General features: G+C 30.7%; 58 protein-coding genes and 1 pseudogene (2 of these 59 running past the window's edge). 39 read left to right on the forward strand and 20 right to left on the reverse strand.

The genetic code is table 11. The annotated features are described in order from the left end of the window. A protein-coding gene (locus A7L45_RS03575) for an aspartate ammonia-lyase (RefSeq protein WP_224616782.1) crosses the window boundary here: on the forward strand, positions 1-11 show its 3' portion. The gene continues 1,417 nt to the left of window position 1, outside the view; the window shows 11 of its 1,428 coding nt (coding positions 1,418-1,428); the start codon falls outside the window, past its left edge; the stop codon is at positions 9-11. A 188-nt stretch (positions 12-199) separates the two neighbouring features. On the opposite strand, the gene A7L45_RS03580 is transcribed toward A7L45_RS03575, so the two are convergent. Continuing rightward, positions 200-622: an OsmC family protein gene (locus A7L45_RS03580; RefSeq protein WP_071611492.1), complete on the reverse strand. Its 423-nt coding sequence runs from the start codon at positions 620-622 to the stop codon at positions 200-202. Between the two features lie 302 nt (positions 623-924). Between A7L45_RS03580 and A7L45_RS03585 the strand changes: the two genes are divergently transcribed. From A7L45_RS03585 to A7L45_RS03595, 3 genes are all read left to right on the forward strand, one after another. Then, positions 925-1,413 (forward strand): RNA polymerase sigma factor, encoded by a 489-nt coding sequence (locus A7L45_RS03585; RefSeq protein ID WP_071611493.1) that lies wholly within the window; start codon positions 925-927, stop codon positions 1,411-1,413. Beyond that, positions 1,400-2,170, forward strand: a complete 771-nt coding sequence (locus tag A7L45_RS03590) for a hypothetical protein (protein WP_071611494.1) — start codon at positions 1,400-1,402, stop codon at positions 2,168-2,170. The genes A7L45_RS03585 and A7L45_RS03590 overlap by 14 nt, the downstream gene beginning before the upstream one ends. A 318-nt stretch (positions 2,171-2,488) precedes the next feature. Then, positions 2,489-3,862, forward strand: a complete 1,374-nt coding sequence (locus A7L45_RS03595) for a DUF4317 domain-containing protein (RefSeq protein ID WP_071611495.1) — start codon at positions 2,489-2,491, stop codon at positions 3,860-3,862. 184 nt (positions 3,863-4,046) lie between these two features. On the opposite strand, the gene A7L45_RS03600 is transcribed toward A7L45_RS03595, so the two are convergent. Next, entirely contained in the window at positions 4,047-4,493 is a 447-nt protein-coding gene (locus tag A7L45_RS03600) for a staygreen family protein (RefSeq protein ID WP_071611496.1), read from the reverse strand. A 188-nt stretch (positions 4,494-4,681) separates the two neighbouring features. Here A7L45_RS03600 and A7L45_RS24030 point away from each other — a divergent pair, with 188 nt between their 5' ends. Continuing rightward, positions 4,682-4,813, forward strand: a complete 132-nt coding sequence (locus tag A7L45_RS24030; protein WP_257786563.1) for a hypothetical protein — start codon at positions 4,682-4,684, stop codon at positions 4,811-4,813. Between the two features lie 16 nt (positions 4,814-4,829). Here A7L45_RS24030 and A7L45_RS03605 read toward each other — a convergent pair whose 3' ends face one another. After that, positions 4,830-6,128: a cation:dicarboxylate symporter family transporter gene (locus A7L45_RS03605; protein ID WP_071611497.1), complete on the reverse strand. Its 1,299-nt coding sequence runs from the start codon at positions 6,126-6,128 to the stop codon at positions 4,830-4,832. Between the two features lie 453 nt (positions 6,129-6,581). On the opposite strand from A7L45_RS03605, the gene A7L45_RS03610 reads away from it, so the two are divergent. The 3 genes from A7L45_RS03610 (at position 6,582) to proC (ending at position 9,285) form a co-directional block, all read left to right on the forward strand. Beyond that, entirely contained in the window at positions 6,582-7,700 is a 1,119-nt protein-coding gene (locus A7L45_RS03610) for a YkvI family membrane protein (protein WP_071611498.1), read from the forward strand. Between the two features lie 70 nt (positions 7,701-7,770). After that, positions 7,771-8,475, forward strand: a complete 705-nt coding sequence (locus A7L45_RS03615) for an L-2-amino-thiazoline-4-carboxylic acid hydrolase (protein ID WP_071611499.1) — start codon at positions 7,771-7,773, stop codon at positions 8,473-8,475. Between the two features lie 3 nt (positions 8,476-8,478). After that, the gene (gene proC, locus A7L45_RS03620; protein ID WP_071611500.1) at positions 8,479-9,285 is read left to right on the forward strand and encodes a pyrroline-5-carboxylate reductase; all 807 of its coding nucleotides are present in this window, start codon (positions 8,479-8,481) and stop codon (positions 9,283-9,285) included. An 80-nt stretch (positions 9,286-9,365) separates the two neighbouring features. Here the strand turns inward: proC and A7L45_RS03625 are convergent, their stop codons facing one another. Next, positions 9,366-10,775 carry a deoxyribodipyrimidine photo-lyase gene (locus tag A7L45_RS03625; protein ID WP_071611501.1) on the reverse strand — a complete coding sequence of 470 codons (1,410 nt, stop codon included), beginning with the start codon at positions 10,773-10,775 and terminating at the stop codon, positions 9,366-9,368. Positions 10,776-11,139: 364 nt separating this feature from the next. Between A7L45_RS03625 and A7L45_RS23435 the strand changes: the two genes are divergently transcribed. The 15 genes from A7L45_RS23435 (at position 11,140) to A7L45_RS03695 (ending at position 26,773) form a co-directional block, all read left to right on the forward strand. Next, entirely contained in the window at positions 11,140-11,310 is a 171-nt protein-coding gene (locus A7L45_RS23435) for a hypothetical protein (protein ID WP_207647756.1), read from the forward strand. Positions 11,311-11,533: 223 nt separating this feature from the next. Continuing rightward, a complete protein-coding gene (gene citG / locus A7L45_RS03630) occupies positions 11,534-12,412 on the forward strand; it encodes a triphosphoribosyl-dephospho-CoA synthase CitG (RefSeq protein WP_071611502.1) in 879 nt (292 codons plus the stop codon). 109 nt (positions 12,413-12,521) lie between these two features. Then, positions 12,522-13,196: a GntR family transcriptional regulator gene (locus tag A7L45_RS03635; RefSeq protein WP_071611503.1), complete on the forward strand. Its 675-nt coding sequence runs from the start codon at positions 12,522-12,524 to the stop codon at positions 13,194-13,196. A 376-nt stretch (positions 13,197-13,572) separates the two neighbouring features. After that, positions 13,573-14,751: an NAD(P)-dependent malic enzyme gene (locus A7L45_RS03640; protein ID WP_071614854.1), complete on the forward strand. Its 1,179-nt coding sequence runs from the start codon at positions 13,573-13,575 to the stop codon at positions 14,749-14,751. A gap of 64 nt (positions 14,752-14,815) precedes the next feature. Continuing rightward, a complete protein-coding gene (gene citC / locus A7L45_RS03645; protein WP_071611504.1) occupies positions 14,816-15,841 on the forward strand; it encodes a [citrate (pro-3S)-lyase] ligase in 1,026 nt (341 codons plus the stop codon). Between the two features lie 33 nt (positions 15,842-15,874). Continuing rightward, positions 15,875-16,171: a citrate lyase acyl carrier protein gene (gene citD, locus A7L45_RS03650; RefSeq protein ID WP_071611505.1), complete on the forward strand. Its 297-nt coding sequence runs from the start codon at positions 15,875-15,877 to the stop codon at positions 16,169-16,171. Beyond that, positions 16,171-17,073, forward strand: coding sequence for a citrate (pro-3S)-lyase subunit beta (gene citE / locus A7L45_RS03655; RefSeq protein WP_071611506.1), 903 nt, complete (start codon positions 16,171-16,173; stop codon positions 17,071-17,073). The genes citD and citE overlap by 1 nt, the downstream gene beginning before the upstream one ends. Next, the gene (gene citF, locus A7L45_RS03660; RefSeq protein ID WP_071611507.1) at positions 17,066-18,607 is read left to right on the forward strand and encodes a citrate lyase subunit alpha; all 1,542 of its coding nucleotides are present in this window, start codon (positions 17,066-17,068) and stop codon (positions 18,605-18,607) included. The genes citE and citF overlap by 8 nt, the downstream gene beginning before the upstream one ends. Positions 18,608-18,622: 15 nt before the next feature. Then, complete coding sequence (gene citX / locus A7L45_RS03665; RefSeq protein WP_071611508.1) at positions 18,623-19,138, forward strand: citrate lyase holo-[acyl-carrier protein] synthase; 516 nt, start codon at positions 18,623-18,625, stop codon at positions 19,136-19,138. Positions 19,139-19,244: 106 nt separating this feature from the next. Continuing rightward, positions 19,245-20,360, forward strand: a complete 1,116-nt coding sequence (locus tag A7L45_RS03670; protein ID WP_071611509.1) for a 2-methylaconitate cis-trans isomerase PrpF family protein — start codon at positions 19,245-19,247, stop codon at positions 20,358-20,360. A gap of 84 nt (positions 20,361-20,444) precedes the next feature. Continuing rightward, entirely contained in the window at positions 20,445-21,803 is a 1,359-nt protein-coding gene (locus A7L45_RS03675; protein ID WP_224616780.1) for a 2-hydroxycarboxylate transporter family protein, read from the forward strand. Between the two features lie 164 nt (positions 21,804-21,967). Then, positions 21,968-23,545, forward strand: a complete 1,578-nt coding sequence (gene pckA / locus A7L45_RS03680) for a phosphoenolpyruvate carboxykinase (ATP) (protein ID WP_071611510.1) — start codon at positions 21,968-21,970, stop codon at positions 23,543-23,545. Between the two features lie 283 nt (positions 23,546-23,828). Then, entirely contained in the window at positions 23,829-25,511 is a 1,683-nt protein-coding gene (locus A7L45_RS03685) for an acetolactate synthase large subunit (RefSeq protein WP_071611511.1), read from the forward strand. Positions 25,512-26,006: 495 nt separating this feature from the next. Next, positions 26,007-26,228 carry a hypothetical protein gene (locus A7L45_RS03690; RefSeq protein WP_071611512.1) on the forward strand — a complete coding sequence of 74 codons (222 nt, stop codon included), beginning with the start codon at positions 26,007-26,009 and terminating at the stop codon, positions 26,226-26,228. Positions 26,229-26,374: 146 nt separating this feature from the next. Then, the gene (locus A7L45_RS03695) at positions 26,375-26,773 is read left to right on the forward strand and encodes a hypothetical protein (protein ID WP_071611513.1); all 399 of its coding nucleotides are present in this window, start codon (positions 26,375-26,377) and stop codon (positions 26,771-26,773) included. Between the two features lie 152 nt (positions 26,774-26,925). On the opposite strand, the gene A7L45_RS03700 is transcribed toward A7L45_RS03695, so the two are convergent. Next, entirely contained in the window at positions 26,926-27,540 is a 615-nt protein-coding gene (locus A7L45_RS03700; protein WP_071611514.1) for a DUF3267 domain-containing protein, read from the reverse strand. A 71-nt stretch (positions 27,541-27,611) separates the two neighbouring features. Next, positions 27,612-28,601: a D-cysteine desulfhydrase family protein gene (locus tag A7L45_RS03705; protein WP_071611515.1), complete on the reverse strand. Its 990-nt coding sequence runs from the start codon at positions 28,599-28,601 to the stop codon at positions 27,612-27,614. 286 nt (positions 28,602-28,887) lie between these two features. Between A7L45_RS03705 and A7L45_RS23670 the strand changes: the two genes are divergently transcribed. Next, the gene (locus tag A7L45_RS23670) at positions 28,888-29,019 is read left to right on the forward strand and encodes a hypothetical protein (RefSeq protein ID WP_236900468.1); all 132 of its coding nucleotides are present in this window, start codon (positions 28,888-28,890) and stop codon (positions 29,017-29,019) included. Between the two features lie 139 nt (positions 29,020-29,158). Continuing rightward, entirely contained in the window at positions 29,159-29,896 is a 738-nt protein-coding gene (locus tag A7L45_RS03715; protein WP_071611516.1) for a metallophosphoesterase family protein, read from the forward strand. Between the two features lie 128 nt (positions 29,897-30,024). Here A7L45_RS03715 and A7L45_RS03720 read toward each other — a convergent pair whose 3' ends face one another. The 8 genes from A7L45_RS03720 to A7L45_RS03755 all read right to left on the reverse strand — a co-directional run bounded on the left by A7L45_RS03720 (position 30,025) and on the right by A7L45_RS03755 (position 36,738). After that, the gene (locus A7L45_RS03720; RefSeq protein WP_071611517.1) at positions 30,025-31,068 is read right to left on the reverse strand and encodes a PTS sugar transporter subunit IIC; all 1,044 of its coding nucleotides are present in this window, start codon (positions 31,066-31,068) and stop codon (positions 30,025-30,027) included. Between the two features lie 26 nt (positions 31,069-31,094). After that, positions 31,095-31,973, reverse strand: a complete 879-nt coding sequence (gene sdaAA / locus A7L45_RS03725; RefSeq protein WP_071611518.1) for an L-serine ammonia-lyase, iron-sulfur-dependent, subunit alpha — start codon at positions 31,971-31,973, stop codon at positions 31,095-31,097. Continuing rightward, a complete protein-coding gene (gene sdaAB, locus A7L45_RS03730; RefSeq protein WP_071611519.1) occupies positions 31,954-32,655 on the reverse strand; it encodes an L-serine ammonia-lyase, iron-sulfur-dependent subunit beta in 702 nt (233 codons plus the stop codon). The genes sdaAA and sdaAB overlap by 20 nt, the downstream gene beginning before the upstream one ends. 251 nt (positions 32,656-32,906) lie before the next feature. After that, positions 32,907-33,746, reverse strand: coding sequence for a DNA-binding domain-containing protein (locus A7L45_RS03735; protein WP_071611520.1), 840 nt, complete (start codon positions 33,744-33,746; stop codon positions 32,907-32,909). Next, positions 33,731-35,017 carry an ATP-binding protein gene (locus A7L45_RS03740; RefSeq protein ID WP_071611521.1) on the reverse strand — a complete coding sequence of 429 codons (1,287 nt, stop codon included), beginning with the start codon at positions 35,015-35,017 and terminating at the stop codon, positions 33,731-33,733. Before A7L45_RS03740 ends, A7L45_RS03735 begins: the two co-directional genes overlap by 16 nt. Positions 35,018-35,131: 114 nt before the next feature. Next, positions 35,132-35,503 (reverse strand): hypothetical protein, encoded by a 372-nt coding sequence (locus A7L45_RS03745; protein WP_071611522.1) that lies wholly within the window; start codon positions 35,501-35,503, stop codon positions 35,132-35,134. A gap of 389 nt (positions 35,504-35,892) precedes the next feature. After that, positions 35,893-36,357, reverse strand: a complete 465-nt coding sequence (locus A7L45_RS03750; protein WP_071611523.1) for a pyridoxamine 5'-phosphate oxidase family protein — start codon at positions 36,355-36,357, stop codon at positions 35,893-35,895. Positions 36,358-36,411: 54 nt separating this feature from the next. After that, on the reverse strand, positions 36,412-36,738 hold the full coding sequence (locus A7L45_RS03755; protein ID WP_071611524.1) for a transcriptional regulator: 327 nt from the start codon (positions 36,736-36,738) through the stop codon (positions 36,412-36,414). A gap of 565 nt (positions 36,739-37,303) precedes the next feature. Between A7L45_RS03755 and A7L45_RS03760 the strand changes: the two genes are divergently transcribed. Together A7L45_RS03760 and A7L45_RS03765 are read left to right on the forward strand one after the other, a co-directional pair. Further along, the gene (locus A7L45_RS03760) at positions 37,304-38,713 is read left to right on the forward strand and encodes a L,D-transpeptidase family protein (protein ID WP_071611525.1); all 1,410 of its coding nucleotides are present in this window, start codon (positions 37,304-37,306) and stop codon (positions 38,711-38,713) included. Positions 38,714-39,296: 583 nt separating this feature from the next. Then, entirely contained in the window at positions 39,297-39,590 is a 294-nt protein-coding gene (locus A7L45_RS03765) for a hypothetical protein (protein ID WP_071611526.1), read from the forward strand. Between the two features lie 139 nt (positions 39,591-39,729). Here the strand turns inward: A7L45_RS03765 and A7L45_RS03770 are convergent, their stop codons facing one another. Then, positions 39,730-40,572 carry a nitroreductase family protein gene (locus tag A7L45_RS03770; RefSeq protein WP_071611527.1) on the reverse strand — a complete coding sequence of 281 codons (843 nt, stop codon included), beginning with the start codon at positions 40,570-40,572 and terminating at the stop codon, positions 39,730-39,732. Positions 40,573-40,748: 176 nt separating this feature from the next. Further along, entirely contained in the window at positions 40,749-41,177 is a 429-nt protein-coding gene (locus tag A7L45_RS03775; protein ID WP_071611528.1) for a hypothetical protein, read from the reverse strand. Positions 41,178-41,350: 173 nt separating this feature from the next. Here A7L45_RS03775 and bioF point away from each other — a divergent pair, with 173 nt between their 5' ends. The 10 genes from bioF to A7L45_RS03825 all read left to right on the forward strand — a co-directional run bounded on the left by bioF (position 41,351) and on the right by A7L45_RS03825 (position 53,945). Then, complete coding sequence (gene bioF / locus A7L45_RS03780) at positions 41,351-42,526, forward strand: 8-amino-7-oxononanoate synthase (RefSeq protein WP_071611529.1); 1,176 nt, start codon at positions 41,351-41,353, stop codon at positions 42,524-42,526. Further along, a complete protein-coding gene (locus tag A7L45_RS03785; protein WP_071611530.1) occupies positions 42,523-43,266 on the forward strand; it encodes an alpha/beta fold hydrolase in 744 nt (247 codons plus the stop codon). Before bioF ends, A7L45_RS03785 begins: the two co-directional genes overlap by 4 nt. A gap of 13 nt (positions 43,267-43,279) precedes the next feature. After that, complete coding sequence (gene bioC, locus A7L45_RS03790) at positions 43,280-44,110, forward strand: malonyl-ACP O-methyltransferase BioC (protein WP_071611531.1); 831 nt, start codon at positions 43,280-43,282, stop codon at positions 44,108-44,110. 437 nt (positions 44,111-44,547) lie between these two features. Beyond that, entirely contained in the window at positions 44,548-45,717 is a 1,170-nt protein-coding gene (locus A7L45_RS03795; RefSeq protein WP_071611532.1) for a hypothetical protein, read from the forward strand. A 269-nt stretch (positions 45,718-45,986) separates the two neighbouring features. Continuing rightward, complete coding sequence (locus A7L45_RS03800) at positions 45,987-46,673, forward strand: response regulator transcription factor (protein WP_071611533.1); 687 nt, start codon at positions 45,987-45,989, stop codon at positions 46,671-46,673. 9 nt (positions 46,674-46,682) lie between these two features. Further along, a complete protein-coding gene (locus tag A7L45_RS03805) occupies positions 46,683-47,927 on the forward strand; it encodes a sensor histidine kinase (protein WP_071611534.1) in 1,245 nt (414 codons plus the stop codon). Between the two features lie 130 nt (positions 47,928-48,057). Continuing rightward, positions 48,058-48,741: an ABC transporter ATP-binding protein gene (locus A7L45_RS03810; RefSeq protein ID WP_151553651.1), complete on the forward strand. Its 684-nt coding sequence runs from the start codon at positions 48,058-48,060 to the stop codon at positions 48,739-48,741. Further along, positions 48,738-51,143, forward strand: a complete 2,406-nt coding sequence (locus A7L45_RS03815) for an ABC transporter permease (RefSeq protein WP_071611535.1) — start codon at positions 48,738-48,740, stop codon at positions 51,141-51,143. The genes A7L45_RS03810 and A7L45_RS03815 overlap by 4 nt, the downstream gene beginning before the upstream one ends. Before the next feature lie 789 nt (positions 51,144-51,932). Then, the gene (locus tag A7L45_RS03820) at positions 51,933-52,445 is read left to right on the forward strand and encodes a MarR family winged helix-turn-helix transcriptional regulator (RefSeq protein ID WP_071611536.1); all 513 of its coding nucleotides are present in this window, start codon (positions 51,933-51,935) and stop codon (positions 52,443-52,445) included. Between the two features lie 135 nt (positions 52,446-52,580). Further along, positions 52,581-53,945 (forward strand): MATE family efflux transporter, encoded by a 1,365-nt coding sequence (locus A7L45_RS03825; RefSeq protein WP_071611537.1) that lies wholly within the window; start codon positions 52,581-52,583, stop codon positions 53,943-53,945. A 115-nt stretch (positions 53,946-54,060) separates the two neighbouring features. Here the strand turns inward: A7L45_RS03825 and A7L45_RS03830 are convergent, their stop codons facing one another. After that, on the reverse strand, positions 54,061-54,408 hold the full coding sequence (locus A7L45_RS03830; RefSeq protein ID WP_224616778.1) for a hypothetical protein: 348 nt from the start codon (positions 54,406-54,408) through the stop codon (positions 54,061-54,063). Between the two features lie 607 nt (positions 54,409-55,015). Between A7L45_RS03830 and A7L45_RS03835 the strand changes: the two are divergent. After that, positions 55,016-55,558, forward strand: a pseudogene (locus A7L45_RS03835) (cupin domain-containing protein); the annotation flags it as partial. A gap of 90 nt (positions 55,559-55,648) precedes the next feature. Further along, positions 55,649-55,840, forward strand: coding sequence for a cytochrome b5 domain-containing protein (locus A7L45_RS23675; RefSeq protein WP_224617015.1), 192 nt, complete (start codon positions 55,649-55,651; stop codon positions 55,838-55,840). Between the two features lie 63 nt (positions 55,841-55,903). Here the strand turns inward: A7L45_RS23675 and A7L45_RS03840 are convergent, their stop codons facing one another. The 3 genes from A7L45_RS03840 to A7L45_RS03850 all read right to left on the reverse strand — a co-directional run. Next, positions 55,904-56,635 (reverse strand): ferritin-like domain-containing protein, encoded by a 732-nt coding sequence (locus A7L45_RS03840; protein ID WP_396022436.1) that lies wholly within the window; start codon positions 56,633-56,635, stop codon positions 55,904-55,906. A 170-nt stretch (positions 56,636-56,805) separates the two neighbouring features. Further along, positions 56,806-57,663 (reverse strand): SDR family oxidoreductase, encoded by an 858-nt coding sequence (locus A7L45_RS03845; RefSeq protein WP_207647757.1) that lies wholly within the window; start codon positions 57,661-57,663, stop codon positions 56,806-56,808. Then, positions 57,660-57,671: the 3' end of a MarR family winged helix-turn-helix transcriptional regulator gene (locus A7L45_RS03850; protein WP_071611539.1), read on the reverse strand. Its footprint extends 405 nt past the window's final position; the window shows 12 of its 417 coding nt (coding positions 406-417); its start codon lies beyond the right edge, outside the window; the stop codon is at positions 57,660-57,662. The genes A7L45_RS03845 and A7L45_RS03850 overlap by 4 nt, the downstream gene beginning before the upstream one ends.

A 57,671-nucleotide genomic window follows, 5' to 3' on the forward strand; every position in this document is an offset into this window, starting at 1 on the left:
TGGCTATATAAACTATTTTATTAACAATATATAACAATGGAATGAAGTATAAGAAAAAAAATAAGATTTTGAAACAATTCATGCCTGATATTCCTAAAATGGTTGAAGAGCACAGTGAGGCTTTGTGAAGGCTATCCTTGAATAATTCACTAAGCCTCATAGTAATTGTGACTTTCACGACGCTTTTTATTTGTGATTGCTAATTTATCTTATATTCACTGCTTATATCAACATTATTTTTTACCATATTCCAAATAGGACATGAATATTCTTCCATGTTTTTTATAACCTTCTCAATATCATCTGCATGTACATCATTAGATGTAAGTTCGAATTTTAAGTGTATACTTTTAAAATATTTCGGTAATGTTTCTTTTCTTTCACCTGAAGCACTTACATTTAATCCAGATACATTCTTATTCATCTTCCTTAGTAATAAAACCAAAGTCATTCCACTGCAAGTTGCTAGACTCATAAGAAATAATTCAAGTGGAGTATAACCATCTGCCTCACCTAAAGGTTGTATAGCATTTATAAATACATTATTGTTATCACGAGATATAGCTGAGAATTTCACCTCGTCATTTATTAGATCTGCTGTTACTGTTAAATTGTTAATCATAGTAAACCTCCTTGTATTCATTTTTATTTAACCCTTCAAACTCGCATTTAAGATAGTCTATAAGCAATTTCATCAAAGCATTTACTTTATTATTCCTCTCATATGTAATCATTATCTAATAATACCATAATATTATAAATAGTTAAACTTTAAAACCATTAGGGGATACAATATAATGGGATTTTATAAAAAATTTAATTTTATTTTTAAATTAAATGAACCATTTAGCAGATATATCTATCTAATTAGTGTAAAGCAAAAAGAGGTAGCGCTACAGTTTGCAAAGAAAGGTAGGAAGTCAATTGAACAAGGCTATATTTACAGATAAAGTTCTTGAGATTCAATCTATTTTATATCATGTGTCTAAATCAATTTTGATTCATGAGCAGGATTGTGAGGATGCAGTTCAGGGGGCAATTTTAAAAGCCTATAACAAATTAGATACACTAAAGAATGAACAATATTTTAAAACATGGTTAGTTAGGATACTAATAAATGAATGTTATAGTTTGAAAAGTAAAGAACATTCACAAGTACCTTATGAAGAATACTTTGAGTCTTATAGGGCTGATGATAAAAATGATTATAGTGAATTATATATGGCCATTCAGAATTTACCTGAGCGTATTCGTATTACAATTGTTCTTTATTATGTAGATGGATATTCAGTAAAAGAAATTAAACAGATTTTAGGAATACCCACTGGAACTGTAAAAAGCAGGTTATCAAAAGGACGAAAATCAATAAAAATAAAATTAGAGAATATGGAGGCGGATTATGGATTCCTATAATTGGAATAATATATTTCCAGATATACCTAAAAGTTTTAAAAATAAGGTAAGTGCAACATTAAGCAGTTTACCGGAAAAAAAGGAGAATGATGAAATGGAAAATATAAAACTATATAAAAGAGGATCAATCAGGAAAAAAATTATCATTGCATTAGCAGCTACTATGGTAATAGGAACAACTGTATTTGCCGCAGGGAAAATACAGTCTATCAATTCAACCTCAAGTACTATACCAACATATACTACTATACCTACAGTAAAACAAGTGAAAAATGATTTTAAATTTAATCCTAAATTAGTTGATAAGTTTGACAATGGATACACTTTTGCAGATGGATATACAGTCAATAATAAAGGCATTGATGAGAAAGGTAATTCTGTAAAAAAAACAAAATCCCTTGATTTTACGTATACAAAAGGTAATGACAAATTAGATCTTTCTATGGAAAACGGAATGTTCGAAGAAAAATCAAATAAAGAGACTGCTGTTGATACTTGTAACGGTATAGATTTATATTATAGTTCATCTGTTTACAAGGTTGTACCAGCAAATTATAAATTGACAGAGCAGGATAAGCAGGATAAATTGTCCGGTAAATATGTGTTCAGCTATGGAAGTGACAAGATAAAAATCTCTCAGTTTAAATATTTAGATTGGATGCAGGATGGAATTCATTATTCTTTATCAGCAATGAATTCTCATATATCGAAAGATGAATTAGTTAAAATGGCACCTCAAGTTATCTCTACCAAATAAAAATGATGCTTTAATAAAAAATTACTAACTTTCAAGAGTTAGTAATTTTTCTGTAATAACTAGCTACAAGTTTATTTTACGTAACACAAATATTAAAAGTAGCTAAGATAAGTCTTAACTACTTTTTTTAGTTTCCTCAATATCAATAGGGAGGATTTAAAAAATCGATTAATATATAAATCCTTTATTTTTTTTAAAAAAAATACTATAATTAATAATGATAACATATTAATTATAGCTACAAATAAAAATGTTAAAGACAAGCCACTTCAACTATAAATTTACGTAAAGTTTGTCTATAAATTGAGGAGTTTATATATGAGAAGAAAAGATATACTTGAGTTAAAAAAACGTTTTAAAAAAGAACAATGCACCTTCACTAAAGTATGTGGCTGCTATGTTAATGGAGAAAAACATACTATTTTAAAATTTAGAGAGAGCTTTCTAAATTTAGATGAGGAAGAATACTTTAAATATTTAGAAATTGCTAAAAAAGTACTGTCTGGAACTATTGGGAATAATATTTTAGAGCTTAACTTTGAAGTTAATGAAGATTTTACAAATGAAAGTCAAACTTCGCTTATGCAACTAAAAAACAGTCAATTAAAAGATGATGCTTTTCTTGATAATCTTTATGATTCGATTATAGATAATTATGATTACACCGGTAATTTCTTAATACTCTTTTTTCATGATGCTTATGATGTTATTAGCAAAACAAAAGATAATATAAAGATAGATGAATCTGAAGAAGTATATGAATATGTGTTATGTGCAATATGTCCAGTTTCACTTTCAGAGCCTGGTCTTAGATACTTTGAAGAAAAAAACGAGATAAAAGCACGTATTAGAGATTGGGTAGTCGAGTCCCCAACTAATGGATTTGTGTTTCCTGCTTTTATTGATCGTAGTGCAGATGTTAACTCTATTATGTATTACACAAAAAATGCAAAAGATACACATACTGAATTAATGGAAAATGTTCTAGGGTGCCTCTCAAAACAAACGGCTACGGTGCAAAAGGAAACATTCCAATCAATTATTAAAGATTCTTTTAGCGAAGATGATGATAAAGCTGATAAAATTTTTATGGATATACAAGAAAACCTAAGTACTATGATAGAAGAATACAATGAGCAAAATGATGATGCAGATAGCGAACCTATAACCTTAACAAAGAAGGATATACAAAACCTTTTAATAGAAAGTGAAGTTCCAGGCGAAATTACTACTATGATTGAAAACTCATATGTAGAGAACTTTGGCGATGATAACACCTTAGCTAAAAATTTAATTGACACAAAGGCGCTTAAGGCAAATGTGCAAAGAAAAAAGGAAGAACGCCTTCATAAACAAGTGGAAATACTTAAAGCTAGACTTGATCAAGTTGAACAAGATAATACTATAGATAATGAAACTCACCTGTCTACAGGAGTTAACGATGATAATGTGGTTCTAGAAGAAGCGGTAGAAACTGATTTAGAAGAAACTTCAGAAACTAATTTAGAGAAAGTTCCAGATCTATATTCAGAAGATAATAATGTTACCCCTCGTTATGATGTTATACTACAGGTAAAACCCGAAAAAGTTTCTCAAATAAAATCTCAAATAATTAATGGCCAGAAATGCATAGTTATTCCTATTAATGATAATGAACAAACTACGGTTAATGGTATAGATAATTTGATTTAAAATAACTTTACATATTTACATAAGGGCCTAGAACCTTACATAGGCTCTTGAAGAATTTGCTATTATCTGTTGATATTAAAGAAGAAAGGGAAGAAAATGGAGTGAAAAATATTCACACTGTTACTTCCCTTATATTCTTATTGGAGTTTTAACTTATGTTATATGGATACTAAATAAAAAATTTTTATTTATAATCTGAAGGCGTTCCCCATAGTTCTAAACGATTAAACATAGGATAAACAGAATTAAATTTCACATAAATAGGTGCTTTATCTAAAGAGGAATTTTCTCTAAAAAATTCTCTATCTCCATATCTAATCGCCGAAAGTGCTAGCGGTAATTCTTTTGTGAAAATGCTATTACGTACCGCTGACATTATGGGGTTCTTTTCTTTATCTACCATAACGTTAACCATCAGTGCGTATTCGCTATTAACAATGATCCATTCTGCCAGTACTTCATCCCTCATGTCAGTGATTTTATCATAATCATACTTTGCTGCAATAGTTAAAAATAATTCTCCGGTAACGTCTGAATGAGTAAGGGTATATTTCCTAGGAATAATTGGTTTTGTTTCACCTGTTCCCATGCCAAAATTAACGTGTAACATATCCGTATTGAATTTGTTCAAAGCCTTCCCTCCATAATATAAATACATTATATATATTATGAAGTTAACTGTTGTTATGTTCTTGTTATGCACTTAAAGCTAAAATGCCTAAATAAAAGAGGACATCTTTTTATGTGCACTTCAATTACTAAATTCAAATGAATGGAACAAATATAACAGTGAAAATAACTTGAAAGTCAAGAAATATTATGAAGCAAAATAGCCTTAATAGCCTATTAAGGCTATTAAGACTATTAAACAACTTGATTGATATTGCCAAAATTGATGCAGGATATTTCAATCTGAGATTGAAAAATGAAAATATTGTAGCAATTACTTAGAATATAGTAATGTCGGTTACAAACTTTGAGCTTCGTTAGAATCAATAACACCGTTCTTAATTTCTTCTAGATATTTCTCACCTTTAACTGCATCGTATTTGCCTTCCCATTTGGACATAACCACAGCAGCTAATGAGTTACCAACTACATTTACAACTGTTCTTGCCATATCAAGGATACGGTCAATTCCAGCGACAAATGCTACTCCTTCTAATGGAATACCTACAGATCCAAGAGTAGCTAATAATACAACTAGAGATGCTCCTGCTACACCTGCCATACCTTTTGAAGTAATTGCAAGAACTACCACTAAGTTAACTTGAGCTAATATTGATAGATGAACTCCATATAATTGAGCAATAAATAGTGCTGCAATAGATTGATATAATGTTGATCCATCTAAGTTAAATGAATAACCAGTTGGAATAACAAAGGATACAATAGATTTTGAACAACCAAAGCTCTCCATTTTGTTCATTACTCTAGGTAATACCGCTTCAGAACTTGCTGTAGTATATGCGAGAATAATTTCATCTTTTAGAACTTTAATTAGTGAAAAAATGTTTATTCCAACCATTTTAGCTATTAATCCCAGTATTACTAAAACGAAGAATATCATACATCCATAAACAGTAAAAGTTAACTTACCAAGAGGAATTAGTGACTTAAGACCAAATTTAGAAACGGTCACACCCATTAAGCCAAATACTCCAATTGGAGCTACTTTCATAACTTGATTAGTTACCCAGAACATTGCCTCAGAAATCCCTTGACATAACCGAAGAACGGGTTTCGCTTTTTCCCCGACTGCAGAAATTCCTAATCCGAACATAACTGAGAAAAATATGATAGAAAGCATATTGCCTTCAGCCATAGCGCTAACAATGTTTGTAGGAACAATATTTACAAGCATATCTACCGTGCTGTGATTTGCAACGGATTTAGTAGTACTAACATAACTTGATATGTTAGTCTTTACAAGTGTTGCCATATCTATACCTGTTCCAGGATGGAATACATTGCCTGCCAATATTCCAATTAAGATGGCAACTGTAGTTACTACTTCAAAGTAAATTAGAGTCTTTAAACCCAATCTACCAATTTGTTTACCATCTTCTCCACCTGCAATTCCAACAACAAGTGCACAAAATATAATTGGAACTATAATCATTTTAATTAGACGTATGAAAACATCGCCTAAAGGTTGTAGAAATGGTATAACTGCTGGGTTACCATAGAAAACAGCACCAACGATAACACCAAGTGTAAGTCCGATAAGAATCTGTGTACCTAGTCCAAGCTTTAATTTTTTCATCCCGTGTTCTCCTTTGAATTTCCATTAATAAAATATTAATTGCTATTATGTTATTTAACAACAAAAAAATGCTCTATTTGTTATTATAGAGTTAGGTATATTTTTATTTACAATTTTAGTTTTATTGTAGTACTAGCCTATAAAAAATGCAAGTTATATTTTTTATAAATTCATTTGTATAAAAAAACAATCAATTAAAATGAATGTAGTGATAATAAACATAATTGCTCCATATTATTATATTGCATATTAGTACAATACATAGTAATATAATAGGAATAGTATGGAATTATTAAATTCAGTGAATATAATAAATTTAAAACAATTGAATATTTAAAAACTATTTATTTTTATCTAGAAATAGTAAGGGATTGGAGCGATGAAGTTTCAGCAAACACATGTTTAATGAAACAATATTATAAAAATTTAAAATATAAAAAAGGAGTGGTGAATGTGGAAAAACAATTAACTAGTGTAAAAAAAGTAGTACTTCTTGCAGGCGCATTGTGTGCATATTGGATTGGATCTGGATTCGCAACAGGACAAGAGGTTTTGCAATTTTTTACAACAAGTGGGACAAAGGGTATTATAGCTGCATTAATTTTTGTGGCTTTAATGATACCCTTAACGTACATTTTATATGGAATAGGGCAAAAAAAGAAATTTGATAATCCATATGATGTTTTTGAGTATTATTGTGGAAAAGCTCTAGGTAAAGTTTATGTATGGTACAGTGTTGTATTGGTGTATGCTATATCTGTAGTTATGCTTGCTGGTGGAGGAGCAACAATTCATCAATATTATGGAATACCAACATATATAGGTACTGGCGCTATAGCTCTTCTTGCATTGGGCACAATATTGTTGGGTGTAGAAAAATTCATCGACATAATTGGTGTTATAGGCCCTATAAAAATTTTGTTCGTGGCAATAATCGGCATTTGTGGGATTATAACTATTTTTGGGCAGCCAACTATATTATCAGAATCTGGCAGGCTTATGCCAACATTAGGGTTTAAATCCGCTTCTTCTAATTGGGCATGGTCAGGAGCACTATATGCTTTTCTTGCTCTTATGGTTAGTATACCATTTCAGGTTAGTTGTGGGGCATCTGCAGGAAGTTTAAAAGAAGCAAGAACGGCAGCTGTTGTTGGAACTGTTGCTTTTACTATTGCAATTATTGCACTTATAATAGGTGAACTTGTTTATTATAAATTAATTATAGGTACGCAAGTTCCAACATTAGCAATTGCTAATCACATATCTCCTATATTAGGACTAATTTTTTCAATATTAATAGTGCTAAGTATTTATTCAGCAGTGGCTTCATTTCTTTTAATGGTTGTTAGAAAGTTTGCTACTGACAAAACTAAAAAGTTTAACATCATTGCAACAGTACTAACTTTAGTCAGTATGTTATTTGGAGGAGTACTTCCTTTTGATAAATTGTTGAATATTCTATATCCTTTGGCAGGATATTCAGCTATTGTTTTCACAGGATTTATGATTTATAAAGAATTAAGAGAGAAGACTAAAGAATTAAAAAAGAATGGAGTAAATCATAGTATTTAATAGAAAGAGACTTATAATTAAGGTTTGTTGAGTAAATTGATAAATTATTGAAAGGATGTTGAATATTAAAATGGGTAAAGTTGAAATAGTTCATTGCAGGATTGAACATCATGCAGTATTAGTTGCACTCTTTGCAAAATATACTATAGAGCGTTTTGGTGAAAAAGGCAAAGAGGCAATCTATATTGGAATTGAAAATTATGGGCATGAACGTGGAAAAAGGATGGCTAAAAGAGCAATTGAAAATGGAGATCCATTAGATTTTATAAATAGTCAAGCTTACAGTGAATGGGCTCCAGAAAAAAATACAATGGAATTTGCAATTCTCAAAACAGAACCTGAACTTGTAAGTGCTGTAACGAAATGTGAATGGTGTGCATCTTGGAAAAAATATAATCTTTTGGATTATGGAAAATATTACTGTATAAATATAGATGCTGCTGTTTTTAATGGTTTCAATAAAAATTTTCATATGAAAGCTACTAGTAATCTAAGCTTTGGAGCAGATCATTGTGAATTTCACTGGGAAAATCCAATGAATGGAGAGGATACGATAAAACTTGCTCAAAAGAGAACTGAACTCGGTAGTACCTGCACTAGAGATTTCAACTTTCACACTGCTCATCTGCTATATTCAATGAGTAAAACATTGAAAGATAAACTCGGCAAAGGTGCTATTCTAATTATTAGTCAAGTAGTAGAAGAATACATATTGCTATTTGGCAAAGAGTATTTTGATGTTTTAAAAAATTTACAAATAAAACAGGAGGAATAATATATGTTAAATAAAAAGATTACATTTATCGGCGGTGGAAATATGGCCGAAGGGATCATCAGAGGAGTTATTTCAAATGAAATATTTTCTCCAAAAAACATTGCAGTTTTTGATATATTAAGTGAAAGAAGAAAATACCTTAATGTTACATATGGTATTTTAGAGACAGAAGATGTCACAGTTGCTGTAAAAGATGCAAATATTATTCTAATTGCAGTACTTCCCCAAAATATCGTAAGTGTTGCACAAAATATTAAAGATCATATATCTGAATCTACTATCATTATTTCTATATGTGCGGGAATCAAAATGGAAAAATTAGAAAATTTATTTGAAAGCCATCACAAACTTGTTCGTATTATGCCAAATACCATGATTGATGTACAACATGGTTATAGTGCAGCAAACGTAAATGAGCAGGTTCAACCTGAAGATAAAAAAATAGTTGAAACACTGTTAAGTGCATTAGGACAGACAATGTTCATAGATGAAAACCTCTTTAATGCATTTACTGCATATAGTTGTGCTGGGCCTGCCTACATAATGTATTTTCTTGCAGCGATTATAGATTCTGGAGTGGAATCTGGTTTTTCCCGTAAGGATGCCGCAGCTATAGCTTTAGAGAATTTAATTGCTTCTGCACTAACCATTCAAAAAACTGGAAAACATCCTTACCAAATTACGGATACAATGACTTCACCAGCAGGTACAACAATTGCAGGACTACATGTGTTAAGTGAATCTAGTTTTCATGGAACAATTATGTCAAGTGTAAAAAGTGCTCTTGAAAGGACAAATGAATTGGAATAATTATTTATGTTAATTTAATTCTTTCTTAATAAAATAATAAAGAAGTATTCTATTTTATTAAGAGGGAATTAATATGCCATTTAAAATAATGATGTTTGTTCAGTTTTCTCATTATCACTTATAATCACAGAATGGTAAGCCATTGATTCAATCTTATGCAAATATCTTTCCATATCGAATTTCCTTTTTAATCCTTTATCATTCATAAATCTAACTAATCCAAAGATAGCTCTTTCACCCCAAGGTCTATCATGCTTTCCAAAGCACCAAGCTATCCCCGCAAACCCATTTGCGTCCCTACCATCTAATAGGTACTTGTTATTTAAATAAATAGCAGTATTATAAGCTTCCTGCGGAGTTTTACTCCATTCTAATACTTTCTTTCCCCAATACATCCTCATATAGCCATGCATTTTACCCGTAATAAGCATTTCCTTTTGCGCAGCATTCCAATAACCATCATGGGTTTGGGCTTCTTCTAGTTCTTGCAGCGAATAAATAAACTCTCGTGCGTCTACCAAATGTTTTTCAAGAGTATTCAAGGCCCAAGATGGAAGTGATTCATAACAATCATATTTATCATTATAAAAGACAAAATTCATACTTAATTCTCTTCTAATTATTAATTCCTCTAAAAAGGATTTTTTATCTTCTATAGACACATCCATTAATTTAATATATATGTACAATGGAGAAATCTGACCAAAATGCAGATATGGACTCAAATTAGAAGAATAAGCCTTTGAGGGTTCATTTTTAAGTTCACTATAATGTGATAATTTACTTGAAATAAATTCTTCTAGTAATAGCTTAGCATTACTAGTACCACCCTTGTAGTATAGTACTCTCTTAACTGTCTTATCAATTTTAAGTTGTGAAATAGCCTTATCAATATCTTCTATATTATATTCATCAAGTGGAAGCTCCAAATCAGTAGAATCTTCATCACATTCTCTCTCGTTAAGAGGCAATGCAAACTTCTCTAATCTTTTGCTTATCTTATTTCTAAGAGTATATGCAGAATATTCTTCTTTTATAGAAGCTACTTCCACGGGTACAATGACATTAGTTTCTACCTGTACCACAGAGCATTTCGCATTTTGGGCTAAAAGCGTTCTCCACTTTCTTTCTATCCTTAAATATCCTCTATCTACTACCATTAATGCTGTAAAAGATGATATTTCTAAAGCTCCATTTTCAGGAGATATTTTTCTAATAATCATTTTAATATTTCTTCTAGCTAATTCTGTTTTTACTTCTTTTAATCCCTCTAGCATAAAATAATAGTGTCTTTCATTTGCCTCTGGAAAATTATCAGTTAATCCAAAATACACAACCAATGGCTTCTTAAGCTCATTGGCCTGAATTATAGCATACTCTAGGGCATGATTATATTCTGTTCTTTGAGAGCATTGCATCCAGTAAACCACATATGGATTATCAATTATTTTTTTATTGTTTAAAACTTTAATTCTATCTTTTGAAATCATTGTTTTCAGCTCCATTATTATAGATTATTTTTCCCATAATTATAAGGTAATTATAGATTTTTTATATTGTTTTGTAAAGAATAATAATAACTATTCTCATTATTTTGCTGTTGGTATTCCATCATGTCGAAATAATGACATTTAAGGGTTTTAATGTTGCATTATAAAGCCTTATGTATACCATGTTAACTAAGGGGAAAATGACTTAGATTACCAAAAAAATATTATGAACAATAGAGTGAATTTTAATATACATAAGAAAATAATTCCATTTGAAAGAGTTTTTATTCAAAAATTTTAATGAAAAGAGGTATTATGATTAAAAAAAATTTTAAAGCACTGTATTATAATTATTGTAATAATTTTGGGAATAGGATCTTTTTATCTTACTAGAGTTTATGGTAACTCTAAAGAAAATAATGTAATACCAACTACTTCTAAGGTCAAGATATTATTAGACATTAATAAAGAAAGTTTAGCTAAAAAAATAGAAAATAAAGAAAGTTTTTTTTATAAATATAAAAATTTTATTTAAGATTTATGGGTATGTAGCATTTTAAAATTGTTTCAATATACTAAATTTATTGTAATTATGGTATGATTAAATATATAGTGCGAGCTGTGAAGAAACACGTAAAGATGTGTTGTTTCATTAGTAAGTTATTAACAAATGTAAAGATTATACTATAATTTTATTTGAATACCTTGAGTATGATTTATGACTATAAAATAATTTCAAAGAATAATTGGAGAGATAAATGGAAAACGAAAAAATATTTACAATAAATGAAGTTTCAATGATAATTAGTAGCTTTGCAATCCAAGCAATGATATATGAAGTATCTTGTTATCCATCACCAGGATTAGTATCACCAGTGTCTTATGGCGCCCATAAAGATATGAATTTTTATACATTTATTGATAGCACATCGACTTTGAGTAAATACCTACCTTTATTTGTTCAAGAAGGGTTTTCAAATAAAACATATAAGGAGATCTTTGATGGAGTTAGACTCATCGGTGTTGAAGCTGAGAAAGATATGTTTGCTAAAACAAAGGGAATCAATACCCACAAAGGTATGCTTTTTTTAATTGGAATAGCTTGCGCCGCTACAGGAAAAGCAATTTATGAAAAAAAAGGATTTAACAATATTCAGGATATTATAAAGAAAATGACTAAGGGGCTAGTGGAGAAGGAACTTTTGGTTTTAAAAGATAATGTAGAATTAAGTCACGGTGAAAAGCTATTTTTTAAGTATAAAACTGAAGGCGTACGAGGCGAAGTGGAAAGAGGTATTCCAACAGTTTTTAATTTTGCTCTTGATTTTTACAAACAGAATTGTGAGCTAAATGCTAATGATAGGTTAGTTCATACACTAATTGGGATAATGCAGATTTGCGATGACTCTACAATTATTTATAGACATAACCCACAGGTTCTAAATGAGGTAAGGGAAAAGGCTATACAAATAATTGGAACTGGAGGTATGAAAACTGAAATTGGCAGAAAATCAATTAAGAGTTTATGTGAAGAGTTTATAGAGAAAAATATAAGCCCTGGCGGAAGTGCTGATTTGCTTGGAGTAACGGTATTTTTATATCTTGTAGAACAATACTTAGATGAAAGTGATATTTAGTTATAAAATTGATAATTCTTTAAATATAATTTCAATTCAAAAAAAAGATATTGTATACTTAAATTATAAGTAATTATAAAAATTTGAAAGAAATTAAGGAAGTGGTTATATGAACCCATTATTTGAGAAAATTGAAATTACAGATTTAAGACCTATTAGAGACATAGTTTTTGAAAAACTTAGAATGGCAATAATTGGTGGAGACATAGAGCAAGGAGAGAGACTAGTTGAAACTTATATAGCAGAAAATATGGGGGTCAGTAGAACACCTGTTAGAGAAGCTTTAAGAAAATTGGAAGTTGAAGGTTTAGCTGAAAACATCCCAAGGAAAGGGACTATTGTTAAAGGTATATCAAAAAAAGATGTTATAGAGATTTATGAAATGAGAGAGGTACTTGAGGGTTTAGTATTTAGACTAGCATGTATTAATTTATCTACATTACAGATTACGGTATTAAAAGAAGTTATATCTAAAATGGAAGAGTGTATCATTAAGGAGGATATGCCAGGGTATTGGAGTTTACATAAAGAATTCCATGAAACTATACTTTTCTCTTGCGGAAATAGTAGACTAATAATTCAAATGAAGCAGATTTATGAATATTTAATAAGGTTAAGAAATTTTACATTAGTTATGAATAAAAGAGTAAAAAATGCATTGATAGAACATAAGAAAATAATAGAGGCCTTTGAAAAAAAAGATGAGTTTTATGCAGAAAAGATAGGCAGAGAGCACACCGTAAATGCAAAGGAGTTTCTTGCAAATAAAATTCATTTGTTTTAGTGTTGTATAAATATTAATAACCTTAAATTATGGTAGTAATACTTATATGATTTAGGGTTAAGGAAAAACATTTAACATATTTTTTGTAAAACGATTGCAAAAAATCATTTTAAGGAATATAATAACTTTAGACAGAAGCTAGTCAAAGATGTATACAGGTATACAATGAAAGTTTATACCTGTTTATTTTTAAATCACGACTGTATACATGTATACAGTGAAGTACAGAAATCATAAAAATATAAAAATGATCTATAAATACCATAATATTTATATTATGTAACAGGACTAAATAATATTATAGTTTTAAAATTAACTTTAAGAAGAAAAGGGGGTGTAGTTGAACTGCTACTATATCACAGTTCAATGTAAAAAGATGAATATGAGTATAAAAGAAGCAGTATTAACCTCACACAAACAAAAAAGAGGTAAATTAGAAGTTATCGGGATAATGGAAGTAAATAATGGTAAGGATTTAGCTGAAGTATATACGCCAGGTATAGCTGGTCCTTGTATGGAAATAGCTAAGAATAAAGAGAAGGTATATATGTACACAATGAAAGGAAGAACCGTGGCTGTAATTACAAATGGAACAGCTGTTTTGGGATTGGGTAACATTGGACCGGAAGCGGGTCTTCCGGTAGTGGAGAGCAAATCACTATTACTAAAAAAATTTGCGGATATTGATGCAATTCCAATAAGTATAGACTCTATAAATCCAGATGATATAGTGAATACAATAAAAAATATCTCAACTGGTTTTGGAGGCATACATCTTGAAGATATTAAATCTCCTGAGTGTTTCTATATTGAGGATAGATTAAAAGAAATTTTGGACATACCTGTATATCATGATGATCAACATGGCACTGCTATTGCAGTTTTAGCAGGGTTGTATAATGCACTAAAAATAGTTAAAAAGAGTATAGATAAGATAAAGGTCGTTATAAATGGAGCAGGTGCTTCAGGTATTGCAGTAGCTAAGATACTAAACGCTGCAGGAGTAAAAAATATTGTATTGTGTGATATAAAGGGTGCTCTTGTTGAGAGTGATTCCACATTAAATATAGAACAAGTGAAAATAGCAAAAGTTACAAATAGAAGGTTTGAAGAAGGTAGCTTAGAAGAAGTAATCAAAGACAAGGATGTTTTTATTGGTCTCTCAGTGGCAAATGTATTAAATAAAAAAATGGTAAAAACAATGAATAAAGATAGTGTGGTTTTTGCACTTGCTAACCCTATGCCAGAAATATTGCCAGATGAGGCAATAGCCGGTGGAGCTAAAGTTGTTGCTACTGGAAGATCAGATTTTCCAAACCAAATAAATAACGTATTGGTTTTTCCAGGTATATTTAAGGGAGCTCTGGAAGTTAGAGTTAGGGATATATGTGATGAAATGAAAATCGCTGCGGCAAAGGGAATTGCAAATTTAATTGACGATAGTGAACTAAATGTAGAATATATAGTACCAAGTGTTTTTAATAAAGGGGTTTGTGATGCAGTAGCATATGCGGTTACAAGTGTAGCCCGAAAACTCGGTACAGCTAGAATATAGTTTTATAGTGTAATAAGATAAATATTCTGATATTAATTAATATATTGGGAAAGGAAAAATATATATGGGGTATTTAAACTTAGACGAGATTATTATTGAAGATAATCATTCTAGTAAGCTATATGATATAAAAAAATTATTATTGAAACAAGGACTTAAATTTGAAGAAAATGTAGAGTATACAGTTGCATTGTATGATGACGATAAAATAATTGCAACTGGGTCATCTGAAGGTAAAATTCTAAAATGTATAGCGGTAGATGATAATTATAAGCAAATGGGTATATCTAATACAATAATATCCGATTTAATTAGTGAACAATATAGAAGAGGGAATAATCATTTATTTGTTTATACAAAACCTAAAAATTATAAAGTTTTTCAGAAGTTAGGTTTTTATATGATTGCTGAAGTTCCTAATAGAGTAATTTTACTTGAAAATGATCCTTGTGGAATAAAAAAATATATAAACAATTTAAAGAAAGAAAAAATTAGTGGTGATGTAATTTCAAGTGTTGTTGTAAACTGTAATCCATTTACATTAGGGCATAAGTACTTGATCGAAAAAGCTTCAAGAGAGAGTGATGTAGTTCATGTTTTTATTGTATCAGAGGATAAGTCAGTTTTTCCATCTGATATAAGATATAAGTTAGTTAAAGAAGGTCTAAGTCATTTAAAGAATGTAATCCTTCACAAAAGTCAAAATTATATAATTTCAAATGCTACATTTCCATCGTATTTTATGAAAAAACAAAATGAAGCTGTAAAAACACATTGTTTATTAGACATACTGATTTTTATGAAATATATAGTGCCAGCATTAGGAATTAATAAGCGTTATGTTGGTGAAGAATCATTATGTCCAGTTACTAAAATTTATAATGACACTATGAAAGAAATGTTGCCGAAAGGTAATGTTGAGGTTATTGAAATCCCAAGAATTCAAATTGGAGGGAATATAACAAGTGCATCTACTGTTAGAAAATTAATTAAGGAGAATAAATTTTTGGAGGTGAGGAAGTTAGTACCTGATACGACTTATAATTTTTTAATGTCAAGAGAGGGTATGTCAATAATTAAAAAAATATAAAATTCAATAAATTTTATTTGGGAGGGTTAACTTATGAAAATATTAAAAACAGCTATAGCAGGAACTTTAGAATCTAGTGATATTACAGTAGTGGTAGAGCCAAATCCAGATAATTCGGTGATTATAGAATTAAAGAGTTCTGTTGGAAAACAATTTGGAGATCAAATAAAGAAAGTTATAACGGATACATTATCATCTTTAGGAATAGTAAGTGCCTTGGTTCGCGTTAATGACCAAGGAGCATTAGATTGTGTAATAAAGGCGAGAGTAGAGACTGCGGTTCTAAGGGCAGCAGGTAAAACACATTTCAACTGGGGGGTGGAAAAATAATGTACAAGTTAAGAAGAACAATGATGTATGTACCTGGAAACAATCCTGGAATGGTTAAAGATGCGCACATATATGGTGCAGATTCAATAATGTTTGATTTAGAAGATTCAGTATCTATTAATGAGAAAGATGCTGCTAGATTTTTAGTTTATAATGCATTAAAAAGTATTGACTATGAAGGAATAGAAACAGTAGTAAGAATAAATGGATTAGATACGCCATATGGAATTGAAGATTTGGAAGCAATAGTTAGAGCTCAGCCAGATGTTATAAGACTTCCAAAGACAGAAAGTGCACAAGATATTATAGATGTAGAAAATGAAATAGAAAGAATAGAAAAAGAAGCAGGAATACCTGTAGGAAAGACAAAAATGATGGCGGCAGTTGAAGGAGCACTAGGAGTATTAAATGCACGAGAGATAGCAACGGCTAGTAAAAGACTTATGGGTATAGCAATTGGAGCAGAAGATTATGTAACAAACATAAAGACAACACGTTCGCCAGGAGGTATAGAGCTTTTAATGGCAAGAAGTCAAATATTACTTGCAGCAAGAGCAGCTGGAATATATGCTTTGGATACAGTTTATTCAGATGTAAATAATGAAGAAGGCTTTAAAGATGAAGTTAAATTAATTAAACAGTTAGGATTTGATGGAAAATCTGTAATTAATCCAAGACAAATAGGGCCAGTTCATGAAATATATACACCATCACAAAAGGAAATAGATAAATCTATAAGAATTATAAAGGCAGCCGAAGATGCTGCAAAGAAAGGCTCAGGAGTAGTATCTCTAGATGGAAAAATGGTAGATAAGCCAATATTAGAGCGAGCACAAAGAGCACTTATGTTAGCAAAAGCAGCAGGAGTAGATATAAATGAAGGAGGGGATCAAATTGCCTAAAAATAAAATAGGAAGAGATATACCAGAATATATAGAAGGAATTGGTGAACTAAGACCCTATAATGGACCATTTAGTTTTCAACCTACAAAACGTAAATATGGACGTGATCTATCTCAGGTAAAACCAGGAGATATCAAGTTATTGGATAGTATTGAAAAAGCAGTAATTAAAACTGAACTTAAAGATGGTATGACTATATCATTTCATCACCACTTTAGAGAGGGTGATTACATACTAAATATGGTTCTAGATACCATAGCTAAGCTAGGAATAAAAAACTTAACATTAGCATCAAGTTCATTAAATGCAGTGCATGAACCATTAATTGAACATATAAAAAATGGTGTTGTTACAAAAATAATTACTAGTGGAGTTAGAGGTCCTTTAGCAGAGGCTATATCAAATGGAATATTAGAAACACCTATAATAATTCGTTCTCACGGTGGCAGAGCAAGAGCCATTGAAGCTGGAGATTCGCAAATTGATGTTGCTTTTTTAGGAGCACCTTGTTGTGATGAATACGGTAATGCGAACGGATACAGTGGGAAATCATTTTGTGGTTCATTAGGATATGCTAAAGTAGATGCAGAATATGCAGATAAGGTTGTTCTTATTACAGATAATTTAGTTCAATATCCCAATGTACCTGCAAGTATTTTACAAACTGACGTAGATTGTGTGGTAAAAATAGAATCAATTGGAGATCCAAATGGAATTGTATCAGGTGCTACAAGATTTACTAAGGATCCAAGAGAATTATTAATTGCTAAATATGCAGCAGCGTCAATTGAAGCTTCAGGTTATTTTGTGCCGGGTTTCTCTATACAATGTGGAACAGGAGGAGCGTCGCTAGCGGTTGCAAGATTTATAAGAGAAAGAATGATAGAAGATAATATAAAAGCTAGCTTTGCATTAGGTGGAATAACTGGTCAATTTGTAGAAATGTTAAATGAAGGATTGATATCTAAATTATATGATACTCAAAGTTTTGATTTGACAGCGGCAAAGTCAATAGGTGAGAATCCAGATCATTGTGAAATTAGTGCATCATTTTATGCTAATCCCCATAATAAGGGATGTGTTGTGAATAAACTTGATATAGTTTTATTAAGTGCATTAGAGATAGATACGGACTTCAATGTCAACGTAATTACTGGTTCAGATGGTGTAATAAGAGGAGCTTCAGGTGGACATTGTGATACTGCGGCAGGTTCAAAGCTAACAATGATAGTAGCGCCATTAATTAGAGGTAGAATACCTACGATTGTTGATAAAGTAAATACTGTAATAACTCCGGGAGAAACTATAGATGTAGTTGTAACAGATAGAGGAATAGCTGTAAATCCATTAAGACAGGATTTAATTGAAAAGTTAACTAAGGCAAAACTTCCTTTGTTCACTATAGAACAACTTAAGGGAAAAGCAGAAAAAATTACTGGAAAACCTAAAGCAATTGAGTATACTGATAAAATCGTAGGGATTGTAGAATATAGAGATGGATCAATTATTGATGTTATTAGACAGGTAAGGTAGAAAGGATAATAATTAATGTATAGTGAGAGCATTATTCTTAAAGAAATACTTGAAGCAAGGGAGAAACGAGCAAGAACACAAACAAAATTAATTAGTATGTTTAAAACTACATTAGTTTCTTTTACATTGAATATACCAGGGCAAGAAAAAAACAATAATATTTTTAAAAAAGCTCATGAATTAGGTATTAACCTATTGGAGAAGGAGTTAGGTATACAAAATGTAAAAGTAGTTAATAAAGTAGTTAATTTTACAGTTGCTGGAACAGAAGCATTCCTAAATATAGACATGGACCCTATACAATTAAAAAAAATAACAGTATCTATTGAGGAAAAAAGTGATTTGGGAAGAATATTTGATTTTGATGTAATTAATACAAATGGAGAACAAATTAGTAGAAGGCAGTTAAATTTAGCTCAAAGAAAATGCCTTCTATGCAATGAAAATGCAAAGGTATGTGGGCGAAGTAGAAAACATTCAATCGATGACTTATTAATTAAAATTTATCAGGTAATTAATGCTCATAAGTAGAGAGTAGAGCATTTCGACCTTATACATTATAAAACAATATTATTAATACAAAATTTGTTTGGTATAATAGTGACCAGTAAACAGAGTGTAAAAGGAGGTCATAAGAATGACGAAAGTGGCATGTACTATCATGAGAGGCGGTACAAGTAAAGGTGTATTTTTCAAGTATAATGATATGCCTAAAGATAAAAGTAAATGGAATGATTTCCTTTTAGATGTTATGGGTAGCCCAGATGCTAGACAAATTGATGGATTAGGGGGTGCAAATTCACTAACTAGTAAAGTAGCGATAATAAAAAAATCTGATAAAAATAATTATGATATTGAATATACATTCGCTCAAGTTAGCTTAACAGAAAGAATGGTTGATTTTAAAGGAAACTGTGGTAATATCCTATCAGCAGTTGCTCCATTTGCTGTTAATGAAGGGCTTGTAGCGATTACAAATTCTAAAATGAAAGTTAGAATATTTAACACAAACACAAATAAGTTAGTGGTATCAGAAGTCGAAATTGAGAATGAAGAGGCTAAGGTCGAGGGAGATACTTGTATATCTGGGATACCTAATTCAGGATCACCAATTTATCTTTCTTTTTATAATCCAGAAGGTTCGGTTACTGGGAAGCTTTTACCTACAGGTAATGTAATGGATTCCATTGAAACGTCTAGGGGGAAAATAAACATCTCAATTGTAGATGCTGCAAATCCATTAGTGTTTATAAACGCTAAGGATATTGGGTTAAAGGGTACTGAGTTACCAAATGAATTAACAGAAAATGATTTAAAGAGAATAGAGGAAATACGCTCAATGGCAGCAGAGATGTGTGGTTTCGCAAACAAAGAAGAGGCAACAAAGATATCTCCAGCAATACCAAAAGCTACCATTATATCGACACCTTCAGAATATGTAGATTTAAGTGGAATCAAGAGGAATAAAGACAATATGGATGTAGTTGTTAGAATGATGTCAATGCAAAAACCACACAAAGCAATTGCAATAACTGGTGCGATATGTATAACTGTAGCTGCTAATATTGAAGGAACTTTAGTTAGCAAAATAGCTAAAAGTAATAATAATAATAATAAGCTGAAAATAGCACATTCAGGCGGGATAATGGAAACGGTTGCTAATCTTAACAATGGAAAAATTGAATCTGTAAAAGTTGTAAGAACAGCAAGAAGGATAATGGATGGGTATGTTTATACAAGAGAAAGATATTAGAATAATATTATAATTTAAATAATTATTGTTATTTTTAAGCAGTCAAAGAGCTAATCATAAAAATTAAAATTGGGGGTATTACAAGTGAATAATTTAGGTACAACAAAAAATATAAAAAATGCAGGAAAAGCTAATAGTAGTATTATAAAAAAGATTTCTAATTTTAAAATCGGTATTATGCCATTAGGTGTATATTTGGCACTTCTAATTGTAGTTTTTGCTTTACTAGCTAAAGGCATATTGCCTAATGATATGTTAGGTGCATCAGCTATTATGGTTCTATATGGATTTACTTGTGCAGAAATTGGAGAGAGATTACCTATTATTAAAAATATTGGTGGTAAGGTTATATTTGCAACGTTTTTACCATCCTATATGGTATACGCTCATTTTATACCCAAACAAGCGGTTAAAAGTGTAACTACTTTTATGAATCAAACTAACTTTTTATATGTATTTATCGCTTGTATTGTAGTTGGAAGTATATGTAGTATGAATAGACAAGTTCTTATTAAGGCTTTTGTAAGAATGTTTGTACCACTTATAGCTGGTGCAGTTACTGCATCAGCAGTAGGAATAGGAGTAGGTACATTATTAGGTCTAGGTGCATATAAAACGTATTTTTATATAGTTGCACCAATTATGGCAGGTGGTGTTGGAGAAGGAGCTCTTCCTTTAGCTATGGGGTATTCAGCTATTTTAGGAAAGAGTTCAGATACAATATTTGCAGAAGTCCTTCCTATCGTAATGATAGGTAGTTTAGTAGCAATTATTTTTTCAGGTATGTTAAAACATATTGGTGAAAAATATCCTCAATTTTCAGGAAATGGAAAATTAATGAAATCGGGTAGTGAAGATGAAATATTAGAACTTGCTAAAGCTGGAAATAAAGCTAAAGCTGAGCTAAAGATTGATTTAGCACAAATGTCAGTGACTGGTATATTGGCGTTTGCTCTCTATTTAGGTGGTGTATTTGTAAACTCACTTATAGGGCTACCAGCACCTATCGTTATGCTATTAGCTGTTGTAATAGCGAAAATGTTAGGCGTTATACCTAATAGTATAGAAAATGGCGGACATGCACTTTTCAGATTCATAGTAATAGCTATTACAATACCATTATTAGTTGGTATAGGTATTGCTAAAACACCATGGCTAAATCTTGTCGCTGTTTTTACTAACCCTAGATATTTAATCGTAATAGTATGTACAGTTTTAACGGTGGTTATTGTAGGTTGGTTTGTTGGTAAAGCAATGAACATGAATCCAGTTGAAGCAGCAATGGTAACGGCTTGTAATAGTGGTCAAGGTGGAACAGGAGATATTGCAATTCTTACAGCTGGTAACAGATTAGAACTTTTGCCATTTGCTCAAGTAGCTACAAGACTTGGTGGTGCTGCTACAGTTACAATAGCAATTGCAATATTAAGGATGATAAGTTAGTATTATAGTTAAGTATTATATTTAATTATTAGATAAGTAATTAATTTGTACCTATATAAAACTTGAATTATGATTTTGTGATTTATTATTTGTATAGGTGTAAATTATCATGTAAACAACGTTGGGTAAGAGATGAATTAAGAAAATAAGGGGGAAATTAACAAATGAAGTTAGATTTGAATTATCTTAATATAAAAAATTATAAGAACTTATATAGAAACATTAGCATACCTAAACTTATAGAATTTGCGGTTAAAAGAGAAGAGGGTGTTTTGTCAGATAAGGGAGCATTAGTAGTAAACACAGGTAAATATACTGGTAGATCTCCAAATGATAGATTTATTGTAAAAGACAATATTACAAAAGATACAGTAAATTGGGGTAAAGGTAATTTAGCAATTGATGAACATGTGTTTGATGAAATCTATAATGATGTGTTAAGTTACTTAAATCAAAAAGATTTGTTCATGTTTGATGGTTTTATAGGGGCTTTGAAAGAATACACTCTACCTATAAGGGTAATATGTGAATGTGCATATCAAGCTATGTTTTCTAACCAAATGTTTATTAGACCTGATGCTAATCAACTTTCAAATTATATACCAGAATTTAATATAATATCAGTTCCAGGATTTAAGGCTAGAGGAATAAAAGATGGAATAAATTCTGAGGCTTTTGTGTTAATAAATTTTTCTAAAAAAATAATTCTTATTGGTGGAACAGCTTATTCAGGTGAAATAAAAAAATCTGCATTTTCAGTCATCAATTTTTTACTTCCTCAAAAAGGTGTATTACCAATGCACTGTTCTGCTAATACAGGTAATGATGGACGTACAACAATTTTCTTTGGTCTATCAGGTACAGGAAAAACCACATTATCAACGGATATTGAAAGAAAGCTTATAGGCGATGATGAACACGGTTGGTGTGATGACGGAGTATTTAATTTTGAAGGTGGTTGCTATGCAAAAGCAATTGGCCTTAATAAAGAAAAAGAACAGGAAATTTATAGTGCCATAAAATTTGGAACTGTGCTTGAAAATGTAGTAATAGATGAAAATGGAACTCCAGATTATAATGATCGTAAATTTACTGAAAATACAAGAGCAGCTTACCCAATAGAACATATAGATAACATTGAAAGTAGTGGTGTTGGAAGTATTCCAAATAAAATTATATTTCTAACTGCAGATGCATTTGGAGTAATGCCTCCTATATCTAAACTAACAAAAGAGTCAGCTATGTACCATTTTATGTCTGGATATACAAGTAAAGTAGCAGGAACAGAGAGAGGGATAACAGAACCTAAAGCTACATTCTCAGCTTGTTTCGGAGAACCATTTATGCTTTTAGATCCGATAGTTTATGCCAAGTTACTTGGAGAGAGAATCGATAAATACAATGCAGAAGTATATCTTATAAATACAGGTTGGATAGGTGGAGCCTATGGCAAAGGTAAAAGAATTAACTTGTCTTATACACGAGCTATGGTTAAAGCAATTATGTTGGATAAGTTTAAAGATGTAGAATTTTATGAACATCCAATATTTAAGATTCTAATACCAGCTGAATGTCCTGAGGTTTCAAAGGACATACTTGATCCTAAAAATGTATGGGTTAATAAAGATGCATATGATAAGAAGGCATATGAATTAGCCGAAAAGTTTGAAGAAAATTTTAAGAGATTTAAGAATATATCAAGCGATATAATTAATGCAGGTCCACATAAAAATACAATCTAGTAGCTACAATGTAGTCCCAACAACGTTGGAACTACATTTTTTTTACAAATTTAAGAGCACCTTTGCAATTTGTAAATGTTAAATGTAGTTATTGTTTTTATAAATAAATATATCTATAGAAGATAGTAATTATAATGTAATGTTTATAAGAAACGGCATGTTGGAATAAATTATATTATTGTTTAATATTTTAACATTTATACCAGGATAGTATTGTAAATAGAATTAATTTAATATAAGATAAGAAATGTAAAATATAACAATATAGGAGGAAGAAAAAATAATGGATGTACGTGAAAATGAAGTGCAAAAGTTAGATGTAAAGAAGAATATCGAAAAGCTAAATACATCAGAACTAATGGTACAATGCCTTGAAAGCGAAGGGGTTAAGTATATATTTGGAATACCAGGAGAGGAAAATCTTACATTCTTACATGCACTCAAGGGCTCTAAAATTAAGTTTATTACAACTCGTCATGAACAAGGAGCAGCTTTTATGGCAGATGTTTATGGACGGTTAACGGGTACTCCTGGAGTATGTCTCTCAACTCTTGGTCCAGGAGCAACAAATTTAATGACTGGGGTTGCTGATGCTAATATGGATGGTGCCCCTTTGGTAGCTATTACAGGACAAGCTGGAACTGACAGAATGCATCTTGTATCTCATCAACATTTAGATCTAATTTCAATGTTTGCACCAATTACTAAATGGAACAAACAGATTGTAAGACCAGATACAGCACCAGAAATTATAAGGAAGGCTTTTAAACTGGCTATAGGTGAAAAACCAGGGGCTGTCCATATAGATTTACCAGAAAATATAGCCTCAATGGCAGTACTAGGAAGACCACTTGCACATGGAGATACTGAAAAAAGTTATGCCACATATACAAGCATTAAAAGAGCAGCAGATGCTATAAGTAATGCTAAAAACCCAGTTATTATTGCTGGTAATGGGATAATACGTTCAAAAGCTAGTAAAGCACTGACAGAAATGGTGGAAAAGCTGAGAATTCCTGTAGCTAATACCTTTATGGCAAAAGGAGTTGTTTCATATAAAAATCCGTTGTCTTTGTGGAGTATTGGACTCGCACAACGGGACTATGTAAATCGTTTTTTTGAAAAAGTAGATTTAGTAATTGCTGTAGGATATGATATAGTTGAATATGATCCTAAAAAATGGAACAAGAATGAAAATATTAAAATCATTCATATTGCAGAGGAAAATGCTGAAGTTAATAAATGCTATATACCCGAAGTAGAGGTTATCGGTGATATATCATATTCTATTAATGAAATAAGTGCACTTGCTCATAGGGTATTGGAACCAGTGGTTGCTCTACATATAAAAACAAAGATGGAAGCTAATTATGAATCTTATGCAAATGATTTTAGCTACCCAATGAAACCGCAAAAGATATTGTATGATTTAAGGAAGGTAATGGGTGATGATGATATTGTTATTTCTGATGTTGGTGCTCATAAGATGTGGATCGCAAGGCATTATAGAGCTGTAAAGCCAAATACTTGCCTAATATCGAATGGATTTGCATCGATGGGAATTGCAGTACCTGGAGCAGTGGCAGCAAAACTCGTCAATCCTCAAAGAAAAGTTGTAGCAGTAACTGGTGATGGTGGGTTTATGATGAATAGTCAGGAAATAGAAACTGCGCTAAGAATAAAAACACCTTTTGTGACGTTGATATTTAATGATGCATGTTATGGACTTATAAAATGGAAGCAACAGGATAGGTATGGTGAGGACATGAATGTACGATTTACAAATCCGGACTTTGTTATGTATGCAGAGGCTATGGGGGCAAAAGGATACAGAATAACAAAAGCAGAGGACTTAATACCGACATTAAAAGAAGCACTTGCTCAAAACATTCCTGCTATTATAGATTGTCCCGTAGATTACAGTGAAAATGTTAAATTAACAAATGCATTAAACAAGTTAGTATAGATAATATAATTAACTATTTGAGCCTACCCAACAAGTTTATATTTGTTAACGTACAATGGAGAGTTATGAGCGAAGCGAATCTGATAAAAAATAAGTAATCAAACATGTGAAGGCTACATTCCTTTTAATATAAGTTAAAGGAATATAGCCTTTTAGCTTTTTTAATATATTTTAAAACACCAAGAGCCTCACCAATTCCAATGGGTCTGCTACTAAAACTTCTACATTATGTAGAAGTAAACCATATATAACATTAAATGACGTATAACGCTATTTTTTTCAATACTTTAATAATGAAGGTGCTTTTAAGTACAAAAAAAGCCATTTTACGACATAATACTTGTAAAGACTAGGCATTTATGGTATAATTAATTTGTAATTAGGTCTAATTTATTAATATCAATAAAGATTTATATTTTAATACACAGGTCTAGTTAACTGATATATCCACTATGGTTATAATATTATTACAAAAGTAAATGGAGGTTTTTTATTATGGAAATGAAAATTAATTCTAATTTTATAGGTCTTGAAGCTCAAGAGGTTGAAAGTATAAATGGCGGATCAAATTTGTTCCAAGTTGGTTTGGGCGTTGTAGGAACTGGAATCGCAGTAGCAGCTTTAGTTGCTGCACCAGAAATTACTCTTCCTGTAACAGCGGCTTACTATTACGGTATAGGAGTAGCAGGGAATACTATTTATAATGGTATAAAATAAACAATATATTACAAAGATTAAATTAAATTATTTAATTAGATTTGTGTATTAAAATATAAAGTTTTATACTATATAATATCAAAGTGGTCTTACATAATGTAATAAAGCTATAAAAATATAACGTTATTTATTAGGAGTGTGTGTATATGATAAAAAAAACAGTCCCCTTAATTTTCAGCTTATCCTTAATTACAATTGTATTTAATATTTTATTAATTATAGACTTTGTTATTAAGAACTATGCAGGTAATAGCGATTTTAGCTCTTTAGTAATAGTCCTTACTTTAGCGTCTGCACAACTAATATTTCTTAGTCGTTCAGTTTATAAAAATAATGTTACAAATGGTGCAAAAAGTATCAAAAAATTAACTAATGTAATCTTATTTATTAATTGGTTAGATTTGATGTTTGTAGTTTTTGCTTTTATAGAAGGTATAAATGCACAGCAAAATCCCTTTACCAATATCAATGTGATTATTCCATGGACAATCATTACCTTGGTAGTTATTTCAATAAGATATATTCATTCTAAGCAAGTGGAATAGTGAACAGAACACAGTATGGATAATTAGTTAATGATAACATTATGAAAGCAGCCTAATATAGGTGCTTTTTTTGTTTTATATCAAGAAAAATAGTTGCAAGGTTTTTATATTTGCAAATTAACTCAATTAAATATTATGCTCATAATCAAAAGTTATTTGAAATATGTTTCAAACCCATTATTTAAAATATATGAACCGTTTGGAACTTGAATTGCCACCAAGCATATATTTAAGCAATCAACACATGATCCCATTGCGTTTATTAAACAGAGTAAAATAGTGAAACTATTCAGCCACCCTAAAATATTAAGAATAAAGGGAAATATAATCGATAATAAAATCAATGGCATAATAGAAATAATTAAAAATCTACCTTTTTTGATTTTTTCGGTAGTAAAAACAAATCCGTAAAACATATTAATACCCCAATATGTTTTGTCTGATTTTAATACATTAGGTATAAAACAAGCATGGAGAAATTCATGTAGTGCCATGAATATAAAAAATATAACAACATATATCAGTGTAAATAAGGTTAATGTGAAAGAAAAGCTAAAGTCTTGTTTACTGTTCACAAATTCTTTCAATGGAGGATATAAATAAAATGCAATAAACATAGAAATAGCACCATTTATAAACATAAATGGTAGTGAGAGTAAAGTCGTTATACCTAAATTAGATGGTTCTTTAAGCTTTGTCCACCTCGCAGCTATTAGTTTGTTGCTTAATTCTTTATCAGTAGGTGGTATTTTTTTCGCATATCTCATCAATCAAACTCCTTTCATAAAATATAAATAGTTTTTGTTGCATAATAAATTACTATCCTAATATTAAATTTTTAAAACTTAAATAAATGTTTTTGTGGAAACAAACCAAATCCTCCTCCAGTATGAATGAACAGGATATTTCTACAGTCTTTAAATGTCCCTTTTTTAATCTCTTGTACCAAGCCATACATTGCTTTACCCGTATAAACAGGATCTAAAATGATTCCTTCTAATTTTGCAAAATCATAAATAAATTGAAGTTCTTCTGGGCTACTAAGTGCATATCCTCTACCAACATATCCATCTATAATATTAATTTCATCTTTTGAAATTTCTAAATCTATATCGAGGTACTGCATACTTTCATTCAATATTTTATAAATTTTATTTTTGAAGTGTTTAGCGTCATCACAAATATTTATACCATAGATATCTCCAGTATACTTTAGTGTTTTACTTGCTAGTAGTAGTCCAGAATGAGTTCCACCAGAGCCTACTGGCAGTACTATCCTATCAAACTGTACGTCCATTTCCTTTTCCTGAAAAATAATTTCCTCCATAGCATTATAGTATCCAAAACTGCCAATTCCATTAGAAGCGCCTTCTGGTATTATATAAGGTTTAAAACCCTGTTCCTCTAACTCTGCCTTGATATGTTCCATAATCCCAATCTTATCATTATTATATTGTTCTGAATTAATAAAATAAATCTTTGCGCCTAAAAGTTTATCTATAAACAAATTGCCATCTAATTCAGTTTCTTCATCGCCATTTAAAACAAGAACCGATTTTAAACCAAGTCTTGAAGCCACTGCCGCTGTGGCCCTACAGTGATTAGATTGAATTCCACCACAAGTAATAAGTACATTACAGCCTTGATTAAGAGCTTCTTTTACAGAAAATTCAAGTTTCCTTATTTTATTGCCAGATACTTCTGTTCCAGTTTGATCATCTCTTTTGATATATATATTGGGCCCATTTATTTTTTGAGATAACCTTTCTAGTTTTTCTATTTTTGTAGGTAAGTTTGCAAAAGTTATTTTCTCTGGAATTTTAATCATTTAATTACCCCCTTAATTTTATTATTTAGCAGAATACTTTACAATGTTCTTTTAAAATAATATTTGTTTAATTGTACTATAATTTCCATAAATTTTATATATAAATTAAAATAGACTTCGTTAACTATTGTTGAAAGGCTTATAAGTAATTTGAAAGATATGATAGATAATAATGCTATGAAAGAAGCAGAAAAAAAGAATTATTGTAAATGTTATGAAATGTCTATAGAATAATTTAAATAAAGATGCATTAATCAATATTAACAACTATAAAGGAAAAATATTATTGCTTTCAGCTGAAAATGACAATTATTGGCCAAGTAAAAAGATGAGTAATATACTATTTAAAAATAGTAATAACAAAGATAATATAAATCATATTGTTTTAGAATTAGAGGGGCATAACAAAAAAAACTAGGTCAGTTTGCGAATAATGAGCGAAGTAAATTTGCTACTAATTTAGGGTAATAATGGTATAATCAAATAAATCATTTATGTCGCAACAGTAAAAAAATTATGAAGTAGCGTAAATTTTATTAATAATGGGGGATTATTTTATGAAAATAGCGGTTTTGTCCGATATTCATGGTAATGGAATAGCATTAAGTTATGCAATAAAAGATTTTAAAAATTTAGGTATTAATAAAATCATCATTTTAGGCGATGTGGTAATGAAAGGACCAATGCCTTCACAGGTTATGGAACTATTAAATGATAAGAGTCTAGAGATTTTAGCATGGATTAAAGGTAATACAGATATGTGGTTTGAAGAGATTTCTGAGACCTGGATGAATTCATCAGTTAAAGAACGACAACTGTATTTATATTATAAATATGCTGAGGACAATTTAAAAAAGGAACAAATATTATTTATTAAAAATTTGCCATTGGAGTATTCATTGTTACTGAATGAATTTAAAATACTTTGTGTTCATGGAACACCAAAGTCTATAGTTGAAGCAATTGATGATAGTGTTTCAGAAGATGAAATTAGAAAAGCAATAAATGGCGTTAGTGAACAAGTGATTTTATGCGGTCATTCTCATACTTGTTTTATAGGGGAAGTGAATAATAAAAAGATATTTAATGTGGGAAGCATCGGTAATTCACTTGATGGAGATAATAGAATATCCTATGGTATTTTAGATATTTCAAAAAAAGAAATTAAATGTACAAACAGAAGGATTGAATATCCAATAAATGAAATTATCGATATATCAATTAAAAATAAGTTTCCTCTTTTAGATGAATATAAGAGCGTTATTTTGACAGCTTGTATGAATTTAAAACAATAGTTAATATGTCGCAATTTTCTTTTGCAAAGTATAGTATTTAACACTATTATTTATTTTACAATGATTAAGTAAAGGCTGAGTTTTACATAAAAGTAAACTCAGCCTTTTCTTTTTTTAAAATCAGATATTTATGATACTTCTTCTAAATTTGGGGTAATTTCTCCACGAATTTCTGCAGCAGTATGTATCTTATAATTTTTAAACATAATAGACCCTATGTAACCGCTGAAAATACTAACTATAATACAACATAAGGCTGTTATTAACACTTTAGAAGCTGGATTATATGCAAACATTACTGCGAACCCTGCTATAGGGGTTGCTGTTCCTGGAGAATTATTTACAAGTCCCATTAATGCAATTATTACTCCACATAAAGAACCACCTATAAAATTAGTAACATAAACTGGTATGGGGTTTGCGGTGACTATATCAGCTTGTGTTAGAGGCTCTATAGCTACTGAAATTGTATCTTTTTTACTTCCAAATTTCATTTTCGTAAATAATACGAAATTCATAAAGGATGAACCAAATACTGATAATGCGCCTATAGCCATAGGTGCGCCAGTAAGCCCAAGCATTGCGGTTAAAGCCATTGAACTAAGAGGTGCAGTGGCAACAACGGTTATTGTTCCTCCAAGTACTATACCCATTATTATTGGGCTAGTACTTGACGCAGATGTTAAAATTCTACCAATGTTTAATAGTGTGGAATTTACTATTGGAGTCATACAACTTCCTATAAATCTAGTTAATGGAGCTGCAAAAACAATTATAACTATTAAGTCTAAGCCTCCTGGTAATTTCTTTTCTAGATATTTAACTACAAATGACATGAGGTATCCAGCTATAAATCCGGGTAAGATACCAAGACCAGAACAAGATAGTCCAATCAATACTGCATATATTGGTGAAACACCAAGAGCTAGAGGTACAAGTATTGCAGCGGCTACTCCTCCTAAACTACCATTAGATAAACCAACTTGTTTTAAAAATCCTATGTTTAATACATCACCAAAAAATGCAGAGTGAAAAGCTTCAACTAGAAAGCTTGCACAGGCAGCACTTGCTAGTGCACCCATTGCTTTCATTCCTTGAGGTGCTTTGTAACTAAAAAGTGTAAATAAAGCTAATACGAATAATAAAAGACCAGTTCCTAATAAAATATTCATTGCTGTTCCTCCTTATAATTCACAATTTATTTTTTTGAAAATACCTTATCTTTAAGTGCTAGACCAGTTTTAGTAACAGCAAGGCCACCAAGAGCTGTTTCTCTTAAGGAAGCTGGTAATTCTATACCAATTTTATACATTGCAGATAATGTATCATCAAATGGTATTTTTGAAGAAACACCAGCCATAACTAAATCAGCGGTAGAAAGTGCACTAATTGCACCAGCTACATTCCTTTTTGCACAAGGAATTTCAACTAGTCCAGCAACTGGATCACAAACAAGTCCTAATACATTTTTAAACACGATGGCACCAGCATTTAAGCTCATCTCTGGTGTTCCTCCCATCATTTCCACAACTGCAGCTGAGGCCATAGCAGCGGCCGATCCACACTCTGACTGACAACCACCTTCTGCACCTGCAAAGGTGGCATTCATTCCAATAATCATACCAACTGCAGAAGCTGCAAATAATCCTTCCATCATTTCATTTGTACTTTTTCCAAGCTTTTCACCAGCAGTTAATATTACGGCTGGAAGTATCCCACAGGATCCAGCTGTTGGACATGCTACTATTCTACCCATGGAACCATTAACTTCTGAAGAAGATAGTGCCATAGCCATAGCTTTTACAGCGGTGTCTCCTAAAAGTGATTTACCGGATTCTAAATATTTTTGCAGCTTATAAGCATCCCCACCTATAAGGCCACTTAATGAATAAACTTCTTTTTCTCTTCCAGACGTAGCACCGCACCTCATTACATCAAGAGTCTCTTTCATATGTAGAAATAATTCTTCTCGCGTGCTATCCTTTTGCTTCATTTCAAGATTTATTGCATATTCACTTAATTTTATATTTTCTGTTTTACATATTTCGATAAGTTCACTAGCTGACTTTGCTATCATTATGTTTTCTCCTTGTTTCTGGATTAATAACTATTACTTTGTTTATTCCAGTAATTTTTTTAATGTTTTTTACTAAAGAATCAGGAATAATACTATCTACTTCAAAGGTCATAGTTGCAGATTTCCCCTTTTCGCCTCTAACAAGTTTTAAAAAAGCAATATTGATTTTATCCCCATAAATAAGGTCTGACACTTTTGCTACTGTTCCTGGAATGTCATCATGGCAAGTTATAATAGTAGAATTTACACCGGTTATAAGAACACTATTTCCGTTTATTTCATTTATTTCTACATTACCGCCACCAATAGACGAACCCATTATTTCAAAATAATTATTATTAATATCTGTTATTAAAAATTTAACTGTATTTGGATGTACTTGGCCAAGATCATACTCAATAAATTTTATTTTTAAGCCTTTACTTTCAGCAATTGAAATAGAATTTCTAAGATCATCATCACTTGGTTCCATTCCAAGTATGCCAGCAACTAGTGCTCTATCAGTTCCATGGCCTTTATAAGTTTTACCAAAAGACCCATGAAGTAAGAATGTAACCTCTTTTATATCAGCTCCAACAATAGTTTTTGCTATTTTACCAAGTCTAGCAGCACCAGCTGTATGAGAAGATGATGGACCGACCATTATAGGACCTAGAATATCAAAGACACCGAAATTTTTCATGTTAAGTAGTTCTCCTTTCCAAAATATAATATAATTTATATTTTTAAACTTGTTATACTTTTGAAGCTTATTTACTAAATCAAACAAGTAACCGTTTTCTTTTACTTTATTTTAAAGCCATAATGATAATGAACCTGACTTTACGTTTTTATTATAGAATCAATATTTCAAAAAAAATCAGTTAACATCAAAAAAAATATCTAATGATCTAAATATTTTTAATATTAAGATCATTAGATATTTGGGAAACACTAAAATTTTTGGCCCATTTCACAATTAAGTAAAATTCCCTCGAAAAATTTGTTTACGGATATTTTTCCACCAGATTTTTTAATTCCTTTTATATGATCCATTTCAGCTTTTACACTTGAAAAATTGAAAAGCACATTTGAATAAGTATAAAAGGTTTCATTCATAGTATCTTCAATCCCCAAGTTTGCAATATTCTTAAGGCCATCTTTAATCGCGCGTCTAATCCTTTGTTTTACAATTTCGGGATTGTCCCCAAAACAACTAAAAAGTTTCTCTAAATTACAATCAGAAAAAGATTGTTTGTTTTCAATAAGGTAGGTACATATTTTGATTATATCGGTAGTTCCCTTTTCACCAAGCATTCCAAGCATACTTAAAATTTGTTTTATTTCCTTTATGTTGCCATTTATATCCGCATCTGGCTGTACAGAATTTTTTAACATTTTTTTAATATTAGACAACATCATTCGCATTTCAATATTTTCTGCAACTTTTGATGTAACTTTTTCTACTTCGATTTTATTTATGGGTTTCTTTATAAAAAACTCTATTCCTGATTTGTATGAATCTTCAACAAGCGTTTTATCTAAAACCTGGGATATCATGACAAAACAAATATTTGGTCTTAAATTTTTAAGTTCACGTACAAGAGTATTTCCGTCCATTTTAGGCATAAGAAGATCTACAAGCACAATATCAGGGTTTAATAAAAGTATTTGATTAAAGGCTGTTTCTCCATCGTTTGAACTACCTATAACTTCAAATGAATTATTTTCTTCTATAATATTGGTAAGTATTCTTACTATACTTATATCATCATCAACTATATAGTATCGCATACAGATACTCCTTCCATTTTATCTTGTTTTATTTTTATAACAAATTCAGTTCCTTTTCCTGTAATGGAATGAACATCTATAGTACCCGAAAAAACATCATTAACAATACCGTTTACATGGGCAAGCCCTATACCTCTACAAATATCACCAGTTTCTCCGTTAAATTTAGTTGAGAATCCAGGATTGAATATATATTCAATATCTTTTTCTTTTATGCCTTTACCATTATCAGATATAATAAAAATACACTCTTCTTGGCTTTTCGAAATTAAAATTTTAACATATCCATTTTTTGTTTTATCCATAGCCTCTATACTATTATAAATAAGGTTTCGTAATATACAAACCAGATAAAAATGCTCCACTACATTAAAATTATTCTTTATTTCAAATTTTAGGGTTACATTAGGATTATTTCTTTTTATATATTCCATTACATCCATTCCAATAATATTTACAATATCTTTAATATCCATTTTAACATTATCCGTTTTTTCACCAACCATTTCTTCTAAACCTTTTATGACGCTTATATAATCTTTTTTTATTTCATGCACGTCTTTTGCTATATCAAGAGAAAGGTTTTTTAGTTCAGAAGGATACTTTTGCTGCGATATTGTTTTGTAAAGTAGATATGCTTTTTTCATAACATCTTCAATATCTGAATTATTTTTGTTCATAAAATATATTTCACTTTTAATACTTGAAGTCATTAAAATTAATTTTCTATATCTTTCTTCATGTTCCTCTTTTATTAGTAAAGACTTATAATGTTTTATTAGTAATATTATACACACTGAAATTATAGCTCTTACAAAGGCTATAATTACTAGATCTTGAAACATTAGATAACTATATCCTCTAAAATGAATCATTGTACTTATTTCTATGATATTTGATAACAAATCACATAAAAATGCACAAAAAAATAAGTATGTAATGCCTTTCTTTTTCTTTTTCTTTTTCCAATACAATAAATAAAACAATATACCATATGAAAAATAAAACAAAACATCTGTCTCTATAAACCTAATAGTAATATGAAAATTGTTAGTGCTGAAATATAAAAACATTCCCTTATAAAGTGAATAAATGATCCCAGTTGCAAAAAGAATTTCAATAGGATTAATTTGTTTATAAAAATAAAGAAAAACAGGTAATATAGCAACAGAAAGGGCTATTATAAATCCTGGCGCAAAAATATTTATATTAACTTGAGAAGCCAATGCAACCACTATAGCAATAATAAAAATAGATTTTATTTTTTTCATTTTATTAAATATTTCTCAAAATTAGACTTATCTTATTTTTCATAATATTTTGCTCCTCAAAATTTCATATTTTAAATTTATTATATCAACTGTGTGGCTTAATATATTGATTAGTTATAGCTGTTTCTTGTTGTGTTTCATTATAATAAGCACTTTAGATGTTTCGGTTTGCTGATTAACTTTTTTGTTAATTTTATTATAATGAATTTGTGCTACATTGTTATATTTTTTATTAGATGATTGCTTAAGAAGAGCAACATTATGATTTAATTTATGGCTCCTTAATATCGGGATAGAAAAACATGTTATTATGGTGACTGCTACCAATAGAGTAGTAAGGCGCCTTTTCTTAATATTTAACTTTTGAATATTATTAATTGAAGAAGTTTGATAAATCTCTAAACTCTCATACATATCATGACTACAATAATGACAATAAGGTTCATTTTCATCTACTTCATTAGCACAATTTTTGCATATAATCATTTTAAGCCTCCACTTTTCGTAATTTAATTTATTTTTTTTAATATAGCATAGAAAAACATAATTAAAATCTAATTGTACATTAGATACATTATATTATTACTTTCGCTAATTATTTCCTAGAATTAAAAAATACTTTTAAATAATAAATTCACTCCTAAAAAGTGTCCTAAAGGACATAAATTCAATGTACTATATTTACAATATAGCATACGAAACAATACATTCAAGTACACAATAAGAAAAAGGCTTTAGTTCAACCCACTATAAGCCCTTATATATCAACGCTTTATACTGTTTTTACTAATGTATGATTTTATTCGAAATTGTACATTATTTGTGACGTAATTTATGAATATTATAAAACTTCATGTATTATAAACTAACATTAACTAGCTGTTTGCTTTTCCTGAAATATGTTCTATACAAATTTTTATTACCTTAGTTGCTTTACTTGCCCTCTTAATATACTCTTTTCCTTGTTCAATAAAATCTGGCGAATACTTACTTAACGTTTCTATAAGAGCCATATTTTTTTCATCATCAAAAACTTCACTTGCCCTTCCAAATACAATTATGCTCTCATATTTTGTACTAAACTCGTCTGGTAAAACACAAGTTTTTCCAACTACACAAAAAGATACTTTATCGTTATTTAGTATATTATCTAATTTATGTCCTTTAGTAGCACCATGAAAATATATTGAATCATTTGAAAAAATATAACTTATTGGTACACCATAAGGATAACCATTTTCACTTATAGTTGATAGAATACCGCAACTATTATTTTTTAAGATTTCAATAACCTCATCTTTTTTGAGTTCTCTATCTTTTCTTCGCATTTCTCTAAACATAATAATCACTCCTTATTCAGTATATAATGCCATTTTATATTATTTATGGAATTATTATCTTTTATTTTTTATCTTTTTCTTTTTTGGTTCTGGTAATTCTTCATACATAGTTACTACCATTTGTTTTAACATCTCACTATTATCGGCAATATCTACATGCAACATTGGCTTTGCACCATCGTATGGACTTTCTGAAATGCTATCAGGCATATAATGTTTGCTTGCTTGAGTAATTTTTGCCATAAAGCCTGTTCCGTAGATTCCACCAAATATTCTACCTTTATAATAAAACAAGTAACCACCCATCATAGGTATAGATTTTATATCTTCCAATCCTTCTAATTGATCCATTATGTATAAAGCTAATTCTTTGTTTGCCATATTAACCCTCTTTCAATTTATGGTGTTGTTGTAAATAATTAATATGGTTAATTATACTATAATTAACATCAATTATACATATAAAATTGAAATAGGTATGTGTTAATAATACGATAAAAACTATTTAATAATAAGGTCAAAGTTAGAATTTTAAGTGCACATAATAATAGTAATGACGACATATAAGCATCATAACTATTAATTCAGACAAATAATCATCTCCTTAGTTAAATATGAATAATTTTAAATTCGTAGTTTATTCAAATTCTCAAATTCCAACTAATAATATATATTTAACTATAACATAATCCCTATAAATTGAATATATACAATGATTTTAAAATGAGTAATAGCATCAAAGAATTTTTTTCTTTATATTTGCTAATTATGATATAATTAAAATAACAATTACACCCTATTTTAGGAAAATTATTGTAAAATTATGGTGTTTAGCACTATAGCTTAATTTGAGGAGGCATAGAATGAAACCTCAATTAGGTGCAACGAAAATGACAGGTGAAAATGGAGCAGAACTTAAGGCAAAATGTAGAAGAGAGGCGCAGTTATGGAAACTGAAGTAGGAGAGTCAGCAATAAAACCAATAAGAAAGCATAAGAAAATTGTTTCAGGTATTACAATCTCTATATTTATTTTACTTATTATATACTTTGGGATGGCAATATATTTCATGAATCATTTTTATTTTGGTTCTGTAATAAATAATATTAATGTTTCGGGTAAAAGTGTAGAGGATGTAAATAAACAAATGGCATCTGAGATTCAAACATATAAGCTAAACATAAAAGAACGTGGCGGTAAAAGTGAACAGATTAGAGGAGCACAAATTGGCTTAAAGTATGATGCGAATGCTGATTTTAAGGTGCTTAAAGATAAACAGAATCCTTATAAATGGATCTGGGCGGTTTTTAATACGAAAGATTCTAAAATGATAGCAAAAGTTAAATATGATAAAGATTTATTAAAAGAGCAAGTGGGCAGGCTCTCTTGTTTTGATAGTAGTAAAGTAGTTGAACCTAAAAATGCTAGCTATAAATATACAGAGAAGGGTTATGTAATTGTCGATGAAATTATTGGAAACAAGGGAGATAAAGACATCTTATATAATTATGCCATAGATGCAGTGAGCACTGGCAAAACAATAATAGATTTAGAGTCAATTAATTACTATGTTAAGCCAAAGTATACTTCTAAATCTCTGAAGGTAGTTGCTACAAGGGACATGCTTAACAAATATGTATCTTCAAAGATTTCATATACGTTTGGGGAAGATAAGGAGATTTTAGATGGGACTACAATAAATAAGTGGTTTACAGTTGATGAGAATAATGAAATAACATTTAATGAAAAGTACGTTGAAAGCTATATGGACGTACTTGCTAGTAAATATAATACAGTTGCTAAGACGAGAAATTTTGTTTCATCATCAGGGAAGAAAATTAACATTGGTGGTGGTAGTTATGGCTGGTCAATTAATAAAGTTAAAGAAGCTAAAGATTTAATTTCAATGATAAAGGAAGGGAAGTCTATAGAAAAAGAACCAGCATATTATCAAACCGCATTAGCTCGGGGTAATAACGATGTTGGAAATACCTATGTAGAAATAGATCTTACAGGGCAACACTTATGGTTTTATAAAAACGGAAAACTAATAACACAAGGGGATGTTGTTACAGGGAATGGTGGATCTGATAAGACTAGAACACCAAGTGGAATTTATAAGATCGATTATAAAGAAACAAATGCAACTCTTGTAGGTGAAAACTATGCTTCTCCTGTGAAGTTTTGGATGCCTTTTAACAAAGGAATAGGAATTCATGATGCAAGTTGGCGAAGTAATTTTGGGGGAGGGTTGTATAAGACAGGTGGATCCCATGGTTGTGTAAATTCACCATATGAGGTGGCAAAAACAATATTTAATAATATAGAGGTAGGCACTCCAGTTGTTTGTTATTAATTTTAAATGTAGCTAGTAGTATCTTGTTTTATTATCAAAGCATTTGCGAAGTATAGCGGTAAGAGCTCTTATGGCGATCAAATGAATGTAATATTCCCGGGCACCAATGGTGTTGGTAAAACTTCAATGTATAAGTCAATATATTATAATGAAAATAAAGATTAAATCAATGTATATGATAATACAGAAAAATTTAAGCAAGTAATTGATTTAAGGGATGTTAATATAATTTGGAAAGATAAAAATATGCCAGGTTGGACAGATGATTTATTAGATGAGTAGCTATTAAATAAATTATATTTAATAGCTACTCTTTTATGGAAAAATACCATTTATATATAATATTATTTGTGTTTACTATAAAATAGTGGAGTAAGCATATCCTAAAAAAACACATATAAATATTATTAGACTTGATTTGATAAGGATCTTTTCAAAATATATAGGTAAAACGCAAAACAGTATATTTAATGACTATTATGAATATTTAATTCTTATTTTTTATAAATAAGAATAAATGGACTTTAAAGAATTATTGATAATAAAAAATGAAATTTAAATATGGAATAGAGGTTGTGATAATATGTTTACAGGGTTGGTGTTTATAATTAGTTTTATAGGTATAGTGGGATTAATAAAGTTGAGTACAAATAAATTTAGTAAGTATATAATTAGAAAAATTACTATTGACAATATTGACTTTAACTATATAGAAAAAATACAAATGAGATTTAGTAAAATAGTTATGTGTTTAGATCCAATTTTTTTAGTTTTGTTTATGTTTACTGAATCAATGACGATATCAGTTATTATGGCGATCATAAATATTCTACTTACAATCTCTATGGGTAGTTTTTCGAAATTAAAACGAGTATGAATAAATAAAGTCATATTAAAAAGGTTATTACATAAGAGTGAGCAGTTCACACTTGTGTTACATTCAGCGGAAAAAGTCCTCTAGAAAGATTTCTCCTAAAGGACTTTATTTTGATTTGGTCTTAAACTAAATTAAAATTTTATTCTCTTATCCAAGAAAAAGCGTACTCCATATTCTCAGACAACTTTAGCTCCGGCTTAGATGTCGTATTAAAATGACCTTTAATACCTTTTTCTTTAAGCGAAAAATCAAAGTGAGCTGCGGCAATTCCCATATCTACGCTTTGGATATCGTAGGGGAATCTATCGCTATATCCAGGTTCTTTATATTCATAAAAATGGAAGTCACCATCTTTAAGAAGTATTCTCCACGGCTGTTTATTTGATGCTGATGGTGCTAATCGGACCATTTCTAGTGGAAAGGCAAGACTACCGGCTTCTTCACTCGTAAGAGGAGACTTAAAATCATTTTTATAAAATAATTGATTCCAGTCTTTACGCTTGTCTGCTTGAATCATTATTCTCATTTCTATCTCTTTTTCATGCTTAGTGGCAGCGGCATATCCATAAGGTGTTATGATTGGGAATAGTTCTCCTTCTTTAATCTTCATAGCATCTGCAAAGCCTTCACGATCGAAGGTTCCTCCGAGCCAGCAAGTTCCAAGACCAAGATGTTCTAAATAAAGAACTACTGCTTCTAATTCATATCCCAATGCTTCGAGGGCCATTGGTTCTAATTTAATAGTCGTTCCGATGTATTGCTTTGAGCCTTTAATAACACCGTAAGTTCCAAGTTTTTCTTTGTTTTTTATGTCTTTGTCATCAAGATAGTGAAAATTTACTTTATTTCCAAATGGATTGTCCAAAGAATCAATAAAAGATTCAATAGCTTTTCTTTTAGTCGGTTCAATTTCTCTTCCCTTATAGTTTCTTACACTGTATCTTTTTTTTACTACATCTTCAATTGAAAAATCAACATTCATTTATTATACCTCTTGTAAAATATATTTAGGTTATTAAGGGCAACCCATAATCCTTTTTAATAATGCGGTATATCAATTGTGTTAAATTACATTGTATACAACTAACAATGGGTTGTCAATAAAAATAATACTCTTTTTTTATATTATTAATCTCTTCAATATCAGCATGTGTCTGTTTATAAAAACTTTTTCATTTCTTCAACATTTTGTTGCTCGAACTTTAATAACCTATTCGCTATATCTTTTATATCTTGAGTGGCATCTTTATATTGTTTAAGTCTTTTTGTAATATCAATGATCCCCATGGTACTACCTTGAATTAGCATTTCAGATATATGAGATGGGGTTTTATTTGTTAGTGTTTTAATATTAATCATTATATACGAAGTTATTTTAGTAAGAGTTCCTATGCCTTTAGATGACTCTTGTGTATCCTTAATTTTATTATTTGTTATATTAAATATTTCATTGTACTCTTTCAGTTGTGACTCCAAATTTTTTCTGTATGGTTCATCTTTTACAATATTAATTAATTCACTAATTGTACTTTTGCCCATTTCAGCATTTTGATAAATATAGTCTAAAAACTCAATGTTACTATTCATTAATATCACCTCATTAATATTATTTGCATAAAAAGAATATCTATCCATAATAAAGGTTTTATTTTTTATTTTGATATAAAGTTGGTAATTAGATGAATTGTAAACCAAACATATAAATTTGGTTGACAAAGTTTTGCTTTTGTTATATATTTTGATTATAGGGGGACTAATTAATGAATTATATAACAGATAAACTTATAAAAATTAAGGATAAAGGATTATATAGAGAACTTAGATACATTGATACAGCGCAATCACCTAGGGTTAAAATTGAAGGAAAAGATTTTATACTTCTAGGATCAAATAACTATTTAGGTCTTTGTGATGATTTTAGGTTAAAAAAAGCTGCTATTGATGCAATCAACAAATATGGTGTTGGGTCAGGTGGTTCTAGATTAACCACAGGAAGTTATGACCTACATAAACAATTAGAGGAAAAGATTGCATCATTTAAAGGGACGGAAGCAAGTTTAGTTTTTAATACTGGATATATGGCTAATGTGGGTATTATTTCAGCCTTGTGCGACGGTGGCTGGGTAATTTTTTCCGATAAATTAAATCATGCTAGTATTATTGATGGCTATCGGTTAAGTGGTGCAAAACTTATAAGGTACAAGCATTGTGATATGAATGATTTATTAAATAAAATAAATAAGTATAAAGGGAGTAACAATTTAATTGTAACAGATGGTGTATTTAGCATGGATGGGGATATTGCACCATTGCCAGAGATTGTGAAAATTGCAAAGAAATTTAACATGATGACAATGGTAGATGATGCACATGCTACCGGGATCTTAGGTAAAAATGGATCAGGTACAGCATCATATTTTGGTTTAGATAATGAAATTGATATTATTATGGGAACTTTAAGTAAAGCTGTTGCTTCAGAAGGCGGATATGTAGCCGGTAAAAAGGATTTAATTAATTATTTAATAAACTCTGCAAGGAGCTTTATTTATTCTACAGCTTTATCCCCTAGTACAATCGCAGTTTCTATAAAGGCACTAGAAATTATTGAAGAGGATGAGGAAAGAAGAGTTAAACTATTAAAAACCTCAAACTGGTTTCAAAACCAACTTAAAGTAGCAGGATTTAATGTAATGGAAACCAGAACCCCAATCATTCCCATATTAATTGGAGAAGTAGACAAGGCTGTTGAATTCAGCAAAATATTATTATCTCAAGGCGTATATGTACCAGCCATTCGACCACCCTCTGTACCACGAGGAACAAGTCGTTTAAGAATTTCTTTAATGGCAACACATTCAAAAGAAGATTTAGAAGAAGCATTGGTTAAAATTAAAGAAATAGGAAAAGAATTAAAGATTATTGGGGGCTTATTATGAATAGGCCCTATTTAATTATGCTACCTGGCTTTGGAATGAACAGTTGTGTTTGGAAAAGAATTAGTGAATTTTTATGGAAGGATTTTGAATTGATTTTTATTGAATGGGATAACATTGATTTATTAGACGGGTTTAAACAAAAAGTAATAAACATTATAGAAGAAAAACAACTTTCCTCTTTTTCCTTACTTGGATGGTCACTCGGATCTTTAGTAGCAGAGGAAATTGTTTTAGATAATTTGTGGAATATTAATAACTTAATTTTAATTGGAGGTACAAGCTCTTTTATTCAACATAAAGAAGAGGGGTACAATTTAGGGTGGAATAAAAGAATTGTAGAAAGAATGAAATCTCAGCTATATAAAAATCCGAAAGCAACACTCTTTAATTTTTATGACTCGTTGTTTTCAGATGAAGAAAAGAAAAAGGGATATAACACGCAATTTTTAAAGATAATGGAAGATAACATTAAAATTCAGTCAGTAGACTCTTTAGCACTGGAACTTGATTATTTAATTCAAAAAGATTTAAGAAATAAATTAGTAGATGTAAATATTCCTTTATTAATGATTCATGGTGAAGAAGATAGAATATGTCCAATAGAAGCTACTTTATATATTAAAAATATATTAACACACTCTAATATAGAAGTTATAAAGAGTGGGGGTCATATCCCATTTTTCACAAATCCTCATGATTGTTATTATTTCATATCAAAATTTATAAAAAAACACCTATAAGGGGAGAGAATTTATGATTGATAAAAAACAGTTAAAACTTCATTTTAGTAAAAATGCATCAAATTATGATGAATATGCTCACGTGCAAAAGGATATGAAAAATTCTTTAGTGAAATTTATGATGCAAAACAATAAAAATAACACAGAAGTTAAAAATATTTTAGAGATTGGTTGTGGAACGGGTTACTTAACATCTACTTTAATTGATCTTTTTCCGCATTCGCATATTACTGCTGTTGATATTGCGCCAGGAATGATTACTGAAATAAAGTCAAAAATTAAAAATGATTCTGTTGATTTTATTTGTGGTGATTTGGAAGAAATGAATTTTAATAATACTTACGATATTATTATTTCTAATGCCACCTTTCAATGGTTTAATCATATTCATGCAACAATAGAAAAATTATATGCTCTATTGAATCCAAAGGGTATCCTTTGCTTTTCTACATTTGGAAAACATACTTTTTGTGAATTAAATGAATGTTTTAAAAAAGTAAGGGAAGAACTGTCTATAAAGGAATCTGTATATTCAGGACAGTCTTTTTATAGTCTTAATGAATTATCTACATTATGTAAAGAGGCTACAAAAAATCAGAGGATTGATGATGTTTTAGTAGAAGGTAAAGAAAAATTTGAATATGAATATTTCAATAACTGTAATGATTTTTTCACTTCAATAAAAAAAACTGGTGCTAATAATAGTAATAAAGACAATAAATGTACTTCTCTAACTTTTATTAAAAAAGTAATCAAGTATTATAATGAAAATTTTTCTGAAAATAATAAAGTAAAAGCTACTTATCATTGCTTATTCCTTAAAATAACATCCATAACATTGTAGATTTTTTAGTATATTTAAATTGAATAAACATTCTCATTATGAATTTCAATAAAATTATTGAAAAAAAACTTAACGTTAATAATAAAAGTAATTGCTTTTTAACTAAACATTGCTTCAACTTTTACTATAAGTATGTCCTTATTCAATCATATAGAATATTAATACAAATTTCAAATATTTTAACATAATATTGTTTGATTTTAAATACATCCCAAACTTTATATGCTATACTGAAATTGTTTCTAAATCTTCATCAGCTACATCAGAGTTGGAAGGTACTCATATTTGTAAATAAAATTCAATTAAATAGTAAAGTAAGATAACTTTTATTCGATGTTAATATAAGAGTGTTAGTCCATACAAATATAGTATTAAATGCTAAATTAGGTATAAACATAGGCTTATTTCTGAGTGATTTTAAAGGGGGATATAATAAGATGAACAATATTAAGAAGATTTTAGCAATGAGTTTAATAGTAGCACAATTAAGTATACCAGCTTTAGCTGTTAATTTTACAGTACCCGAGTTTTCTATACTAATAGGATCTTCGGTTTATGAATTACAGTATGCTAATGATTCTAAAAATGCAAGTGCTATAAGTGAGGCTTTAGCAAATAGTGAAGGGGATATTTATATCCAAACAAGTAAGGGAACGTGGATTAGTAATTCTACTGGACTAGCGGTTGCGAAAAGCCTAATAGATAATATTACAATAACAAGCTTTAATGGTAAAGCTATTGAGAGTACAGATTTTGAAGATAAGGCAGCAATGTTAATGGGCTCAATAAAGTATAAAGTAAATGATGCAAATTCTATAGCATTTATAGGTTTAATACAAAGTGAGTCAAAAATAAACAATGTTAAAGCGGAAAATGCATTACTTTTAGCTAAAGGTATATTAAATGATGATATTTTTAAAAAATCATACCTTGAGGTTAAAAGTGATAAAGCAGCTACACTGATTGCTGATAAAAAATATAAGCAAGCTGCAGAGGCTTATGCTACATGTGTTAAGTATGGTATAAATATTGTAAATAATACGGGGTATATTAATGCTCTAAGTAAATATGCAGATTCAGAACTTGTAAAAAAAACAAATTTAAATGAAGAAGATATAACTAACTATTATAGTGTGGGTGATATAGATAATGATGGAACTCTTGAAGTTGCAGTATTTGAAAGAAATTTTTCTTCTGAGAAATATATTCCGAGTAATATACAATTATTTAAATATACTAATGGAGAATATAGTCTTTTTAGTAAAGTGCAAACTAAAGCAGAACGTTGTAATAGTATAAATATTTCAAAAGCTAAAGATGATATAAATGGAGTCTTTGTATCAGGCATTATGGGTATGCACAGCGGAGTGCAGTCTCTTTATATAATTAAAGATGGAAAACTTACTCCAGCGATAGATGATATATATTCACTTTATCCTTCTAAAATTAAAGATATTGATGGAGATGGATTACTAGAACTCTCTTCTTTAGAAAGGGATCCTAAGGATCCAGATTCTAGCGATGCAACGAGCTCTAAAATATTAACATGGTATAAATGGAATGGTGCAAGTGGTTTAACTACAGTAGAAAGTGGAAAAGCAAAATAGGTAATTGAAAGATGCTTAAATACATTGACTGTGGCAAATATAGATGAGAAGGCTGCATTCCTTTAATATAAATTAAAGGAATGCAGCTTTTTAGCTTTTTTTTATACATTTTGTTACTCGAAATAGATATTAATCCCTTTAATAAGTTAAATAGGATATAATGTTTATAAAAGTAAGTGCATGTTAAAAACGTACAAAAGGAACAGTTAGATAAAATTAGAAGTATAAAATAAGGTAACTTAGACAGAGAAAGCAGGGAGGAACCAACAGTGAATACAATTTTATTAGTAGAAGATGATTTGAGTATTATTGATGGTCTAGAGTTTTCACTCCGAAGGAATGGTTTTCATATTGCCTTAGCACGAACCGTAAGGGAAGGTTTTTTGATGCTTAGTGATAAGAAGTATGATTTGTTGCTACTCGATTTGACCTTACCTGATGGAAGCGGGTTTGACATCTGTAAGAAAGTACGGCAATCATCTGATGTACCCATTATATTTTTAACTGCTTCTGATGAAGAGGTCAATATTGTAATGGGTTTGGATATTGGTGGCGATGACTATATTACAAAACCTTTCAAATTGAATGAACTGATTTCGCGAATCAAAGCTTTGCTTCGCCGTTACCACATTCCTAGCCAAGAACCCATTGATTTGCAATCTAATGATATTACCATTAAGTTACTTGAAAGCCGAGTGTTTAAGGATTCCAAAGAAATAGAACTTACTAGTTTGGAGTATCGACTTCTGTGTCTGCTCATGCAAAACCCAAATATTGTGCTCACGAGAAACATTATTTTAGACAGGCTGTGGGATAGTAACGGCAACTTCATCGATGACAACACTCTATCCGTCTATGTACGAAGACTAAGAAGCAAAATTGAAGATAACGCTGAGAATCCGAAATTTTTATTGACATTACGCCGATTGGGATATAAGTGGAATGTGTTAAAGTGAGGCTATTTTATGAGAATTTTTATTAATCACAATATAAGGAAACTATTTTCAATGGTATCCATAATTCTTTTGTGTTCTATTTTAATAGCACAGGTCATGGTATATTTCATGACAAACCAATATAAAAAGGAGATTATTACACACGATTATGCCATTGCCGGATATTTATATCAACAGGATATAACAACAGACCATATTGTACCTGCCTTCACCAGTAAAAAAAGCATAGAAGATTATACTATTGGGCGGAAGCTTTTGCAGCCTACTGGGTATACAGAAAGTATAAATAACAAGCTTCTGCCTGAAATTCAAAGTTTCCATGAGAAATTCGAGATTCTGGCACTGATACTTTCTTTTGTCGTATCGCTGCTACTGCTTACAACATTATTTATTTTTTTCGTCTGGCAGGACAGAAAATTTGAAAAGGCCAGCGAGGATATCTTAAGTTTTATGTACGGTAATAAAGATATCCGCTTCAGCGACAATGAGGAAGGTATTGTATCTCAGCTTTTTTCCTCTATAAATGTGATGGCAACGTCTCTAACTGCCCATATAACAAAGGAAAAGCAGACAAAGGAGTTTCTAAAGAATACGATCTCTGACATATCACATCAGTTAAAAACACCATTGACTGCGCTAAAAATGTACAATGAAATTGTTCAGGAAGAAAACACAAACAACGTTGTTGTGGACAGCTTCAACATAAAAAGTTGTAATCAACTGGAAAGGATGGAATATCTAATTCAAAATCTTCTGAAATTATCGCGGCTAGATGCTGACGCCATAGAACTCGCCAAAAGCAACTGCCTTATGAAAGATTTGCTAGAAGGTGTCGTTATAGGTTTCTCCACCCGTGCAAAATCAGAGAACAAATCAATTATGCTAATGTGCAATAGCCATATTATGTTAAATTGCGACGGAGATTGGATACTGGAAGCTATCAGTAATATTATAAAAAATGCATTAGATCATACCGTTTCAAGAAATGAAGTTCAAATTCTATGCGACGAAACGCCTGTGTTAATTTGTATCACAATTAAAGACAACGGTAGTGGCATCCACCCAGAGGATATCCATTATATTTTCAAAAGATTTTATAGAAGCAGATTCTCCAAGGAGAAGGATGGTACTGGCATTGGACTTACCCTTGCGAAAGCCATTGTGGAAAAACATGGAGGCTCAATCACGGTGGAAAGCACGTTGAACCAGGGAACGACTTTTTATTTGACTTTTCCAAAGCTTACAAATCTGTAAGATAGAATACACCTATCAGTAAGATTAGCTTGTTATGCTAATAGTAAGATTTAGAACATCGTGCCCTATTGTTACGGATGGGATATGTTCAATAAATGATCTTAATAAATATTTAGAAGAGGTGTTTATATTGGATATTTTAATAGCCAAAAATTTAAGCAAAACTTATGGAAAAGGTGAAGTGAAAGTTGACGCACTGAAAGAGGTATCTTTTTCCGTTGCAAAAGGGGAATTTATCTCAATTGTTGGGCCATCCGGTTCAGGAAAAAGTACACTGCTGAATCTCCTTGGGGCATTGGACTCTCCAACCTCTGGAAATGTCTTGCTTGATGGCAAAGACATATCTACCATGAAGGAAAAGAATCTCTCTGTGTTCCGCAGACGCAACATTGGATTTATTTTTCAGGCATTCAATCTAATTCCCGAATTAAACGTAGAAGAGAACATTTTGTTGCCACTGCTACTTGACTACAAGAAACCGGATATGCAATATATTGGTGAACTTTTGGACATACTTGGGCTCTCCAGCAGGAAACACCACCTTCCAAACCAGCTTTCTGGAGGACAGCAACAGCGCGTAGCAATCGGGCGTGCTCTTTCAACTCGTCCCGCAATTATGCTGGCAGACGAACCCACGGGAAATCTTGATACAAAAAACAGCAAGGAGGTAATCAATCTTTTAAAGCTTTCTGTCAAAAGATATAATCAGACATTAATTATGATTACCCATAATTCGAGTTTTGCCTCCTTCTCGGATCGGGTACTAAACGTAGAGGATGGTATTGTATCCGAACTAGGGAGGGTTAAAAAATGAAAAACTATCTTGAGCTCGCACCAAAATACCTATCTGCCCATAAACGGAAAACGCGTCTGACCATCACTAGTGTTGCCATGGCGGTTGCACTGGTTGTTGGTATATTTTCTATGGTAGATGCATTGGTAAAATTTGAAAAAGCACAAGTGCTAAAGGATCAAGGTAACTACCATATTTTGATTCGAAATCCATCCCCAAGAGAGATTCAAGCTATTGGTAGTCGTATTGATGTACAAAATGCTGGAACCTGGAAAGACCTTGGTGAAGGAACCATCAACGGTGAGAATTGTGCCCTCACCTCTTTAGATGAAAATTTCGCGAAAAATATCAATTTTAATCTCAATAAAGGCCGTTACCCGACGTCTAAAAATGAAATTATGCTTGAAAAATGGTTTATGGAAAAATCTAAGCCTGCCCATAAAATCGGTGATACAATGACAATTACCTTACCAGGCAAAATAATTAAGAAGTTCACCATTAGCGGTATATACAATAACTGGGGTGCTACCAAAGCTGCTGCTATACCTGCTGTATTCGTGTCAACAAAAATGTCAGAACAGCTAAAACCGAAATCAAGCCAATATTTTGTTCTATTTAAAGATGGTGTAAATATTATAAAAGTTGAAGGAGAAATCAAGAAAACTTTGAATATAGTAGATGCTCGCATAGGACACAATGAAGGTCTTTTAGCCCTCATGATGCAAACCAAAAACAATAATGTGTTGAAGATGTATGCTGTTGGCGGCGTCCTATTTTTTCTTGTCCTTATTACAGGAGTTGTAATGATTTACAACACTTTCAACATTTCAGTAATGGAAAGAGTTCGTCAATTCGGGATTCTGAGATGTATAGGGGCGTCAGAGATACAAATAAAACGTTTGGTAAAAAGAGAAGGCTTATCCATAAGTTGGAGAGCAATCCCAATTGGCGTATTTGCTGGTATTCTGATAACCTTTATTTGTACCGCAATATTAAAATTTTACAATACCAAGCTTTATGGGGGCATTCCATTGATTAATTTCAGTGTATTCGGCATTGGCGCAGGTATTGTGATAGGGTTTCTGACAGTCTTTATTGCTTCGTTATTACCTGCGAAAAAAGCTGCAAAAGTTTCTCCTGTAAGTGCCTTGAGCGGAAGTATGGATAGTAAAATATCTCGAAAGACCAAGCAAGGCCTTCTAATGAAGATATTTCACGCTGAAATTGTTATTGGTATCAGCAACTCTGTTTACAAGAAGAAAACTCTTTTTCTGATATCCAGTTCTATTGCTCTAAGTATCATTATGTTTATGTGTTTTAGTGTTTTCGTCAATCCCACATTTTTGGGAATAAAAGCTCCGGAAGTCTATACGCCTGACGTTTCAATCACATCATCGCAAGGTATTGGCGAAAATATATACAAGAAACTGTCAACGCTTGGCAATGTAAAAAGGGTGTATGGAAGAATGTCAAACTATGTGGATGCTACGTTTGACGTTACAAGGCTGACGGGTACCTATAAAAAGGAAATGGGTCCCATCAAGACAGAAAGCAATGGCTTGATGGTTGCAAAGGAAAAATCATGGATTGTTTCCTACGACTCAATGCAAATGCAATGGGCAAAGAAATCATTAATGGCTGGAGGTATGGATGAAAATGAACTTAATACTCAGAATGGTATTGTTGCCGTTGTTAAAAATTATAGAAAAGGAGAATTAGCAGCAGACGCAAGTATGAAGGTTGGTGATGCTGTCTATATTAAAACCGCAACGTGGACTAAAGAATATAAAGTCATGGGAATCTTGAGTTCTGTGCCATATGAAAGCGAAAAACAGACATTAACCACATTTATCACCACCCAAAAGCAGTTTGCAAAGATCACTGGAGATATAACCTCTAACTATAAAACAATCGATATACAACTGAACAAAAAAAATCAAGAACAAACCATAAATGAAATAAAAGCGTTAGCCAAAAATTCGGTGACACTGCATGACAGTCGTCAGCTAAACGCAGAAGCAAGTAGCTCATTTATGACCATAGCAGTATTTATTTACGGATTTGTAGGTATAATTACATTCATCAGTATTCTAAATATTATAAATACGATGAATACCAACATCACATCCAAAACCAAGTATTTGGGAATTATGCGTGCAATAGGCATGTCTGACAGACAACTTACAAGAATGGCATTGGCAGAAGCTGTCGTCTATACGGCGAGCGGATGCGTCTTCGGATGCGCCATCGGTGTTCTATTACAGAAAAATCTGACTTCCTTTCTTATTTCTAACTGGCATTTTCCTGTATTACAAGTCGTCCTAATATTCATTATTTCCATTCTAACTGCAGCATTCTCAATCATCAGCCCATTAAGGAGAATAAAGGCTCGTGGAATTTCTGAAGTCATTGGATCGCTCTAACTGCTAAAAAGACTCATAAAGAAATAACAGAAACCTCCAATATTTCGTAGATAAACAGACGAAATATTGGAGGTTTTAACTTTAAATCATGCCCATTTTCAGAAGAACTGGTATTCATAACTTTCCTGCTAATTTAAGCCACTAACTAAGAAAAAGATTCAACCCCATACCCTTCTTTTAATAAAGTTTTAAGTCTATCTTTTTCATTACTAAATAATATAGCATCGTCTAAACACTCAATATATTAATATTTTAACATCTCTCACGTTGTAGATTTTTTAGTATATTTAAATTGAATAAACATTCTCATTATGGATTTTAATAAAATTATTGAAAAAAAACATAAAGACGTATAATTAAAAGAAAATACCTCAGCATACGATAAAAAACTTAACGTTAATAATAAAAGCCCTATTATTAAAGAGCTAATATTATAAGTATTTAATAATAATAGTAATTGCTTTTTAACTATTTGCTTTAACTTTTACTATAAGTATGTCTTTATCCAATTATATAGAATATTAATACAAATTTCAAATATTTAACATAAAAATATAAATTTTAAATAAATACTAAATTTTATATTGATACTATCATTATTTACTTTTGAATATATTAATTAGGGATTTGTTGCTTTTAGATATTTTTTTATCTAACTTTAATTAAAATAAACAGAGGTACCTTAATAAATGTATTGACAATCAGATTTAAAAAGCATACTATGATAAAGAAAGGTACCTACCTAATAAAGAAAAGGTACCTTATTAAAATACAAAGGAGATAGTTTATATGCATAATTCAATATCAGAAAAATTACTACAACAATTTCATTATTTTACAAATCTTATTCACAGAGGACGCCAACAACAATCTTTTGGAGCTCATGAGATCAACCTTGGTCGCGGTCAAGGACATTTATTAGGTGTATTAATTACAAACGATGGTTTAACACAGAAAGAATTAAGCACACAATTGCGTATACGTCCTACTTCGCTCGGAGAATTAGTTAGCAAATTGGAACAAAGTAATTATGTAGAACGTCGTGTAAATGAAAATGACAAGCGGGTTTCGAATGTTTATATTACAGAGGAAGGCCGAAAAATCGTAAATGAAATTATGAAAGAAAGGCAGGTAGTGGTTAACAATATGTTTATTTCTTTATCAGAAGATGAAAAACAACAGCTTTTAGCGCTGATGGGCAAGTTGATCACGACCATGGAAGAAAATATGGATGATAATGATAATGAGGAATATGAGAATAATAAAGATCAACGCATTGATAGAGGAAACGATTCTATCTGAATTATTGAAGGAAGGGTACTACAATTGTTATTTGTACCATTCTTACCCTAGAATTAAAAAGCATATAATAATGCGTTTAAAAAAAAGCACCCTGACGAATTTTTTTTAATTATACTTAAATTGGAGGTACAATAAATGGAACAAAATAAAGATTCATATTCATACTATTTCGAGGACGCACCTATACCAAAGGCTATTGTACATATGGCAGTTCCCATGATGCTAGGAATGTCTATTAATATGCTTTATAGTATTATTGATGCATTTTTTATTGGAAAGCTCAATAATACAGCAATGATGACTGCAGTTACATTAGCCTTGCCATTTACAACTATATTAATGGCAATCGGGAATGTTTTTGGTACAGGTGGTGGCACCTATATTTCTAGATTATTAGGTGAGAAAGATTTAGGAGATGCAAAAAAAATCTCATCTGTTTCTTTTTATCTGAGTCTATTATCTGGATTTATATTTATGTTACTTGCTATTCCATTGCTTCATCCTATTTTGCAAATATTAGGAGCAAGAGGTGATACTGTTTCGTTTACTCAAAGCTATATTATGGTTTTTATCATTGGAAGTCCATTTGTAATTGCTAATTTTACATTAGAACAAATAGTTCGGGCGGAGGGTGCTTCAACAATTTCAATGAATGGTATGATTCTCAGCGTTATAATAAATGTTATTTTGGATCCAATTTTAATTTTTACATGTAATTTAGGCATCGCAGGCGCTGCACTTGGTACAATTATTGGTAATTTAGGTGCAGTGTTATATTATGTGTATTATCTTAGAAATAAAAGTGCAACTCTAACCATCTCCTTAAAGACATTTAAACCAACCATTACTATATGTAGTAACATTTTTAAAATTGGTATAACGGCTTTTTTGTTGGACGGCTTCTTAATGGTATCCAGTCTCTTATTAAACAATTTTTCCGCACGTTATGGCGATTATGCTGTCGCTGGCTTTGGAATTTCGCTGCGACTTGTTCAACTTTCAGAATTCATTGGTATGGGTTTATATATGGGGGTTGTTCCATTAATTGCCTATGCGTATACTGCTAAGAATATAAAACGAATGAAGAAAGTTATTAATACTACAACAACATATATTTTAATACTAACTATATTTATTTCACTTATAATTTTTATTTTTCGAAACCCAATATACCATTTATTTAGTAGAGATGTTAATGTAATAAACACTGGTATATACATTTTGATGGCTATGCTCATTTCATCATTGTTTGCTGCAATTACTGGTATTATTACAGCTATATTCCAAGCAATTGGAAGAGCTAAAGAGGCAACCATAATGTCTATAGCACAGGGAATATTATTAATTCCCATTATGGTTTCAGGAAATTATATTTTCGGGTTACATGGACTTATATGGTCAATGACTGTGACTGAAGTATTAACTTGCCTATTAGGATTATGCTTATGGATTAAGTTTAATCGTGATACTACTAAAATAGACTCAGATTTAGATAATTAATAATTGTTTATAATATAATCAATCCTTAGTTATACTATAATAACCATGTAATATAATTAAAACTGTGTTGTATTCTTATTTTTTCACTAATCCAATCCATTTTACAAATTTGAGTTTATTTTATTATAAATTCAAAAATTGAAAACACCAAAGCAAGTATCGCAACCAATAAATGACCTTGAGCAACCTCTTTATTTTTCTTCGAATACTGAATGGCTTGAATTAACATTGACACACCCAACAATGGAACAAATACATCTGTTTCAATTTTCCAAACACCTAAAATCTGCGTACATACAAATATTATTATACTTATAGACCAAATATTGCTAAGTACAGACAGCACTTTTTCATCTGTCTGTTTTTTACTCCATTGTTTTTTACTCCAGCTACCATTGCTAAGTACAGACAGCACTTTTTCATCTGTTTGTTTTTCACTCCATCTACCTCTCACTTTTCCCATTGTACCTCCAAATACGATTAATTATTATTTTATTAGCTAAGACGTAATAAATTACAATCACGACTAACAATATATATTTGATTATACCATAATTACCATAATTTTAGTATATTTACAATTCTTTTAAAATGGATAATAGCCTCAAAGTGAAAGTAATTCAATTGATATTGTGTTACATTCAAAATATCAACACACACTAAATATAATCTCACCATTAATTAGATAGAGAGACTAGTGACGACATATTTTCCGAGTTGATTTTGAACTTCAGAATTACTGTCGGTGTGATTCAGTGAAATGTTGGCTGGCCACCTATTACTATAACAAGAGGTAGAGTATTTGATATAAGCTATAGGAGTATTTATTATTGAAAATCTAGATAATTTAGACCTAGTGATATAATATGAGTGGATTTTCAGGACTTCCTTGTAGAGTGATTGCTGAAGTATAAGTATATAAACTAGCCCAAATTATTAAAAATAATGAGTATGTATATTATTAAAGGACATAACAATAACTAAGGAGCATAGCATTCATGTGAATCGAAGCACCTTTTCTAAACATAAGTCATATGATAATTTTATAATAATATAAAAGGAATAGAAATATGTATAATATTTATAGACCATATCCATGTCCTTATTACATTAATGCAGCAATGTATACCTCAACTACTGATGAAATGGAGTATGATTCAAGATTTGATTCTTTGCCATCATCAAATACTTATATTGATGGTTTAATTAAGTTAGAGGATTATGGACCAGAACCGTTTGTAGTTAATATTAAAGAGGTTACTAAGCAAAACAATAATTATCGTACTGCTTTATGGACAGGAAGCCATTTGCAAGTTACATTGATGAGCATCAATGTTGGGGAAGACATAGGTTTAGAGGTTCATCCAGGTCTTGATCAATTCATACGTATTGAACAAGGGCAAGGTATAGTTAAAATGGGCGATAGAAAAGATATGTTGGATTTTCAAGAAACAGTATATGATGACTTTGCCTTTGTTATACCAGCGGGTAAATGGCACAATCTAATTAATACAGGTTATGAACCGCTTAAATTATATTCTATTTATGCACCACCTCAGCATCCACGTGGTACAGTTCATATAACTAAATCAGATGCACAAGCTGCGCAAGAACACCGCGGTGACTACTATCAAAATGGACAAAGAGCTCCTAGGCAAACCAAGGAATTTACTTTAAGTGAACTTGCACAGTATGATGGTGCTATGGGAAGACCTGCTTATGTAGCAGTTAATGGAATTGTATACGATGTAAGCGATATTTCAAAATGGAGCGGAGCTACACACTTCGGCTTAACTGCTGGTAAAGATTTAAGCTCACAGTTTGAAAGTTGCCATGGAGTGGCAAGCAAACTAGATAAGCTTCCTAGGGTTGGTGTACTTAAAGGGCAATTATAAAAATTATGTAAAAATGAAATGTGATAGCTTAGTATTTAAGTTATCACATTTCATTTTTACATTCTAGTAATTGTAGCCTCTTGCCATTTTACTCTTTGCAAGCAGCTGTGATGTACCATCCTTTTCCCATTGTTCAACTTGCTCAATAGCCTCCTGAGGGGTTTTTCCTAGTCCTACAAGCACTCCTGATAATATGAATTCTTGATATAAATGTTCTGGATTAATCCCTTCTTTAGCTTCTGCTAAAGCACGAGTTACTAATGGAGTTATATATCTTACCCAGTCGTCTGGTGTAAATTTAGAAGTATCTTGTACCAATCTTCTATTCATAGATGGAATATTTAAACTGTTGTTTAAGGTAAACAGATAATTGTATTTAGATGAGTGTTTTATCTCATCCGTAATTATATCAAATAATACATCTCTATAGGGCCCCATAGGCAAAGCTCTTCTAATTGCCCTGTATTTTTCTACGGCTCTTAATTCTCCAAATAAAGCTTTTTTAATACCATCTATATAAGAATTTGGTTTTTCAAAGGTGTTTTCACCAGCAGTTGATACTTCCATCCCTGTAAAGTCTTTATAAATTTTTCTAAATAAGCTATTATGTTTGCGTTCATCATCCCTTATAGAAATTATAATAGCTTTTTCTTCTCTAGTAGGCGCTACACTTATAAGGTAATCATAAAAAAGCTCATCTTCTCTTTCACCTTGAACTGCTTCTTTTACCCCCACAAGTGCCTCCTGTAATTGAGGATTATACATCATTGGATTCTCTACTCTTGAAATATACACAAAAGACCTCCTGAAATAATAATTCACTAATATATTATGTTTTTTTTTAATAAATGTGATTTTTTAAACTCCTTTTGCATTTTGTAGTGCATATTTAAACGAATTAGAATATTGTTCAGTATCACAAATTTGAGACTAATTATACTTATAGAAAAATTAATAAAACCTCCTTATTGCCAAATGTCAATATAATCTTTTATAAAGTCTTCTATTGTTCTAGGTTTTCGTTTCAAAAGCAATTCAGCAGTATTTGTAACATGGTTTGCCATGCCTAATTTTGTTGTAAGATATAGTATCATCATTATCGTTGCAAAATCCTTTTTGATACCTCTTTTAATCATATCTTTTCTAAATTTAAACAGGGATGGATTCGAATATGTGATTTTTCTTCCAAGTACTCTTGTCATGATATCTGCAACTTTATAATAAGTAATAGCCTGAGAACCCGTAATGGTATATGCCTTATTTTTATGCCCTTGCTCTGTAATTGTTCTGCCAATAATTTCACCAATATCTCTTGTATCTATAAAGCTAACTTTAGCTTTTCCTGAAGATATAAATAGGTCGTCTCGTTCTTTGATATCCTCTGCATGTGTTGTCGATAAATTTTGCATAAAAAAGCTAGGTCTAATAAATGTGTATGGGATTTCAGACTCTACAATAGCTTTTTCGATTTTGTGGTGGGGTGGAAAAGGATTCTTTTCTGCACCTAATAAAGATAGAAACACAATTTGATTTACACCAACTTCTTTACATTTTTGAATAAACGGTATAAATATGCCTCTGACATCTGTCAATTGTGGGGGTCTAACTAAAAATACTTTTTTAACACCATGTAAAGCTGTTTCATAGGTTACTGTATCTTGAAAATCAAAATGTATATACTGTATAGAATCATCTTGCTGTTTGCCTCTTTCTATGTCTCTTACACCTGCTATGAAGTCTATTTTTATACTTTTCAAATACTTAACTACTGCACTTCCTACATTCCCTGTTATTCCGGTTAATAATATCTTATTATCCATCATTCTTCAGT

The organism is Clostridium estertheticum subsp. estertheticum (assembly GCF_001877035.1).
In the GTDB taxonomy this organism is placed as follows: Bacteria; Bacillota; Clostridia; order Clostridiales; family Clostridiaceae; genus Clostridium_AD; species Clostridium_AD estertheticum.

Bases quoted from the DNA above. Each gene is read 5' to 3' on its own strand.
- A7L45_RS03580 (WP_071611492.1), bottom strand. From the start codon at position 622: ATGATTAACAATTTAACAGTAACAGCAGATCTAATAAATGACGAGGTG.
- A7L45_RS03590 (WP_071611494.1), top strand. From the start codon at position 1,400: ATGGATTCCTATAATTGGAATAATATATTTCCAGATATACCTAAAAGT.
- A7L45_RS03595 (WP_071611495.1), top strand. From the start codon at position 2,489: ATGAGAAGAAAAGATATACTTGAGTTAAAAAAACGTTTTAAAAAAGAA.
- A7L45_RS24030 (WP_257786563.1), top strand. From the start codon at position 4,682: ATGAAGCAAAATAGCCTTAATAGCCTATTAAGGCTATTAAGACTATTA.
- A7L45_RS03605 (WP_071611497.1), bottom strand. From the start codon at position 6,128: ATGAAAAAATTAAAGCTTGGACTAGGTACACAGATTCTTATCGGACTT.
- A7L45_RS03615 (WP_071611499.1), top strand. From the start codon at position 7,771: ATGGGTAAAGTTGAAATAGTTCATTGCAGGATTGAACATCATGCAGTA.
- proC (WP_071611500.1), top strand. From the start codon at position 8,479: ATGTTAAATAAAAAGATTACATTTATCGGCGGTGGAAATATGGCCGAA.
- A7L45_RS03625 (WP_071611501.1), bottom strand. From the start codon at position 10,775: ATGATTTCAAAAGATAGAATTAAAGTTTTAAACAATAAAAAAATAATT.
- citG (WP_071611502.1), top strand. From the start codon at position 11,534: ATGGAAAACGAAAAAATATTTACAATAAATGAAGTTTCAATGATAATT.
- A7L45_RS03635 (WP_071611503.1), top strand. From the start codon at position 12,522: ATGAACCCATTATTTGAGAAAATTGAAATTACAGATTTAAGACCTATT.
- A7L45_RS03640 (WP_071614854.1), top strand. From the start codon at position 13,573: ATGAATATGAGTATAAAAGAAGCAGTATTAACCTCACACAAACAAAAA.
- citC (WP_071611504.1), top strand. From the start codon at position 14,816: ATGGGGTATTTAAACTTAGACGAGATTATTATTGAAGATAATCATTCT.
- citD (WP_071611505.1), top strand. From the start codon at position 15,875: ATGAAAATATTAAAAACAGCTATAGCAGGAACTTTAGAATCTAGTGAT.
- citE (WP_071611506.1), top strand. From the start codon at position 16,171: ATGTACAAGTTAAGAAGAACAATGATGTATGTACCTGGAAACAATCCT.
- citX (WP_071611508.1), top strand. From the start codon at position 18,623: ATGTATAGTGAGAGCATTATTCTTAAAGAAATACTTGAAGCAAGGGAG.
- A7L45_RS03670 (WP_071611509.1), top strand. From the start codon at position 19,245: ATGACGAAAGTGGCATGTACTATCATGAGAGGCGGTACAAGTAAAGGT.
- pckA (WP_071611510.1), top strand. From the start codon at position 21,968: ATGAAGTTAGATTTGAATTATCTTAATATAAAAAATTATAAGAACTTA.
- A7L45_RS03685 (WP_071611511.1), top strand. From the start codon at position 23,829: ATGGATGTACGTGAAAATGAAGTGCAAAAGTTAGATGTAAAGAAGAAT.
- A7L45_RS03690 (WP_071611512.1), top strand. From the start codon at position 26,007: ATGGAAATGAAAATTAATTCTAATTTTATAGGTCTTGAAGCTCAAGAG.
- A7L45_RS03695 (WP_071611513.1), top strand. From the start codon at position 26,375: ATGATAAAAAAAACAGTCCCCTTAATTTTCAGCTTATCCTTAATTACA.
- A7L45_RS03700 (WP_071611514.1), bottom strand. From the start codon at position 27,540: ATGAGATATGCGAAAAAAATACCACCTACTGATAAAGAATTAAGCAAC.
- A7L45_RS03705 (WP_071611515.1), bottom strand. From the start codon at position 28,601: ATGATTAAAATTCCAGAGAAAATAACTTTTGCAAACTTACCTACAAAA.
- A7L45_RS03715 (WP_071611516.1), top strand. From the start codon at position 29,159: ATGAAAATAGCGGTTTTGTCCGATATTCATGGTAATGGAATAGCATTA.
- A7L45_RS03720 (WP_071611517.1), bottom strand. From the start codon at position 31,068: ATGAATATTTTATTAGGAACTGGTCTTTTATTATTCGTATTAGCTTTA.
- sdaAA (WP_071611518.1), bottom strand. From the start codon at position 31,973: ATGATAGCAAAGTCAGCTAGTGAACTTATCGAAATATGTAAAACAGAA.
- sdaAB (WP_071611519.1), bottom strand. From the start codon at position 32,655: ATGAAAAATTTCGGTGTCTTTGATATTCTAGGTCCTATAATGGTCGGT.
- A7L45_RS03735 (WP_071611520.1), bottom strand. From the start codon at position 33,746: ATGCGATACTATATAGTTGATGATGATATAAGTATAGTAAGAATACTT.
- A7L45_RS03740 (WP_071611521.1), bottom strand. From the start codon at position 35,017: ATGAAAAAAATAAAATCTATTTTTATTATTGCTATAGTGGTTGCATTG.
- A7L45_RS03745 (WP_071611522.1), bottom strand. From the start codon at position 35,503: ATGATTATATGCAAAAATTGTGCTAATGAAGTAGATGAAAATGAACCT.
- A7L45_RS03750 (WP_071611523.1), bottom strand. From the start codon at position 36,357: ATGTTTAGAGAAATGCGAAGAAAAGATAGAGAACTCAAAAAAGATGAG.
- A7L45_RS03755 (WP_071611524.1), bottom strand. From the start codon at position 36,738: ATGGCAAACAAAGAATTAGCTTTATACATAATGGATCAATTAGAAGGA.
- A7L45_RS03760 (WP_071611525.1), top strand. From the start codon at position 37,304: ATGGAAACTGAAGTAGGAGAGTCAGCAATAAAACCAATAAGAAAGCAT.
- A7L45_RS03765 (WP_071611526.1), top strand. From the start codon at position 39,297: ATGTTTACAGGGTTGGTGTTTATAATTAGTTTTATAGGTATAGTGGGA.
- A7L45_RS03770 (WP_071611527.1), bottom strand. From the start codon at position 40,572: ATGAATGTTGATTTTTCAATTGAAGATGTAGTAAAAAAAAGATACAGT.
- A7L45_RS03775 (WP_071611528.1), bottom strand. From the start codon at position 41,177: ATGAATAGTAACATTGAGTTTTTAGACTATATTTATCAAAATGCTGAA.
- bioF (WP_071611529.1), top strand. From the start codon at position 41,351: ATGAATTATATAACAGATAAACTTATAAAAATTAAGGATAAAGGATTA.
- A7L45_RS03785 (WP_071611530.1), top strand. From the start codon at position 42,523: ATGAATAGGCCCTATTTAATTATGCTACCTGGCTTTGGAATGAACAGT.
- bioC (WP_071611531.1), top strand. From the start codon at position 43,280: ATGATTGATAAAAAACAGTTAAAACTTCATTTTAGTAAAAATGCATCA.
- A7L45_RS03795 (WP_071611532.1), top strand. From the start codon at position 44,548: ATGAACAATATTAAGAAGATTTTAGCAATGAGTTTAATAGTAGCACAA.
- A7L45_RS03805 (WP_071611534.1), top strand. From the start codon at position 46,683: ATGAGAATTTTTATTAATCACAATATAAGGAAACTATTTTCAATGGTA.
- A7L45_RS03815 (WP_071611535.1), top strand. From the start codon at position 48,738: ATGAAAAACTATCTTGAGCTCGCACCAAAATACCTATCTGCCCATAAA.
- A7L45_RS03820 (WP_071611536.1), top strand. From the start codon at position 51,933: ATGCATAATTCAATATCAGAAAAATTACTACAACAATTTCATTATTTT.
- A7L45_RS03825 (WP_071611537.1), top strand. From the start codon at position 52,581: ATGGAACAAAATAAAGATTCATATTCATACTATTTCGAGGACGCACCT.
- A7L45_RS03830 (WP_224616778.1), bottom strand. From the start codon at position 54,408: ATGGGAAAAGTGAGAGGTAGATGGAGTGAAAAACAAACAGATGAAAAA.
- A7L45_RS23675 (WP_224617015.1), top strand. From the start codon at position 55,649: ATGGGAAGACCTGCTTATGTAGCAGTTAATGGAATTGTATACGATGTA.
- A7L45_RS03845 (WP_207647757.1), bottom strand. From the start codon at position 57,663: ATGATGGATAATAAGATATTATTAACCGGAATAACAGGGAATGTAGGA.